The organism is Pseudonocardia sp. NPDC049635 (assembly GCF_040659795.1).
Classification (GTDB): domain Bacteria; phylum Actinomycetota; class Actinomycetes; order Mycobacteriales; family Pseudonocardiaceae; genus Pseudonocardia.
Map to the genome: position 1 here is coordinate 1 of NZ_JBFAON010000008.1, position 57671 is coordinate 57671.

56 protein-coding genes (1 of these 56 running past the window's edge) are annotated in these 57671 nt (G+C 72.5%); 24 read left to right on the forward strand and 32 right to left on the reverse strand.

What is annotated here, in order from left to right:
* Positions 1–91 precede the first annotated feature (91 nt).
* Positions 92–961, reverse strand: coding sequence for an ASCH domain-containing protein (locus AB0J24_RS12065; protein WP_358679430.1), 870 nt, complete (start codon positions 959–961; stop codon positions 92–94).
* A 24-nt stretch (positions 962–985) separates the two neighbouring features.
* On the opposite strand from AB0J24_RS12065, the gene AB0J24_RS12070 reads away from it, so the two are divergent.
* The 7 genes from AB0J24_RS12070 (at position 986) to AB0J24_RS12100 (ending at position 7360) form a co-directional block, all read left to right on the forward strand.
* Positions 986–1564, forward strand: coding sequence for a biotin transporter BioY (locus tag AB0J24_RS12070; RefSeq protein ID WP_358679433.1), 579 nt, complete (start codon positions 986–988; stop codon positions 1562–1564).
* A 179-nt stretch (positions 1565–1743) separates the two neighbouring features.
* Positions 1744–3153 (forward strand): AMP-binding protein, encoded by a 1410-nt coding sequence (locus AB0J24_RS12075; RefSeq protein WP_358679436.1) that lies wholly within the window; start codon positions 1744–1746, stop codon positions 3151–3153.
* The gene (locus AB0J24_RS12080) at positions 3150–4355 is read left to right on the forward strand and encodes a thiolase family protein (protein ID WP_358679438.1); all 1206 of its coding nucleotides are present in this window, start codon (positions 3150–3152) and stop codon (positions 4353–4355) included. The genes AB0J24_RS12075 and AB0J24_RS12080 overlap by 4 nt, the downstream gene beginning before the upstream one ends.
* Positions 4356–4365: 10 nt before the next feature.
* On the forward strand, positions 4366–5043 hold the full coding sequence (locus AB0J24_RS12085; RefSeq protein WP_358679441.1) for an ABC transporter ATP-binding protein: 678 nt from the start codon (positions 4366–4368) through the stop codon (positions 5041–5043).
* Positions 5040–5792, forward strand: coding sequence for an energy-coupling factor transporter transmembrane protein EcfT (locus AB0J24_RS12090; protein ID WP_358679444.1), 753 nt, complete (start codon positions 5040–5042; stop codon positions 5790–5792). The genes AB0J24_RS12085 and AB0J24_RS12090 overlap by 4 nt, the downstream gene beginning before the upstream one ends.
* A gap of 192 nt (positions 5793–5984) precedes the next feature.
* Positions 5985–6506: a MarR family transcriptional regulator gene (locus tag AB0J24_RS12095; RefSeq protein WP_358679447.1), complete on the forward strand. Its 522-nt coding sequence runs from the start codon at positions 5985–5987 to the stop codon at positions 6504–6506.
* Positions 6503–7360: an alpha/beta hydrolase gene (locus tag AB0J24_RS12100; RefSeq protein WP_358679451.1), complete on the forward strand. Its 858-nt coding sequence runs from the start codon at positions 6503–6505 to the stop codon at positions 7358–7360. The genes AB0J24_RS12095 and AB0J24_RS12100 overlap by 4 nt, the downstream gene beginning before the upstream one ends.
* Here AB0J24_RS12100 and pseI read toward each other — a convergent pair whose 3' ends face one another.
* A complete protein-coding gene (pseI, locus tag AB0J24_RS12105) occupies positions 7361–8419 on the reverse strand; it encodes a pseudaminic acid synthase (protein ID WP_358679454.1) in 1059 nt (352 codons plus the stop codon).
* 156 nt (positions 8420–8575) lie between these two features.
* Here pseI and AB0J24_RS12110 point away from each other — a divergent pair, with 156 nt between their 5' ends.
* The gene (locus tag AB0J24_RS12110) at positions 8576–9820 is read left to right on the forward strand and encodes an acyltransferase (RefSeq protein WP_358679457.1); all 1245 of its coding nucleotides are present in this window, start codon (positions 8576–8578) and stop codon (positions 9818–9820) included.
* Here the strand turns inward: AB0J24_RS12110 and AB0J24_RS12115 are convergent, their stop codons facing one another.
* From AB0J24_RS12115 to AB0J24_RS12125, 3 genes are read right to left on the reverse strand one after another with little or no spacing between them, the layout of a single operon-like run.
* Entirely contained in the window at positions 9821–10312 is a 492-nt protein-coding gene (locus tag AB0J24_RS12115) for a hypothetical protein (RefSeq protein ID WP_358679460.1), read from the reverse strand.
* Positions 10313–10317: 5 nt separating this feature from the next.
* Positions 10318–11697, reverse strand: a complete 1380-nt coding sequence (locus AB0J24_RS12120; RefSeq protein WP_358680009.1) for a HAMP domain-containing sensor histidine kinase — start codon at positions 11695–11697, stop codon at positions 10318–10320.
* 38 nt (positions 11698–11735) lie between these two features.
* On the reverse strand, positions 11736–12410 hold the full coding sequence (locus AB0J24_RS12125; protein ID WP_358679463.1) for a response regulator transcription factor: 675 nt from the start codon (positions 12408–12410) through the stop codon (positions 11736–11738).
* 111 nt (positions 12411–12521) lie between these two features.
* Between AB0J24_RS12125 and AB0J24_RS12130 the strand changes: the two genes are divergently transcribed.
* Positions 12522–13268, forward strand: a complete 747-nt coding sequence (locus AB0J24_RS12130; protein ID WP_358679465.1) for an SGNH/GDSL hydrolase family protein — start codon at positions 12522–12524, stop codon at positions 13266–13268.
* A 39-nt stretch (positions 13269–13307) separates the two neighbouring features.
* On the opposite strand, the gene AB0J24_RS12135 is transcribed toward AB0J24_RS12130, so the two are convergent.
* The 3 genes from AB0J24_RS12135 to AB0J24_RS12145 all read right to left on the reverse strand — a co-directional run bounded on the left by AB0J24_RS12135 (position 13308) and on the right by AB0J24_RS12145 (position 15362).
* A complete protein-coding gene (locus AB0J24_RS12135; RefSeq protein ID WP_358679468.1) occupies positions 13308–13664 on the reverse strand; it encodes a hypothetical protein in 357 nt (118 codons plus the stop codon).
* 70 nt (positions 13665–13734) lie between these two features.
* A complete protein-coding gene (locus AB0J24_RS12140) occupies positions 13735–14250 on the reverse strand; it encodes a DUF3558 family protein (protein ID WP_358679470.1) in 516 nt (171 codons plus the stop codon).
* Positions 14251–14363: 113 nt separating this feature from the next.
* Positions 14364–15362: a putative sugar O-methyltransferase gene (locus AB0J24_RS12145; protein ID WP_358679473.1), complete on the reverse strand. Its 999-nt coding sequence runs from the start codon at positions 15360–15362 to the stop codon at positions 14364–14366.
* A gap of 127 nt (positions 15363–15489) precedes the next feature.
* Here AB0J24_RS12145 and AB0J24_RS12150 point away from each other — a divergent pair, with 127 nt between their 5' ends.
* Both AB0J24_RS12150 and AB0J24_RS12155 read left to right on the forward strand, forming a co-directional pair.
* Positions 15490–16167, forward strand: a complete 678-nt coding sequence (locus tag AB0J24_RS12150) for a glycosyltransferase family 2 protein (RefSeq protein ID WP_358679476.1) — start codon at positions 15490–15492, stop codon at positions 16165–16167.
* 4 nt (positions 16168–16171) lie between these two features.
* Positions 16172–16618 carry a DUF2304 domain-containing protein gene (locus tag AB0J24_RS12155; protein ID WP_358679479.1) on the forward strand — a complete coding sequence of 149 codons (447 nt, stop codon included), beginning with the start codon at positions 16172–16174 and terminating at the stop codon, positions 16616–16618.
* 16 nt (positions 16619–16634) lie between these two features.
* Here the strand turns inward: AB0J24_RS12155 and AB0J24_RS12160 are convergent, their stop codons facing one another.
* The 5 genes from AB0J24_RS12160 to AB0J24_RS12180 all read right to left on the reverse strand — a co-directional run bounded on the left by AB0J24_RS12160 (position 16635) and on the right by AB0J24_RS12180 (position 22651).
* Positions 16635–17819, reverse strand: coding sequence for a glycosyltransferase (locus tag AB0J24_RS12160; protein ID WP_358679482.1), 1185 nt, complete (start codon positions 17817–17819; stop codon positions 16635–16637).
* The gene (locus AB0J24_RS12165; RefSeq protein WP_358679485.1) at positions 17816–18811 is read right to left on the reverse strand and encodes a Gfo/Idh/MocA family oxidoreductase; all 996 of its coding nucleotides are present in this window, start codon (positions 18809–18811) and stop codon (positions 17816–17818) included. The genes AB0J24_RS12160 and AB0J24_RS12165 overlap by 4 nt, the downstream gene beginning before the upstream one ends.
* Positions 18811–19902, reverse strand: coding sequence for a DegT/DnrJ/EryC1/StrS family aminotransferase (locus AB0J24_RS12170; protein ID WP_358679488.1), 1092 nt, complete (start codon positions 19900–19902; stop codon positions 18811–18813). The genes AB0J24_RS12165 and AB0J24_RS12170 overlap by 1 nt, the downstream gene beginning before the upstream one ends.
* Before the next feature lie 296 nt (positions 19903–20198).
* Positions 20199–21677 carry a lipid II flippase MurJ gene (locus AB0J24_RS12175; RefSeq protein WP_358679490.1) on the reverse strand — a complete coding sequence of 493 codons (1479 nt, stop codon included), beginning with the start codon at positions 21675–21677 and terminating at the stop codon, positions 20199–20201.
* Entirely contained in the window at positions 21674–22651 is a 978-nt protein-coding gene (locus AB0J24_RS12180; protein WP_358679493.1) for a hypothetical protein, read from the reverse strand. Before AB0J24_RS12180 ends, AB0J24_RS12175 begins: the two co-directional genes overlap by 4 nt.
* Positions 22652–22694: 43 nt before the next feature.
* On the opposite strand from AB0J24_RS12180, the gene AB0J24_RS12185 reads away from it, so the two are divergent.
* Positions 22695–23891, forward strand: coding sequence for a hypothetical protein (locus AB0J24_RS12185; RefSeq protein ID WP_358679496.1), 1197 nt, complete (start codon positions 22695–22697; stop codon positions 23889–23891).
* Here AB0J24_RS12185 and AB0J24_RS12190 read toward each other — a convergent pair.
* Positions 23852–24445, reverse strand: a complete 594-nt coding sequence (locus AB0J24_RS12190) for a DapH/DapD/GlmU-related protein (protein ID WP_358679499.1) — start codon at positions 24443–24445, stop codon at positions 23852–23854. The two genes, AB0J24_RS12185 and AB0J24_RS12190, sit on opposite strands and share 40 nt — an antisense overlap.
* Positions 24438–25727 (reverse strand): nucleotide sugar dehydrogenase, encoded by a 1290-nt coding sequence (locus AB0J24_RS12195; RefSeq protein WP_358679502.1) that lies wholly within the window; start codon positions 25725–25727, stop codon positions 24438–24440. Before AB0J24_RS12195 ends, AB0J24_RS12190 begins: the two co-directional genes overlap by 8 nt.
* A 189-nt stretch (positions 25728–25916) precedes the next feature.
* Between AB0J24_RS12195 and AB0J24_RS12200 the strand changes: the two genes are divergently transcribed.
* Entirely contained in the window at positions 25917–27923 is a 2007-nt protein-coding gene (locus AB0J24_RS12200) for a DUF6541 family protein (RefSeq protein WP_358679505.1), read from the forward strand.
* A 20-nt stretch (positions 27924–27943) separates the two neighbouring features.
* Complete coding sequence (locus tag AB0J24_RS12205) at positions 27944–28891, forward strand: NAD-dependent epimerase/dehydratase family protein (RefSeq protein WP_358679508.1); 948 nt, start codon at positions 27944–27946, stop codon at positions 28889–28891.
* Between the two features lie 13 nt (positions 28892–28904).
* Here the strand turns inward: AB0J24_RS12205 and AB0J24_RS12210 are convergent, their stop codons facing one another.
* The 3 genes from AB0J24_RS12210 to AB0J24_RS12220 all read right to left on the reverse strand — a co-directional run bounded on the left by AB0J24_RS12210 (position 28905) and on the right by AB0J24_RS12220 (position 31786).
* The gene (locus AB0J24_RS12210) at positions 28905–30062 is read right to left on the reverse strand and encodes a decaprenyl-phosphate phosphoribosyltransferase (protein ID WP_358679510.1); all 1158 of its coding nucleotides are present in this window, start codon (positions 30060–30062) and stop codon (positions 28905–28907) included.
* Between the two features lie 4 nt (positions 30063–30066).
* Complete coding sequence (locus tag AB0J24_RS12215) at positions 30067–30585, reverse strand: phosphatase PAP2 family protein (RefSeq protein ID WP_358680012.1); 519 nt, start codon at positions 30583–30585, stop codon at positions 30067–30069.
* A gap of 361 nt (positions 30586–30946) precedes the next feature.
* Positions 30947–31786 (reverse strand): HAD family hydrolase, encoded by an 840-nt coding sequence (locus tag AB0J24_RS12220; protein ID WP_358679512.1) that lies wholly within the window; start codon positions 31784–31786, stop codon positions 30947–30949.
* Between the two features lie 70 nt (positions 31787–31856).
* On the opposite strand from AB0J24_RS12220, the gene AB0J24_RS12225 reads away from it, so the two are divergent.
* Positions 31857–32969: a nucleotide disphospho-sugar-binding domain-containing protein gene (locus AB0J24_RS12225; RefSeq protein ID WP_358679514.1), complete on the forward strand. Its 1113-nt coding sequence runs from the start codon at positions 31857–31859 to the stop codon at positions 32967–32969.
* Positions 32970–33087: 118 nt separating this feature from the next.
* Here AB0J24_RS12225 and AB0J24_RS12230 read toward each other — a convergent pair whose 3' ends face one another.
* From AB0J24_RS12230 to AB0J24_RS12240, 3 genes are read right to left on the reverse strand one after another with little or no spacing between them, the layout of a single operon-like run.
* The gene (locus AB0J24_RS12230) at positions 33088–33471 is read right to left on the reverse strand and encodes a ferredoxin family protein (RefSeq protein WP_358679516.1); all 384 of its coding nucleotides are present in this window, start codon (positions 33469–33471) and stop codon (positions 33088–33090) included.
* Positions 33472–33490: 19 nt separating this feature from the next.
* A complete protein-coding gene (locus tag AB0J24_RS12235; RefSeq protein WP_358679519.1) occupies positions 33491–34480 on the reverse strand; it encodes an NAD(P)/FAD-dependent oxidoreductase in 990 nt (329 codons plus the stop codon).
* Positions 34481–34512: 32 nt separating this feature from the next.
* Positions 34513–35751 carry a cytochrome P450 gene (locus AB0J24_RS12240; protein WP_358679522.1) on the reverse strand — a complete coding sequence of 413 codons (1239 nt, stop codon included), beginning with the start codon at positions 35749–35751 and terminating at the stop codon, positions 34513–34515.
* 239 nt (positions 35752–35990) lie between these two features.
* Between AB0J24_RS12240 and AB0J24_RS12245 the strand changes: the two genes are divergently transcribed.
* Entirely contained in the window at positions 35991–38342 is a 2352-nt protein-coding gene (locus tag AB0J24_RS12245; RefSeq protein WP_358679525.1) for a LuxR C-terminal-related transcriptional regulator, read from the forward strand.
* Positions 38343–38420: 78 nt separating this feature from the next.
* Positions 38421–39062 carry an endonuclease gene (locus AB0J24_RS12250; protein WP_358679528.1) on the forward strand — a complete coding sequence of 214 codons (642 nt, stop codon included), beginning with the start codon at positions 38421–38423 and terminating at the stop codon, positions 39060–39062.
* 4 nt (positions 39063–39066) lie between these two features.
* Here AB0J24_RS12250 and AB0J24_RS12255 read toward each other — a convergent pair whose 3' ends face one another.
* The 9 genes from AB0J24_RS12255 to AB0J24_RS12295 form a co-directional block, all read right to left on the reverse strand.
* A complete protein-coding gene (locus AB0J24_RS12255) occupies positions 39067–39519 on the reverse strand; it encodes a DUF350 domain-containing protein (protein ID WP_358679530.1) in 453 nt (150 codons plus the stop codon).
* 30 nt (positions 39520–39549) lie between these two features.
* Positions 39550–40716 carry a glutathionylspermidine synthase family protein gene (locus AB0J24_RS12260; RefSeq protein ID WP_358679533.1) on the reverse strand — a complete coding sequence of 389 codons (1167 nt, stop codon included), beginning with the start codon at positions 40714–40716 and terminating at the stop codon, positions 39550–39552.
* A gap of 3 nt (positions 40717–40719) precedes the next feature.
* Entirely contained in the window at positions 40720–41394 is a 675-nt protein-coding gene (locus tag AB0J24_RS12265) for a hypothetical protein (protein ID WP_358679535.1), read from the reverse strand.
* A 377-nt stretch (positions 41395–41771) separates the two neighbouring features.
* Positions 41772–42569 carry an enoyl-CoA hydratase/isomerase family protein gene (locus tag AB0J24_RS12270; RefSeq protein WP_358679537.1) on the reverse strand — a complete coding sequence of 266 codons (798 nt, stop codon included), beginning with the start codon at positions 42567–42569 and terminating at the stop codon, positions 41772–41774.
* A 97-nt stretch (positions 42570–42666) separates the two neighbouring features.
* Positions 42667–43956: an MFS transporter gene (locus AB0J24_RS12275; RefSeq protein WP_358679539.1), complete on the reverse strand. Its 1290-nt coding sequence runs from the start codon at positions 43954–43956 to the stop codon at positions 42667–42669.
* Positions 43957–44133: 177 nt separating this feature from the next.
* Positions 44134–45009 (reverse strand): enoyl-CoA hydratase, encoded by an 876-nt coding sequence (locus AB0J24_RS12280; RefSeq protein WP_358679542.1) that lies wholly within the window; start codon positions 45007–45009, stop codon positions 44134–44136.
* Positions 44999–46216 (reverse strand): TetR/AcrR family transcriptional regulator, encoded by a 1218-nt coding sequence (locus AB0J24_RS12285; protein WP_358679544.1) that lies wholly within the window; start codon positions 46214–46216, stop codon positions 44999–45001. Before AB0J24_RS12285 ends, AB0J24_RS12280 begins: the two co-directional genes overlap by 11 nt.
* Before the next feature lie 188 nt (positions 46217–46404).
* Complete coding sequence (locus tag AB0J24_RS12290) at positions 46405–47235, reverse strand: SDR family NAD(P)-dependent oxidoreductase (RefSeq protein WP_358679547.1); 831 nt, start codon at positions 47233–47235, stop codon at positions 46405–46407.
* A 152-nt stretch (positions 47236–47387) separates the two neighbouring features.
* Positions 47388–48962 carry an AMP-binding protein gene (locus tag AB0J24_RS12295; protein ID WP_358679550.1) on the reverse strand — a complete coding sequence of 525 codons (1575 nt, stop codon included), beginning with the start codon at positions 48960–48962 and terminating at the stop codon, positions 47388–47390.
* Between the two features lie 485 nt (positions 48963–49447).
* Here AB0J24_RS12295 and AB0J24_RS12300 point away from each other — a divergent pair, with 485 nt between their 5' ends.
* The 7 genes from AB0J24_RS12300 to AB0J24_RS12330 all read left to right on the forward strand — a co-directional run bounded on the left by AB0J24_RS12300 (position 49448) and on the right by AB0J24_RS12330 (position 56164).
* Positions 49448–50869 (forward strand): septum formation family protein, encoded by a 1422-nt coding sequence (locus tag AB0J24_RS12300; RefSeq protein ID WP_358679553.1) that lies wholly within the window; start codon positions 49448–49450, stop codon positions 50867–50869.
* Between the two features lie 4 nt (positions 50870–50873).
* Positions 50874–51224: a metallopeptidase family protein gene (locus AB0J24_RS12305; protein ID WP_358679555.1), complete on the forward strand. Its 351-nt coding sequence runs from the start codon at positions 50874–50876 to the stop codon at positions 51222–51224.
* Between the two features lie 164 nt (positions 51225–51388).
* Positions 51389–52156 carry an ABC transporter permease gene (locus AB0J24_RS12310; RefSeq protein WP_358679558.1) on the forward strand — a complete coding sequence of 256 codons (768 nt, stop codon included), beginning with the start codon at positions 51389–51391 and terminating at the stop codon, positions 52154–52156.
* A 171-nt stretch (positions 52157–52327) separates the two neighbouring features.
* Positions 52328–53323 carry an ABC transporter substrate-binding protein gene (locus AB0J24_RS12315; protein ID WP_358679561.1) on the forward strand — a complete coding sequence of 332 codons (996 nt, stop codon included), beginning with the start codon at positions 52328–52330 and terminating at the stop codon, positions 53321–53323.
* 72 nt (positions 53324–53395) lie between these two features.
* Positions 53396–54382: an iron chelate uptake ABC transporter family permease subunit gene (locus tag AB0J24_RS12320; protein WP_358679564.1), complete on the forward strand. Its 987-nt coding sequence runs from the start codon at positions 53396–53398 to the stop codon at positions 54380–54382.
* Positions 54375–55412 (forward strand): iron chelate uptake ABC transporter family permease subunit, encoded by a 1038-nt coding sequence (locus AB0J24_RS12325; protein ID WP_358679567.1) that lies wholly within the window; start codon positions 54375–54377, stop codon positions 55410–55412. Before AB0J24_RS12320 ends, AB0J24_RS12325 begins: the two co-directional genes overlap by 8 nt.
* Positions 55409–56164 carry an ATP-binding cassette domain-containing protein gene (locus tag AB0J24_RS12330; protein ID WP_358679570.1) on the forward strand — a complete coding sequence of 252 codons (756 nt, stop codon included), beginning with the start codon at positions 55409–55411 and terminating at the stop codon, positions 56162–56164. The genes AB0J24_RS12325 and AB0J24_RS12330 overlap by 4 nt, the downstream gene beginning before the upstream one ends.
* Positions 56165–56234: 70 nt before the next feature.
* Here the strand turns inward: AB0J24_RS12330 and AB0J24_RS12335 are convergent, their stop codons facing one another.
* Positions 56235–56954 carry a histidine phosphatase family protein gene (locus AB0J24_RS12335; RefSeq protein WP_358679572.1) on the reverse strand — a complete coding sequence of 240 codons (720 nt, stop codon included), beginning with the start codon at positions 56952–56954 and terminating at the stop codon, positions 56235–56237.
* Positions 56951–57671, reverse strand: partial view of a prephenate dehydratase gene (pheA, locus tag AB0J24_RS12340; protein ID WP_358679574.1) — the 3' portion only. It continues 272 nt past the right edge of the window; 721 of the gene's 993 nt are visible here — the last part of the coding sequence; the start codon falls outside the window, past its right edge; the stop codon is at positions 56951–56953. The genes AB0J24_RS12335 and pheA overlap by 4 nt, the downstream gene beginning before the upstream one ends.

Consider the following 57671-nt stretch of genomic DNA (forward strand, 5'->3'; position numbering starts at 1 on the left):
TCAGGTTGCCGTGCCATCGCCCACCTCCGGCGACAGCTTCTCAGCCCACCAGGCCGACCCGGCTACGACGCCAACGTTCTGCGACGAGGCACTAGTTCGGTGCCGGGTTCGAGAGCGTGAAAGACACGATGTCGACGGGGTCCCCGGCTTCGAGTCCGGGGTAGTGCTGCTCGAGAGCGGCATCGAGCTGGTCGAGGTCGGTGAACCCGTCGCGACGGGCATCCTCGTCGCTGAGCGCGGCGCGCGTGGTCGTCTCGACGGACTCGATGACCGCGGTGAGGGTGACGACCTCGCCGGAGCCCTTCTCGAACACGATCGACGCAGCACCGGGGCGGAAGGGATCATCGACACGAATGGTCTGCCGCTTGGCGCCCGAGCGGATGAGCTGTTCGTAGCCCTCCCACATGTAGAGGCGCTGTGGAGCACCTGCGGCGCGCCAATCGAACGCGTGCGGCAGCAGCTCGGTCATCGGGCGCGCGGCCAGACCGTTGGACCCGCGCACGACCGCGCGGATGTTCGGGTCGAGGTCGAACAGGACCTGGCGGCACTTGCCGCACGGAGCGATGACCTCACCGGTCGGTCCGTAGACCGCGACGACGGATCTGATCGGGTCCCCGGGGTGTGACGCCGCGCGGTTGGACAGTGCGCTGACTTCCGCGCAGGGGCCGCCCAGGAAGTGGTAGGTGTTCACCCCGAGCACGATCACGCCGGTGTCGAGCCGCAAGGCGGCGGCGACCGTGTGGTCACCGCCGTCATTGACGGTCGTCGCATGTCTGCTGGCCGCGGCGACCAGTTCGCGGTCGTCTGGTGAGAGCACCGATGCACCGTAGCCCGCGGCTTCGCGCCGTTCATTCCCTTTGCCCACGCGAACCCGATGTTGCCGTTGACCTTCGACGACCTCAGATGTCTGACGGACACGACCGGCAGCGGTGATACCGCCCGCACGAGGTGCCGGGGACACACCCGCGTGACCTAACCTTCGCGCGTGTCCGGATCCCGCTCCACGCTGCCCGCCGCCGATCTCGCGCGGGTCGTGGTGTTCGCCGCCTTCATCGCCGTGCTCGGCCTGTTCCCCGGTTTCGGAGGCGTCGCCGGTGTCCCGATCGTCCTGCAGAACGTGGGTCCGATCATCGCCGGTGCGATCCTCGGCTGGAAGCTCGGCACGGCGTCGGTGGCGCTGCTCCTCGCGCTGACCGCGATCGGCCTGCCGCTGCTGTCCGGCGGCCGTGGTGGGTTGGCGCCGTTCGTCGGCCCCAGCGCCGGCTTCCTCGTGGGCTGGCTGCTGTCCGCGCTGGTCACCGGCCTGATCGTGCAGCGGGCACGAACGCGGACGCTGCCGGTCCTGCTGGTCGCCTGTCTCGCCGGGCTGCTCGCCGACTACCTGATCGGGATGCCGGTGGTCGGCCTGGTGGTCGGTGACCTGTGGGCCGGCATCGTCCAGTCGCTGGTCTTCGTGCCCGGCGACCTGATCAAGGTCGTCCTGGCGGCGATCATCGCCACGCTGGTGCACCGGGCGCTGCCCGATCTGCTCCCGCCGTCCACCCGCGAGCCGCAGGTCCGGTGAGGGCAGAGCAGCGCCGCCCGGAGGATCAGCCGACTGGTCCGACCGCCCGGCCCGGCGCGACACCGCCGACCGGAACGAGGCCGCCCGGTGCGATACAGCCGACGGGCGCGGCAGGCCCGACCGGACCGACACAGCCGACCGGCGCGGCAGGCCCGACCGGACCGACACAGCCGATCGGCGTGACGCAGCCGACCGGCGCGACGCGGCAGGTCGGTGCCGGCCCGATCATCTCCCCCGCCCGGCTCCCGCCGGAGCTGGCGGACGTGACGGACCTCGCCGCTGCACGCCTCCGCGTCCGAGGGATCGGGCCCGGCGACCGCGTCGTGATCGACGCACCGGGCCGGGCCCGATGGGATGCGCTGCCGTACCTGCTCGCCGTCGACCGGGTGGGCGCAGCGACCCTTATCGCCGACCCGGGTTGGTCGGACCGGGAGCGCGCGTCCGTACTCGCCGATGCGGCGCCCGACGCGGTGCTCCGCACCGACGCCGGTGATCGGCCCGGCAGCACCGCAGCGGCCGGCACGACCGGCCGCGGCGGACACCACGCCCCCGAACCGGGCAGCACCCCGGTCACCGACCCGACCGCACCGTTCCTGCTCCCCACGACGTCCGGCAGTACCGGGCCGCCGACCGTCCTCGCCCGCACCCGCGACTCGTGGTTGATCGGCTTCGACGCGCTCGGGCCGCTACCGGGCCCCGTCCTGGTCCCGGGGCCGCCGTCCTCGACGCTCTACCTGTTCGGTGCACTGCACGCCCTGCACCACGGCCGTCGTCTCGTCACCACCGACCGGTTCGATCCTGCGGATCTCCCCGACGGCGGCACGGTACACCTGGTCCCGGCGCTGCTGTCCTCGCTGCTCGACGACCGGGAGCGCCGTCCCGGACGGCCCGCGCCGGCAGTGGTCGTCTGCGGCGGGGCGCACCTCGCGCCGACACTGCGCGAGCGCTGCGCACGGCTGCTGCCCGGTACCGTCCTGATCGAGTACTACGGCTCGGCCGAGCACTCGCTGATCGCGCTCCGTCATGACGCGGGTCCGCTCCGCGCCGTCCCGGGAGTGGAGCTCGCGGTGCACGACGACGTGCTGTGGGTGGACAGCCCGCAGACCGTCCTCGGCCGGTTGCGCGACGGCGTCCTCCGGCCGATCGGCCCCGGCCCCAGCACCGTCGGTGACCGTGCCCGGCTCGACCCCGACGGTACGCTCACCGTGCACGGTCGGGCCGCCACGACGATCACCTCCGGGGCCACGCTGGTCGCGGCCGAGGAGGTCGAGCAGGTGCTGCGGGCCGTCCCCGGGGTCGCCGACGTCGTCGTCGCGGGCACCCCGCATCCCGCGCTGGGCATGCTGGTCACCGCGGTGGTCGAACTGCGGGACGGTGTCCCGCCGTCCCGCCGCGAGCTGCGCGCCGCGGCCCGCGAGGCACTGTCCCCGGCGAAACGCCCCCGCCGGTGGCTGCTCGTCCCGGCGCTCCCGCGCCTGGGCTCCGGCAAGCCGGCCAGGGCGCTCGTCCACGCGGGCCTGCGCGACGGCACCCTCGATGCGCAACCATTCCCCCTGTCGGACGACGTGCGGCCCGGTGTCGGTCGATGACCGGCGACGACACCCCGGTCGTGATCGCCGCCCGCCGCACCCCGATCGGTACCGCGGGCGGTGCGCTGCGGGCGCTCACCGTCGACGAGCTGGCCGCCCCCGTCCTCGCCGCGCTCGTGGCGGGTGTCGACACGCCCCCCGGCAGGTCCGCCGCCCCGGCGCCCGGCGAGCCGCTCGACGGCACCGGTGGCGACCGTTCCGGGCGCCCCGGCTCCGGCCGCACGACACCGGGCATCGGGATCGACGACGTCCTGCTCGGGAACGTGTTCGGGCCCGGTGGCAACCCCGCGCGGGTCGCGGCGCTGCGGGCGGGGCTCGGCGACCGCGTCCCGGGGACGACCCTCGACCGGCAGTGCGCGAGCGGACTCACCGCGATCATCGCCGCGGCCACCGCGATCCGGGCCGGCGAGGGCTCCGCGTACCTCGCCGGTGGTGTCGAGTCGCCCTCGACGGCACCGGTGCGGCTCCGGCCCGACGGCACCCCCTACACCCGCGCCCCCTTCACACCCGCCGGGTGGCCGGACCCGGACATGGGCCCGGCCGCCGACACCGTCGCCGCCCGCGCCGGCGTCTCCCGGGAGCGTCAGGACGCCTTCGCCGCCCGTAGCCATGCCCGCGCCGTCGCCGCGCAGCGGGCCGGACGGTTCGCTGCGGAGATCGTCGAGGTCGACGGCGTCACCACCGACGAACGCCCGCGCGACCGGTTCACCGTGCAGCGACTCGCCCGGTTCCGGCCCGCCTTCACCCCGGACGGCACCGCCACCGCCGCGAACTCCTGCGGCGTGAACGACGGCGCCGCCGCCGTGCTGGTCGTCCCCGAACGGCGGCGCCGCGAGCTCCGCCTCCCCGGGCTCGCGCTGGAGGCCGCCGCCACCCGCGGTTGTGATCCCGCGCTGCTGGGACTCGGCGCGGTTCCCGCCCTCCGGGCGCTGCCCGGCCCGGCCCCGGACGCGGTGGAGTTCACCGAGGCGTTCGCCGGTCAGGTGCTCGCCTGCCTCGACGCCGTCGGCATCGACGAGCGGACCGTGAGCCCGGACGGCGGCGCCCTCGCGCTGGGCCACCCGTGGGGTGCGTCCGGCGCGGTACTGGTGGTGCGGTTGTTCCACCGGCTCGTCGTGCAGGGCCACGGTGAGACCGGGTTGGCCGCGCTGTCGTCCGGCGGCGGACTCGGTGTCGCGACCCGGTGGCGGGTCGTCCGGTGAGGGGCAGGCGATGATCGAGTTCACCGGGGTCGGGCACCGCTACGGCGAGCGGACCGTGCTCGACGGCGTCGACCTCACGCTGCCCGAACGCCGGGTCGCGTTGATCGGTTCGAACGGTTCCGGCAAGTCGACGCTGGCCCGGACGGTCAACGGGCTCGTCACCCCCACCGCGGGCTCCGTCCGGGTCGACGGCCGCGACCCGGCCCGACAGGGATCAGCTGTCCGTCGCCGGGTCGGGTTCGTGTTCAGCGACCCGGACTCGCAGATCGTCATGCCGACGGCGGTGGAGGACGTCGCGTTCTCGCTGCGGCGGACCGTCCGCAACCACGCGGAACGCACCCGGCGGGCCACCGAGGTGCTCACCGAGTTCGGTCTCGGCGACCACGTCGAACATCCGGCGCACCAGCTCTCCGGCGGGCAGAAGCAGCTGCTCGCGCTGTGTTCGGTACTCGTTCTCGACCCGGACGTCCTGGTGTGCGACGAACCGACCACCCTGCTCGACCTGCGCAACAAGCGCGCGTTCGCGCAGCGCCTCGCCGGCCTGCGTCAGCAGGTGCTGCTCGCCACCCACGATCTCGATCTGCTCGACGGCTTCGACCGGGTGGTCGTCCTCGACGAGGGCCGGGTGGTCGCCGACGACGAACCGGGCCCCGCCGTCGCCTTCTACCGGAAGATCTGCGCGGCGTGACCCCGCTCGGTCTCTACGAGCCCGGCACCAGTCTGCTGCACCGGGCGCCCGCCGGACCGTCGCTGCTGGTGCTGCTGGTGTTCGCGGCGGGCACCGTCGCGGTCGCCGATCCGTGGTTGCTCGCCGCGGCGTGCGGGTTGGTGGCGCTCGGGTTCGTCGTCGCCCGGATCCCGTGGCGGCGGGTCCGGCCGTTGCTGCGGACGCTGCTGCTCGTCCTGGTACTCGTCGGCGGCATCCAGTGGTGGCTGCTCGGCCCGGACCGGGCACTGGTGATCGCGCTGCGACTGGTCGCGGCGATCGGCGCGGCCAGCCTGTTCACCCTCACGACCCGGGTGGACGACCTGGTCAGCGCCGTGCAGCGAGCGTTGGGGCCGCTGCGACGATTCGGCGTCGACCCGGAGGCCGTCGGGCTTCTCGTCGGCCTGACCATTCAATCGGTGGGCACGCTGTCGGGGATCGCCGGGCAGGTCAGAGCGGCGGCGAAGGCGCGCGGAGCGGGCGGATCGGTGACGGCGTTCGCGGTGCCGTTCATGGTCCGCACACTGCGGCACGCCGACGCGCTCGGTGAAGCCCTCGTCGCACGTGGGTGGGGTGAGGGCGGCACCGACGACGAGGGCGGTGCTGCCGACAAGAACGGTGCTGCCGACGAGAGCGGCGCGGTCGACGAGAGCGGCGCGGTCGACGAGGACGACAGCACCGACGGAGACGAGTCCGGCCGATCCCCCCGCCGCCCCACCGGGGCCGCCTGATCCGGCACCGGGACCTGCTGCGCGCCGCCGTGTGGTCCCGCACCGGGACCTGCTGGGTTCCACCGCTCCCGCCGAGCAACCCCGGTCGCGGCGAGTTCGGTGATGCCGATGCCCACCACGCGACCCCGCGGGGCACGCGACCAGCCGTGCAGCGTTTGCAGTCAGTACTGCAATGACTGTACGGTCGTCATCGTGTCGCCCACCGAGAGCGAGCTGGACTTCGTCGACGAGGTGGCCACGTCGTTCGAACGGGAGGGCATGCCGCTGATCACCGGCCGGGTGATCGGCTGGCTGTTGATCAGCGATCCGCCCGAGCAGTCCGCCGCTGATCTGGCCTCGGTGCTGGGGGTCAGCCGCAGCTCGATCAGCACCGCGACCCGGATGCTGACCCCGGGCGGGCTGGTCGAGCGGGTGCGCCGCCGGGGTGATCGGGTCGAGCTGTTCCGGATCGCGCCGGACGGCTGGAGCCGGATGCTCGCCGCCCGGTACGCGCGGGCCACCGAGTTCCGTGCCGTCCTCGAACGCGGCCTGGGCACGTTGGCCGGCACCCCGGCGGCCCGTCGCGATCGCCTCGCCAACGTGCACGAGCTCTACCTGTTCCTGGAGTCCGAGCTGCCGGCGCTCTGGGAACGCTGGGAGCGCCACCGCGCCGGAGGCGCGCAACAGCAACACCGCGCCGGCGCGCAGCAGCACCGCGCCGGAGAAAGCCGATGACCGCGGTGCGCGACCATGTGATCGACCGCCCGGAAGGGCGGTTGCACGTCCGGCTCGCCGGTGACGGGGGCCCGCCGGTTCTGCTGCTGTCCGGCGCCGGGATCGACAACGCGACCCTCAGCTGGGCGCGGATGATCCCGGACCTGGCCCGCGACCACCGGGTGATCGCACCGGACTGGCCGAAGCAGGGCCGTAGCCGGCCGTGGAACGGTCGCGCTACGCACGAGGTGCTGCTCCGCACGATCACCGACGTGCTCGACGACCTGGGGATCGAACGTGCCGCGCTCGTCGGGCTGTCCCAGGGCGGTGCGCTGACGCTGGCCTACGCGATCGAGCATCCCGAGCGGGTGGAGCGCCTGGTCGCCATCGCCCCGGCCGGGACGCTGTCGTTCCCCCCGGTCGTCCACCAGCTGTTGTGGTTGACCGCGAAGCTGCCGCTGCTGAGCCGCACGCTGCCGAACCTGGTCTTCCGGTACCGGCCGGTCGTCGCGTGGTTCGTCCGGAAAGCCCTGTTCGGTACGGAGCAGCCGGATGATGTCGATGCGATCGTCGACGAGTGCCTGGCGGAGGCCCGCCGGGGCGGCGCAGGCAGCTCGGACTGGCAGAACGGTTCGATCGGGTTCCGGCGGATGCGGGTCGACCTGCGGCCGCAACTGGGCGAGATCCGGTGCCCGGCGCTGTTCGTGCAGGGCGACCGGGACGCCGGGGTGCCGGTCGCGCGGACCCGGGAGGTCGCGGCCGCCGTTCCGGGTGCCCGTATCGAAGTACTTCCCGGACGCGGTCACTGGGCGAACCGGGAGTCCCCGGACGAGGTGAACGCGCTGGTCAGGTCCTTCCTCGCGGAGGGCCGCTGATCAGATCAGGTCCCAGGTGAGCGGAGTCCCGCGCGCGACGTCGCGGGTGAACGTGCGCCCCAGGACCGTCCCGATCGTGTCGGTCGGCAGCCCACCTGCGGGCCGGATCGAGCGGACGTTCTCCTCGGTGACCTTGTCTCCGGCGGCGACGTCGGCGACGACGTAGAGCGACCGGCGCAACGCCAGGGTGTCCCGCTCGGACTCGCGCGGACCGAACCGGGCAGGCCCCATCGCGCGCCGGGCCACGTCGGTCTCGGTGACCAGAGCGGCGAGCTCGGCCGGTTCCAGGGAGAAGTCGGAGTCGACACCACCGTCGGCACGCTGCAGCGTCACGTGCTTCTCGATCGCCACCGCACCGAGCGCGACGGCGGCGACCGGGACGCCGATCCCCGGTGTGTGGTCGGACAGTCCGATCGGCACCCCGAACGCCTCGCGCAGCGCCGGGATGGTCTGCAGGTTCGCGTCCACCGGATCCGCCGGGTACGACGCGGTGCACGCCAGCAGCACGATCTCGGTCGCCCCGCCCTGGCGGGCAGCGGTGAGCGCGGCGTCGATCTCGGCCAGCGTCGCCATGCCGGTCGAGATGACCAGCGGCTTACCGGTGGCGGCCATCGACCGGATCAGCGGCAGGTCGACGAGCTCGGCGGAGGCCACCTTGTACGCCGGTGCGTCGAGGGACTCCAGCAGCTCGATCGCCGTCGGGTCGAACGGGCTGGAGAACGGGACGAGACCCAGCTCGCGGGCCCGGGTGAACAGCGGTTCGTGCCACTCCCACGGCGTGTGCGCCTGCTCGTAGAGCTGGTAGAGGTTCCGCCCGCCCCAGAGGCCGTGGTCGTCGCGGATCCGGAACGCGGGACCGTCGGCGTCGATCGTGATCGTGTCGGCCCGGTAGGTCTGGAACTTCACCGCCTGCGCTCCCGAGCCCGCGATCGCCTCGACGATCGACAGGGCGCGGTCCAGCGATCCGTTGTGGTTGCCGGAGACCTCGGCGATGACGAAGGGCTTCTCACCGGGGCCCACGCGGTGGCCGCCGATCTCGATCGGATCCGGGGTGCGCATGGCTCCGAGGGTAGCCAGCGCGCCCCGGGGCGGAACGACGACGGCCCGCCGGTCGGACGCGTCGGCGACCTCGCCCCCGCTCCTCCCGGCACACTGCTACACGATCGGGACGGCACGGGGACGCCACCGCCACCGCGCACATCGATTCTCGGCACCGTGACCTCGGCCAGGCGAACCCTCCCCGACCACACCACGGCCCGCGACACCGGGCACGTCCCGGCCCTGGACGGGCTGCGCGGTGTCGCCGTCCTCGGCGTCCTGCTGTTCCACAGTGACCTGCTGGTCGGCGGCTTCCTCGGGGTGGACCTGTTCTTCGTGCTGTCCGGTTACCTGATCACCGGCGCGCTGCTGCGGGAGATCGCCGGGCGGGGCGGCGTATCGCTGGCCGCGTTCTGGAGCCGGCGGGCCCGCAGGCTCCTGCCGGCGCTGGCCGCGGTGCTGGTCGTCGTGCCGGTGGCGGTGCTCGCGGTCGGATCGCCGCAGGAGCAGGCGACCACGCGGGCGGACGGACCGTGGGTGCAGCTGAACCTGCTGAACTGGCACCTGCTGGCCCAGGAGGCGAGTTACTGGCAGCGGTTCGGTGCCGAGCGGCCCTTCGGTCATCTCTGGAGCATCGCGGTCGAGGAGCAGTTCTATCTGGTGTGGCCGGTGCTGCTGCTCGGTGTCGCCGCGGTGGCACGTCGGGGCGGCCCCCGGGCCGGCACCTCCATCGCGGTCCTCGCACCGGCGCTCGCCATCGGCTCACTGGCACTGATGATCATGTTGTTCGATCCGGCCGACCCGACGCGGGTGTACACAGGCACCGACACCAGGGCGTTCTCCCTGCTGCTCGGAGCGTTCTCGGCCACCCCTGTGGCGCGGGCCGCCGTCGCCCGCACGGCCGCCCACCGGGGTGGCACGTCCGCGGCGGCCGCAACGGCCGTCCTGGCCGTGGCGCTCGGCGTGTCGTGGGCACTCGTCGACGGCCAGCAGGCTCCCGGGCTGTTCACCGGCCTGCTGTTCGCCCACGCGCTGGCGTCCGCGGCTCTGATCTCACTGTGCGTCCACCAGCCGGACCGGCTCGTGGCCCGGGCGCTGGCCATGGCGCCGCTGCGCTATCTGGGCCGGATCTCCTACAGCCTCTACCTCTGGCACTGGCCGGTTCTCGTGCTGCTGTCGGCGCAGCGCACCGGGCTCGACGGCCCGGTGGTCACCGCCCTGGGCTGGCTGGTGTCGATGGCGCTGGCCGTCGCGACGACCCACCTGATCGAGGACCCGATCCGGTTCCGGGCCGACTGGGCGCGCGGCCGCTCCGGGGCGTTGGCCTGCGCCGCCGTCATGGCCTGCCTGGCGCTGTGGTGGCCGGTGCTGGAGTGGGTCGCGCCCGGACCGGCCCCCGTGGACGTCAGCCGGTTGGGTTGATCACCCCGGTATCGGGCACTCCCGTGGCCGATCGGAGCCCGGCTCGGGCACCGTGAAGCGGATCTGCACTGTCGCGGCCGGGTCCCCGCCGCTCTGCCGGTGCACGCCGAGTGCCGTGCAGACGATCTGGTCGACCCCGGTGGCGGGCACCTCGGCGGCCGTGAACGGTAGCCAGATCTCGATCGACGTCACCCTCGCGGCGACCACCGGCACGGGAGCGGGTGGGCCGGGAATCGCGGTGGTCAGGTCGGACGCCGGCCCGGGTCCGGTCAGCAGCAGCGCGAGAGCGTCGACGACCGTGCCCAGTCTCCCGGTCTCGCGCAGCTCCGGGCGCAGGGCGCCGTCCTGGCCGACGAAGTAGAGGGTCGTCCCCGGCGCCACCCCGCCCGGGGCCGGTCCGGCAGCCTCCACACCGGATGGCCCGACCCCGCATCCGGTCAGCAACGCCGCCGTGGTGACGAGCGCCGCGAGCACGGCCGGTACCGCTCGCACCGTTCTCACCTCGTTCCTCCCTCGCGGGGCATCCGCACCACGAACCGCGCGCCGCCCTCGACGCGGTTCTCCGCGCCGACGTCCCCACCGTGCAGGCGGGCGTTCTGCAGGGCGATCGCCAGACCGAGACCGCTGCCGGGGCTGCGGGTCCGGGCCGCGTCGGCCTTGTAGAAGCGGGCGAACACGTGCGGCAGCACGTCCTCCGGCAGACCCGGTCCGGCGTCGGTGACCTCGATCTCGACCCGGTCGCCGTCCGCGGTGACCTCGATCCGTACCGGCGGGCGGCCGTGACGCAACGCGTTGCCGACCAGGTTCGCCACGATCACGTCCACCCGGCGCGGGTCCAGCCGGGCCGGGACCGGGCCCGTGGCAGACAGCGTGACCAGGTCGGCCCAGCCCCTGACCCGGACGCAGTCGGCGACGGCCGCGGCGAGATCGATCTCCTCGAGGCGCAGCTCCGCGGTCCCCGCATCGAGCCGGGAGACCTCCATCAGGTCCTCGACGAGCCGGATCAGCCGATGGGTCTCGGCGATCGCCAGCGCGGCCGACTCGCGGGCGTCGTCGGGAACGTTCTCGCCCAGCGCGGCCGTCGTCGAGTCGAGCACCTCCAGCACGGCGCTCAGCGTGCTCAGCGGGGTGCGCAGCTCGTGCGACACGTCGGCGACGAACCGGCGGGCGTCCGCCTGCATACGTCGGATCTCCGCCATGGAGGCCTGCAACGACTCGGCCATCTCGTCGACGGTCGCGGTGAGGTCCGCCAGCTCGTCCCTGCCCTGCGCCCTGCCCCGGGCGGTGAGGTCGCCGGCGGCGAGCCTGCGCGCCGTGGCGCGCAGCTCCCGAACCGGGCGCAGGACGGTGTTCGCCGAGAGCACGGCGAGCAGCAGCGACATGGGCAGGGTCAGGGCGGCGGCCCCGGCCGCTGCCAGGCTCAGCGCGCCGAGCTCCCGGTCGATGCCGGTCAGATCGGCCGCGGTGTACACCTCGATCCCGGAACGACGGCGGGTCCCGTCCGGCTCGATGACCATGACGGGGGTGCCGATCACCAGCCACGGCATGCCCTCGGCGACGACCTGCTGGGTGAACACGCCGTCCCCGCCGCCGACCGCGGCCTGCAGCTCGTCGCTGACCAACGCCTCGATCCGACCGTCCCGCGCGACGAGTGCACCGGCGCGCGCCGCGGTGTCGGGGCCGATCGCACTGCGCAGGGTGCCCAGCGTGGACTCGTCCGCCGGGAAGGTCAGCTGGGGCGCGACCGACTCGACCGTGGCCACCACGGAGCCGGTCAGCCGCTCCCGGGTCTGCGCCGTCTGGGCCGATCCCGCCGAGACCGCACTCGCCCAGGCGGCCGCCGCCGCACCGGCGACGGTCACCGCGACGAGTACCACGATCAACCGGCTCCGGAGACCCAGTCGGCGCAGGCCGATCATCCCGGACCGAAGCGGTAGCCGAAGCCCCGCACCGTCTGCACGTGGACCGGGGCAGCCGGATCGGTCTCGATCTTCGCGCGGAGCCGCTGTACGCAGTTGTCGACCAGACGGGAGTCGCCCAGGTAGTCGTGCTCCCACACCTGTTCCAGCAGGACGCGGCGGGTGAAGACCCGGCCGGGAGCCTCGGACAAGGTGAGCAGCAGGCGCATCTCGGTCGCCGTCAACGCCACCGGCTCGCCGCGCCGCGTCACGGTCAACGCCTGGGTGTCGATCCGCAGGTCACGGTGGGTCCGCACGCCGTCGTGCTGGCTGCTGCTGCGCCGGAGGACGGCCCGGATGCGCGCATCGAGCACCCCGGGGCGCGCAGGCTTGACGACGTAGTCGTCGGCGCCCGCGGCCAGGCCCTCGACGACGTCGAGATCGTCGTCCCGGGCGGTGAGCATGATGACCGGCACATCCCCCGCCGCACGGATCCGCCGGCACACCTCGACGCCGTCCATACCCGGCAGCATCAGGTCGAGCAGGACCAGGTCCGGCGCGGACGCGGTGAGCTCGGACAGCCCCCGTTCCCCGTCGCCCGCCGTCCGGATGTCGTGACCGTGCCTGCCTAGAGCCATCTCCAGTCCACGCCGGAGCGTCGGATCGTCCTCGATCAGCAGGATCGTCGCCACGCGGTGAGCGTAGGAGCCGGACGGCGCCATGGACCGGCTCCCGCGGCACTGCGACACGATCGGGACACGACGGCGGACGGACCACGACACTCCGGCGACAGGCTCGTCCTCATGAGACGAACGCTGCTCACCATCACGATCGCCGGACTGATCCTCACCGCAGGCTGCTCGGTCCCCGGGGACGGCTCCCCGGGAGCGACCACGTCCCCGTCGACCACCACCGCCCCGGTGCTGTTCGTCGGGGACTCCATCGCGACCGGGCAGGCGCTGCCGCTCGCCGCCGCGTTCGCCGAGACCGACGTCGAGTTCCGCTCGCTCGCCTCGGAGGGCGGTGGCAACGTCGTCGGGCCGGGCTCGGAGCAGCGGTGGGCCGAGCTGCCCGTAGCGATCGCCGAAGCCGCCCCGGCGGCCGTGGTCTACCAGGTCACCACCTACGACTGGGGTGCGGAGGAGGAGCAGCGCGAGGCGTACACGCGACTGGTCGACACCGTCGACGCCGCCGGAGCCGACCTGGTGTTCGTCGACATGCCGCCGATCCGGCCCGACGAGTTCTACGCACCGCACATGGCGCAGCTGGAACGGGCGTCGCAGGTCGCGGCCGAGGTGGCCGGGTCGTCCGGCGGCCGGGCCGTCCGTCTCGACTCCTCGGAGGTCTGGGGGGCGGAGTACCGCGAACAGCGCGACGGGATCGCGGACCGCAGCAGCGACGGGATCCACACCTGCCCCCAGAGTGCCGCCCGGTTCGCGGCCTGGCTGACGCGGGAGCTCGAAGCGGTGCTGCCCGGCTTCAGCGCCCCCGACCCCGCCTCGTGGGCCGGCGGCGAGTGGGCGCGGGACCGGCACTTCATGGGCTGCTGAGCGGCCGGACGGCGCGAACCCCGGCCGGTGACCGGACCATCAGGGATGCGGCTCGCCCGGGCGGAACGACGCGACAGTCTCGTCCTCGATCAACCCGTACTGCTCGGCTGCGTCTTTCAACCGCTCGCAAGCCTCGTTCAGTTCGAGGATGTATGCCCGGTGTGTCGCGAAGATGGTGTCGATCTTCGCCTGAAACATCCGCTGCGCGTCCCGCGAGACCGGGTCGTCGCCACAGCGGTCGATACGTGTCAGATCGTCGGCTTCACGGAGCGCCTTCTGAATGGATCGGGCCTGTTCAGCCAAAACGGCTCGCATCTGCAGAACGTTGTCGATGTCGATCTGCGTCATCAGGCTGTCCGAAGCGGTCCCGCGGGGCAGGCGTGCGTCGATGTCCACGGCGGCGACGGTAGGAAACCTGGCGACCGACCGGGCTCGTCCCGGCGGAACCGTTCGCAGGCGGGAACGGTCAGGATCCCGCGCCGCCGAGATTGCGCAGCGCACTCGACGTGAGAGCCTCGGCCCGCTCACACACCGACGCGATCGACGGGGTCCGCCCGGCCTCGTCGTTCTTGATCGCACGCACTTGCACCCGGAGCGCCTGGGTCTCCGACACGTCCACGTAGAGCGCACACCGTGGCGCCACGGTCTCCTGGGCCGTCTCCACCACCACCCCGTAACCGTCGACGACGTCCACCGTCGAGTCCGGAATCCCCATCGCGACCTCTGCGCCGTCGGCGATCGTCTGCACCCCGTAGTTGTAACCGTCCTCGTAGTTGCTCCACCCGCAGATCCGAGTCGGGCCGTTGTCCAGCTCTGCCGTTCTCGCCTCCCCGGCCCCGACCCCCAGCTGTGCCTGCTCCTCCGCCGTGAGTGCGGTGCACATGTCCACGACGGAGACATCGATCTCGGCCGGACGCTCGGGGAACGGACCCGGCGGCGTCACCGAACACCCCGCGAGCGCGGCCCCCGCCACGATCACCACACCCACCCACGCAACAGGTCGACCCACCCCGGCCCCCAAGATCATCGCGAGAAGGCCAGGCTAGCCCCCGGAAGAACCCTCCGGGGTGGTTCGGAGGAAACGGGGCCGGCCCCTCACTTACGCGCGAGCACCATCACCTCGGACACCGTGCCCTCGGAGTCCTGGCCGTAGAGTCCCGCGTCGGAGTCGACGAGCTCGTAGCGGTCGAAGAACTCCAGGTACCGGTGCCGCAGCACGGGCTCCCGCACGTTCGGCTTGCCGGTGGGCGAGTTGCGCAGCAGCAGCCAGCGGGCACCGAGATCGGTGACCAGGTTCGCGTAGTTCGCCACGACCTCGGGCTCCATCTCCTGGAACGAGATGAAGTTGGCGAACAGATCGACCGACCCGGTGAGCCGCGGGAGCTGCCACGGGCACAGCACCGCCGCGGGCTCGGCGATCTCGTCGATCGCGATCTTCTCCTGCTCGCGGGTCGCCGCGTAGTCGAGCACCCGGGACCCGCCGAGCACCTCGCGCAGGTAGTGCGTGGCGACCGCGGCCACCGGCGGGATGTCGACGTCGATGTAGCGGATGCCGTCGTTGCGGGGGACCAGGATCTCGCCGAGCGTGCCGAACCCGCCACCGATCTCCAGCACCGTCGAGACGTCCAGGTCGGGCACCGCGCGCTTGAGCATCACCAGGCCCCGCAGGTAGTTCAACGACGAGCGGCTGAACCGGCGTCCGTCGAACACCAGCTGTTCGGTCGGGGCGCCGACCGTCGACTCCGAGAACCCGTCCAGGCGTGGGGCCCGTTCGGTCGGGTCGAGTGCGCGCACGGTGGCGTGGTGGGCCCGCGCCACCGGGATCTGGTCGATCCGCTCGGAGATCAGCTTCCCGGGCGTACCGGCCACGGCGAACACTCGCGACAGGGCCGCGGCCGGACGCGAGACGGGTGCGTACCGCGGTGCGTAGAAGTAGGTCGCGCTCGGGTGCCTGCGGAACTCGGCGAAACCGCGCTCCCGCAGGTCGGCCACCACCTTCTGCAGCCCCGTCTGCCAGAAGTTCGTCGGCCGGTAGAGTTCCGGGGCGCCTTCCAGATCAGACAGCATCAGCTCGAGCAGCGTCCTGGGGTCCACCGGCTCACCGTACGAAATGTCATGTTCGTCCGGTTCGGGGCCCCACCGTCCCCGGACCTCCCGAGCGGGGGCGATAGCCTTCCCGGGCGGCGCAGGAGCGCCGTCCCGAAGCGACGAAGGAGTGGACGTGGTCGCCGACACCGGCACCTGGGTGGTGGTCCCCGTGTACAACGAGGAGACCGTCATCGCCGACGTCGTGACCGAGATCCGTACCCGGTTCCCGAACGTCGTGTGCGTCGACGACGGCTGCCGGGACTCCTCCGCCGAACAGATCGCGAGCACGCCCGCGCACCTCGTCCGGCACCCGATCAACCTCGGCCAGGGCGCCTCCCTGCAGACCGGCATCGACTACGCGCTGCGCCAGGGCGCACAGCGGATCGTCACGTTCGACGCCGACGGCCAGCACGACGTCGACGACGCCGAGCGGATGGCCGCGATCGTCCGCGACGGGGAGGCCGACGTCGTCCTCGGTTCCCGGTTCCTGGCGTCCACCGAGCCGATCCCGCTGCTCAAGCGGCTGGTGTTGCGCACCGTCGCCGCGCTGTCGCCGGCCAGCCGGAAACTGAAGCTGACCGACGCGCACAACGGACTGCGGGTGCTCTCCCGGCCGGTGGTCGAGGAACTGCGGATCTCGATGAACGGGATGGCGCACGCGTCCGAGATCGTGGCAGCGCTGGCCTCCTCGTCGTGGCGCGTCCGCGAGGAACCGGTCACGATCCGCTACACCGAGTACTCCCGATCCAAGGGCCAGTCGTTGTTCAACGGGGTGAACATCCTGTTCGACCTCTCCGTCCGACAGAGGTGACGCCGTGATCGTCCAGATCGTCCTCGTGGCCGCGGCGCTGGCGGCGCTCGTCTACTTCGTCCGCAGCGGGCAGAACGTCGGGATCCGGGCCAGCAAACGGCTCGCGTTCGGCCTGTTCGTGCTCGTGAACATCTACGCGGTCCTCCGCCCCGAGGACGTCACCGCGTTCGCCCGGATGGTCGGCGTCGGCCGCGGGACCGACCTGATCGTCTACCTGCTGGTCGTCGCCTTCGTGTTCGGCATGCTGAACACCTACCTGCGGGACCGGGAGATCAGCCAGCACCTGACCAACCTCGCACGGCAGATCGCGATCCGGGACGCCGAGCTGGCCCGGCGCGAGGAGGAGCTCACCGAGCTGCTGCGCCGGCACGAGGCTGCGGACGCACCGAGGACGGCCGAGTCCGGGAGCAACGGGACGCATCCCGCGCGGGAGCACGAGCGATCGTCCTGACTCCCGGACGCGACCGCTAGCGGTCGCTGCGTGCCGCGGAGCTCGACCGACCGTCCCGTGCGGCGGGCCCCACCACGACGTCGGCGGCCGCCGCAGCGACCGATCGCAGGCTGTGGTGGTCGAGCACCCAGCGCGACAGGTCCGCCCTCCGTTGGTCGTCGGGGTCCGACGACAGCGCCTCGTCCATCGCCTTCGCGACCGCGGCCGGCTCCCAGTCGACGGCCCAGCCGAGGCCGTGCTCGCGGACCACCGGTCCCAGCGGCCCGACACCCGAGTAGATGACCGGCGCCCCCGCCGACAGGCCGGCCAGGGCCTTCGTGGCGAAGGCGAAGTCGTAGCCGACACCCGGCTTCACCGACGCGAGCGCTGCGTGGGCGACCGAGAACTCCTCGCTGAGCCGGTCAGGTGACTCCGGCGGCCGGATCTCGACGCGCCCGGGGACCAGTTCGTCGGCGAGCCGCTGCAGCGCCGGGACCTCGACCCCCCGGCCGAACATGAGAACCCGCGCGCCCGGGTGGAGGTCGGCGATCTCGGCGAAGGCCCGGACGAACACCTCGGCGCCGTGGATCTCGGACATGGTCCCGGCGTACACCAGTGTCCTGCCGGCCGACGCGGGCAGGCCCGGCCGGTAGGTGAACCGAACGGTGTCGATGCCCATCCCGACGACGTCGATCAGGGACTCCCGCACGCCGATCCCGATCAGGCTCTGCCGGACGCCCTCCGACACCGCGAGCACGCTGCGGGAACCGTTGAGGGCCCACCGTTCGACCGCGGCCAGCAGCCGGACGACGGTCCGGTTGACGCCCACCCCGGCGGCCGCGGCGGACACGACGTCGGCGGCGAAGTAGTGGTAGGGCGTGCGGGTGAGGGCGCACACCACCCGGGTGACCACGCCCGTCGTCGGCGGCGGCTCGACCACCACGACGTCGCTGCGGGTGGCGAGCAGCCGGAAGAACAACGGGACGTCGAACGACAGGTACTGCAGGTAGCCCCGCACGCTGCCGCTGCGGTCGCGCAGGACCCGCCGGCGCCGCACCGTCATCGGACCGTCGTCGCACACGCCCTCCGGCGGTGTGCTCGTCAGAACCGTGACCCGGTGCCCACGTCCGACCAGCTCGTCGGCGAGCGCACCGAGCCGGAACGCCGCGGCTCCGGCTTCCGGCCGGAAGATCCGGGAGGCGATCGTCACCCGGAGGCTCATCGTGCGACCATCGCGCGCTCCTGTGCCGCGCGGGCCTCGTCCAGCGCCCACTCGGCGGTGCGGAGGGTCTCCAACCCTTCCGCCAGGCTCACCGTCCGGTCGCCGACGCCGAGCACCGCGTCCCGGAAGCATTCGTGCTCGGTCCGCAACGGCTCGGGCTTCGGGATGGCGAACCGCACGACGTCGCCCTCGCTGACCCCGCGGAAGTTGGCGACCGAGGCCCACTGGGTGTCGATCACGCCGTTGCCGTGGAAGGTGAGGTCCGCGGCCAGCGTGTCGGCGACGAACGCGCCCTTCTCACCCGTCACCACGGTCACCCGTTCCTTCATCGGGGACAGCCAGTTGACAAGGTGGTTGGTGATCGTGCCGTCGGCCAGCCGGCCGGTCACGGCGATCATGTCCTCGTGCTCGCGCCCGGACCGGGTCGTGGTCTGCGCGCTGATCTGGACGTAGCGGGACTGGGCCAGCCACGCGGTCAGGTCGATGTCGTGGGTGGCCAGGTCCTTGACGACGCCGACGTCGGCGATCCGTGCCGGAAAGGGACCCTGCCGTCGCGTGGCGATCTGGTAGATCTCCCCGAGGTCCCCGTTCGCCATCCGGGAGCGCAGCGACTGCAGCGCCGGGTTGTACCGCTCCACGTGCCCGACGGCGCCGACCAGCCCGCGCGAGGTGAACGCCTCGACGAGCCGCTCCCCCGCCTCGACGGTGTGCGCGATCGGCTTCTCGATGAGCGTGTGCACGCCGGCCTCGGCGAGCGCCAGGCCGACGTCCTCGTGCTGCGCGGTCGGCACGGCACAGACGGCCATCTCGATGCCGGTCGCGATGAGCTGCTCGACGTTCTCCAGCACCGTCAGCGAGCCTGCGACACCGTGCGCGTCACCGAACGGGTCGGCGACGGCGACGAGCTCGACCCCGCTGGTCTCGCGGACCACCCGGACGTGGTGCCGGCCCATCATGCCGAGTCCGATGATCCCCACCCGCAGATCGCTCATCAGGCTCCCGCCCCCGCCAGCGCGTTGACCGCGGTGACGATGCGTTCCCGGTCCTCGTCGTCGAGTGCGGGGTGCACCGGGAGGGAGAGCACCCGGTCCTTCGCCCACTCGGTGTTCGGCAGCTCCTCGTCCCTGGCGAACGCGGGCAGCCGGTGCACCGGTGTCGGGTAGTAGACCCCGGCACCGATCGCGTACTCCTCGCGGAGCGCGGCCGCGAAGCCGTCGCGGTCCTCGGGAATGGTGATCGTGTACTGGTGGTAGACGTGCACGACGCCGTCGCCGACGGTGGGGAGCCCGACCCCCCGCAGGTTCGCGTCGAAGAACTGGGCCGTCGCCCGGCGGGCCTTGGTCCGTTCCGGCAGGGCGGCGAGCTGGACCCGGCCGATCGCCGCGTGGACGTCGGTCATCCGCGCGTTGAAGCCGACGATCTCGTTCGCGTACTGCTTGGCCATGCCCTGGTTGCGTAACAGCCGCACGGTCCTGGCCAGCTCCGCGTCACCGGTGGCGACCATGCCGCCCTCGCCGGAGGTCATGTTCTTGGTCGGGTAGAGGCTGAACGCCCCGAACCGGCCGAAGGTCCCGGCGAGCCTGCCGTGCAGGCTCGCCCCGTGCGCCTGGGCGGCGTCCTCGTAGATGTCCAGGCCGTGCTCGGCCGCGATCCGCTCCAGCTCGCCCATGTCGGCCGGGTGGCCGTAGAGGTGGACCGGCATGATCCCGCGGGTCCGCTCACCGACCAGTGACTCCACGTGCACGGGATCGATGGTGTAGTCCGCGCGCCGGATGTCGGCGAAGACCGGGGTGGCGCCGGTGAGTGCCACCGCGTTCGCGGTCGCGGCGAACGTGAAGGACGGGACGATGACCTCGTCGCCCGGCCCGACGCCCGCGGCCAGTAGGCCCAGGTGCAGCGCGGACGTACCGGAGTTGACCGCCACGGCGGCGCGGCCGTCGAGCAGGTCGCGCCCGAACTCCTGTTCGAACGCGGCGACCTCGGCGCCCTGTGCCAGCATCCCCGAGCGGAGCACGGCGTCGACCGCGCTGCGTTCGGCACTCCCTACCACCGGCTTCGCCGCCGGAATGAATTCAGTGCTCACCCGGTGTCCTTGTTACGAGTACATGTCGGAGCGACAGTAGCTCCACGGCCCCGACCTGCAGCGCGAGACCCGGGCCGACACACATCTCGAACGTCATCGATATCTGCACGTGACAACGTCCTCCAGGTGCGTCTGCGATACGGCCACGAAAAGATGTCCGGTTCGCCGTTCGGAGTCCGGTCCCGCCGTCCCACCGTCCGCGCGGCCGCAGTTGCGTGGTGTCCGCGCGGAGCACGAGCCGGAGCCGGGCCCGCGGGATGCCGGACGGCCCGCGCACCGGGCCGCGCGACGGTCGCTCAGGACCGTCCGGGCAGCCGGGGCAGGGGCAGCCGCGCGACGTCGGCGCGGTTGAGCGCCAGCCAGACGGCCACGAACACCACCGCGACGACCGGATCCAGCCACGGCGCCAGGTCCAGCCGGTCCTGCGCGGCGTACAGCGCCGCCAGCAGGCCGAGCGCGAGCGCCACCCTGGCGTAGAGCCCGCCCCAGCGCTGGCGGCCGGTCCGCCACACCACCGCGACCGGGACCGCCGCGATGACGAGCGTCCCGGCCAGGTAGCCGGCGGCCACCCCGATCCCGCCGAACGACGGCGCCACGACGGACCAGACGGCCGTACCGACCGCCAGCCCGCTCAGGCTCGCCGCCACGTTGATCGCCATGCCGCGCTGTGACCGGGCCGTCATCGCGTTCACCGGGACGACGCCGAGGGTGGTGAACAGCACGGCCACCGAGAGGACCGCGAGGATCGGTGCGGCCGCTGCGAAGGCGTCGCCCCAGACGATCCGGATCAGCAACCGGCTGCAGAGCGCGATCACCCCGAAGAGGGCCACGACGACGACGGCCAGCGACCGATTGGCCTGGTCGGTACGGGCCCGGAACGCCTCCTCGTCGGCCCGGCCCAGCGTCTCGGACAGCGCCGGGAGCAGCACCAGGGACAGCGACACCGCGAGCATCGACGCCGGTGTGGCGAGCGCGACCGCCGCGGCGTACACACCGGCGCCCTCGTCCCCCGAGACGAGGCGGGTCACGATCTGGGAGAGCTGGAGGAACCCGGCGCTCGCGAGCGAGCCCACCGCGCCGAGCGCGACGAAGCCGTCCATCTCCCGGCGCCGCGCGGGCTCCGGTCGTCCCCCGCCGCCGAACGGCCAGCCGGCGACCGCGTAGACGCCGTAGGCCACCGCGAGCGGAAGTACCAGCGCGACACCGCGGACGCCGCTGAGCAGCATGAGCGTGAGCGTGACCAGCCCGAGGCCGACGCAGAGGACGTCCCAGCCGGTGGCCCGCAGGGTCTGTCCGGTGCCGAACTGGACGCCCCGGGTGAAGCTGTAACCGGAGTAGCCGATCGTGAGCAGCGCGACCGCGAGCGCCCCGGTCGGGCTCCCGCCGTCCAGGTACACCCACACCGGGATCGCCGCGGCCGCGAGCACCAGCACCGCGATCAGCGTCCGGCGTCGCAGGTGGGCCGCGACCGCACGGGCCTGGTCGACCGAGCCGGCCCCACGTGCCCTGGCGAGGAACTTCGACGCCGCACTGCCCGTCGAGGTCGGCCAGAGCAGGGCGAGGATCGTCGCCGCCGCGATCGCCGACGCCACGACACCCAGCTCGGCCTGCCCGGCCAGCCGGCCGACCAGCCAGGAGGTGGCGAACCGGAGGACGCCCTGGGCGACCAGCCCGGTCACCGCGAGCGAGCCACCGCGGGTCAGCGAGGTCGGGGTCGGGTCGTCCAGCCGGACCGGGGTGAACATCCGGCCGAGCACCGGACGCAACCCGCTCATCCGCGCTCCACCAGGACCTTCCGGTACAGGTCGGTCACCACGTCCACCGCGTTCGCCACACCGTGCACCGCCCGGGTCCAGCCGCGGACCGCCGCCGGATCGTGCGGATGGGTGCCGTCGAGCACGGAGGCCACCGCGTCGGCGGCCGTCTCCGCCTCCACGGCCAGCACCGGTGGACCGTCGTAGAGCGGCAACGGCACCGGGACGACGACCGGTGCCCCCGCGGCCAGCGCCTCCAGCTCACTCGCGGCGAGGATGCCGGCCGACTGACCGACGACCACCGACGCGCCGGCCAGCAGGGCGAGGTAGCCCGCGTGCCCGGTCCTGGGCACCAGCCGGACGCCGGCCGCGGCCGCCTCAGCGGCACACGGCCCCCAGTCCAGCCCGACCAGCTCGACCCGGCCGCCGAACCGGGCGGTCAGGTCACGGGCGACGGCGAGCTGGGTGGCGACGCCCTTCTCGGGGCTCCAGCGGGAGGCGAACACCACCTGCGGGCGGCCGGCCGGTGCCCACTCCGGCACCGCGTCGACGTCGATCGGGACCGGCAGGTACACCGCGTCCGGCCGGTGCACCAGCACGTGCTCGGCGAGATCGGGCGTCGAGTAGAGCACCGCCTCGGCGCGGAGGAGACCGTCCACGATCGTCGCCCGCCGGGCCGGGTCGTACTGGGCGGTGCGGACGTCGGTGCCGTGGCAGTGCACGACGTAACGGGGTGCCCCGAGCCGCGAGTGCGCCAGGGTCGAGGCCGAGTGCACGTGCACGATGTCGTGCCTGCGTGCGGCCACCGCGAGCCGCGCCACCCATGCCCCGCCGATCACCGCCCGGCGCGTGCGCCCGGTGATCCCCCGCCATTCCCGGGCGGGTGCCGCCTTGTCCATGAAGGTCCAGTCGAGCCCGCGCCGGTGCGCCTCGGTGATCATCCGCTCGGCCGTGAACGCGGCGTCGTTCACGTGCAGCACCGTCGGCGACGACATGCGCGCGATCGTAGAGACCGGCAGGTCCCTAGACTCCGGCGCCATGGTCGACGGTGCGCCCCGGCGGCGGATCCTCTGCATCTCGTTCTCCGACATCACCGCCGACGCGCGCGTGCTGCGCCAGCTCGACGTCCTCGCCGAGCTCGGCGACGTGACCACGATCGGGTACGGCGAACGGCCCGCCGCAGCGGCCGAGCACCTCGCGATCGATCCCTCGCTGCCGTCGCTGCCGCAGACACCGGCCGGGGTGCTGCTGCTCGCCGCCCGCCGGTTCGACCGGGTCGAGTTCGAGGGCCCCGCCGTGCAGGCGGCACTGGGCCTGCTCGCCGGCCGTCGGTTCGACGTCGTCGTCGCGAACGAGGCCCGCGCGATGGCGCTCGCCCACCGGGTCGCGGACGGCGCCCCCGTACTCGCCGACCTGCACGAGTGGGCCCCGGAGGAACGCGCGCACGTGGCCTCGTGGCGGCTGCTCGTCCGGCCGTTCATGTTCCACCAGTGCGCCAAGTACCTGCCGCTGATGTCGGCGGTGACGGTCGTGAACGGTTCGATCGGCGAGCTGTACCGGGAGAGGTTCGGCGTCCGGTGCCGTGTGGTGCGCAACGCCGGACCGCGACGCGATCTCGAACCGCAGCCGCTGGTGGAGGGGCGCATCCGGTTGGTGCACAGCGGCGGCGCGATCCCCGGCCGCAACCTGGAGGCGCTCGTCGAGGCGGTCCGCGGTCTCGGATCGGGGTACAGCCTCGACCTGTACCTCGTGCCGAGCCGCGACGGCGGCCGCTACCTCGGGAAGCTGCGCGAACTGATCGGCGGCGACCCGCGGATCACCCTGCACGACCCGGTCCGTCCGCACGAGCTGGCCTCGACGCTCAACGCCTACGACGTCGGGGTGTTCAGCCTGCCGCCGCTCACCCCGAACCACCGCCTGATGCTGCCGAACAAGATCTTCGACTTCGTCCAGGCACGGCTGGCGGTGGTGTTCAACTCGGCCCCCGAGACCGACCGGCTCATCACCGGTCACGGCTTCGGCGCGATCGCCCCCGACCACACCGCGGCCGCGATGCGCGACACCCTCGCCGCGCTCACCCCCGAGCAGGTCGCCGGGTACAAGCAGGCCGCGCACCGCGCCGCCGAGGTGCTCAACTCCACCGAGGACGCCGCCGCCACCCGGGCCGCCGTCGCCGAGCTGCTCGGGGACGGCGCTCAGCCGGTCTCGCGCAGCGAGCCGCCGTCCTCGGTGTAGACCGCGCCGGACGACGGGCAGTGCCAGGCCCCGTCCTTCTCCACCAGCGGGACGCCCGCCCGGCCGACCCAGCCGACCCGGCGGGCCGGGACGCCGACCATCAGGGCGTGGGCCGGCACGTCCCGGGTCACCACGGCCCCGGCCGCCACCGTCGCCCAGGCCCCGATCGTCACCGGCGCGACGCACACGGCGCGGGCACCGATCGAGGCGCCCTCCCCGACCGTGACCCCGACGGGGTCCCAGTCGGAGGCGCTCTTCCGGCTCCCGTCCGGGTTGACCGCCCGGGGGAACGTGTCGTTGGTGAGCACCACGGCGGGACCGATGAACACCCCGGCGGCGAGCTCGGCAGGCTCGTAGACGAGCGCGTGGTTCTGGATCTTCGAGTTCTCCCCGACCCGCACCCCGATCCCGACGTACGCCCCACGACCGACGATCGAGTTCGCGCCGATCTCGGCGTCCTCGCGGACCTGGGCGAGATGCCACACCGTGACGCCGTCGCCGAGCCGGGCGGAACCGGCGACGTCGGCACCGGGGGCCACGTACGGCTCAGGCACGGCCGATCACCCGGTAGGTCACGCCCGGCCAGCGGTCCGCCGAGCTGATCCGTCTGCCGTCGACGAGCACCCGCACACCCGGCAACCGGTCCGGCCCCAGCTCGGCGTACCCGGCGTGATCGGCCTGGATCACCGCCGCGTCGACCGGTTCGCCCAGGTGGTACGGGTCGAGCCCGAGCGCGGCCAGCTCGTCGTCGGAGTACAGCGGATCGTGGACCAGCGGCACCGCCCCACGGTCGCGGAGCGCGGCGACGGTCGGGAAGACGCCGGAGAACGCCGTCTCCTTCACCCCGCCCCGGTAGGCCGCACCCAGCACGACCACCCGGGCACCGGTCAGGTCCCCGAAGGCGCCCTCCAGCAGCCCGACGGTGTAGGCGGGCATCGACGCGTTCGCCTCGCGCGCGGCACGCACGACCGTCGCGTCCGGGTCGTTCCAGAGGTACAGCCGCGGGTACACCGGGATGCAGTGCCCGCCGACCGCGATGCCCGGCTGGTGGATGTGGCTGTAGGGCTGCGAGTTCGCCGCCTCGATGACGCGCTGCACGTCGATGCCGGCCGACCCGGCGAACCGGGCGAACTGGTTGGCGAGTCCGATGTTCACGTCCCGGTAGGTCGTCTCGGCGAGTTTCGCCAGCTCGGCGGCCTCCGTCGACCCCAGGTCCCAGACCCCGTTGGGCCGGGGCAGATCGGTGCGCTCGTCGAAGTCCAGGACGGCGGCGTAGAACTCCGCGGCACGGCGGGCGCCGGCCTCGGACAGGCCGCCGACCAGCTTCGGATACTTCCGCAGGTCCGCGAACACCCGCCCGGTGAGCACCCGCTCCGGCGAGAAGACGACATGGAAGTCGACGCCCTCGGCCAGGCCCGAGCCCTTCTCCAGCATCGGCTTCCACCGGTCACGGGTGGTCCCCACCGGGAGCGTCGTCTCGTAGGACACGAGCGTGCCGGGGCTCAGGTGCGCCGCCAGCTCCTCGGTCGCCGCGTCCAGCGCACCGAAGTCCGGCCGGGCCTGTTCGTCGACGAACAGCGGCACGACGAGCACGACCGCGTCGGCGTCCGGGACGGCCTCGGCGTGGTCGGTCGTGGCGCGCAACGCCCCGGCGGGGACCAGCTCGGCGAGCGCATCGCCGAGGCCCGCCTCCCCCGGGAACGGCTCGACGCCGTCGTTGACCGACCGCACGACGTCGGGCGCGATGTCGACGCCGACGACGGTGTGGCCCTTCGAGGCGAACTGGGCGGCCAGCGGGAGGCCGATCTTTCCCAGTCCGATGACTGCGATCTGCACGGGACAGGTCCTCCGGAAGCGGTGCGGACGTCGGCGGGAAGCCTACGGTCGGGGTCGGTCCGGGCCGCCGACGGTGTGGCATCGCCGCGCCGGCCACGGGCGGGGCTACGGTGTCGCGTTCGAGCGAGAGGCGCCCCGACGCCGGAGTAGGAGGAACCGATCGACCGCCTGATCCTGCTCGCTGCCGTCGTGACGGCCCTGCTCCCCGGTGCTGCGCTGGTGTTCGCCCTCCGGCTGCGCTCGCCGCTGCTGTCGGTCTCCGTGGTCCCGACCGCGTCGATCGGTCTGCTGCTTCTCGTCGCCATGGTCCTCGCCCCGCTCGGTCTGCCGTTCTCCCCCGGCACCGTGGCGCCGGTCGTCGTGCTGCTGTTGGCGGTGGGCCTGGTACGGCGGCTGCGCGACCGGCCCACCCGGTTCCCGGCCCTCCGGCGCCCGATCGCCCCGATCGCCGTGGGTCTGCTCGGCGTGCTGGCCGGTGGCGTGCTCGCCGTCCGCACCTGGCTGCGCGGGTTCGGCGGGCTCGACCGGATCCCGCAGGAACACGACATGATCACCCACCTGTTCCTGGTCAGCTACATCGACCGCACCGGGGAGGCAGCGCCCTGGCTGATCCGGCCGATCGATGTGCTCACCCGCGAACCGGTGCGCTTCTACCCCGGGGGCGGGCACCTCACGCCGGCGCTGCTGTCCGGGCTCGGCACGGGGCCGGTCGTCGCGATCAACGCCATGACCGTGGTCTACCTCGCGGTGTGCTGGATCGTGTCGGCAGCCGTGCTGACCGTGGTGGCCGCCCGCCGGGCCGGCGTCGGTGCCGGCACCGCCTGGCTCGCCGCGGGGACGGCAGCGGTGATCGCCGCCGCGCTCTACCGGCCCGGTGTCCAGCTCATGCACGACGGCGGCATCTACTCCGGCGCGGTGGCACTCGCGCTCGCTCCGGGGCTGATCGCGGCGATGCTCCTCGTCGCCGACCGCCCCGGTGTGCCGGTCGCGGTCGCGTGCGGGGCCGGCGCCGGGGGGATCCTGGCGGTCCACCCGAGCGCGGCGGCCACCGTCGCCGTCAGTGTGGCCGTGTGGCTGCTGGGTGACCTGGCCGGGCGCGACGGAGGGCAGCGGATCCGCCGGGCGCTGCCCGTGCTGCTCGGGAGCGGCGTCGTCGCAGGCCTTCTCGCGTTCCCCCTGGTGCTGCAGGGCGGGGAGTCGGCGGGATCGGTCGGGACCTTCCCCCGATCACAGGTCGGCGCCCCGTTGGGCGACGCGATCGGCAGCGCGGTCGGCCTGGTGTACGGCGGCTATTTCGATCCCGCTCGGGCCATCGGCCTGGCCGGTCTGACCGTGCTGTACCTGTACGGCGTGCTCGTGGTGGTGCGGACAGGCGGTGGACTCGGCGTCGTCGCAGCCTGGGCGACCTGGGTCGTCGTCACCGTGTCGGCGATGTTCGCGCCGGCCCAGGGCCCGCTGCGCCTGCTGACCGGGCTGTTCTACAACGACCCGCCGAGGATCTGGTCACACGTCGCGATCTTCGTTCCGGCCCTGGCGGCACTCGGCGTGGTCCTGACCGTGACCGGCGCCGTGCGATGGGCCCGGCGCCGGGTGCACCGGCCCCTCCCGGCACCACTGCGGCCCGGACCGGTCGCCTCGGGGCTGGTCCTGGCGGTGCTGGCCGTCCTGCTCGCCGTACCCGTCGGGCGGGCCGCCGCGACGAACACCGAGGCGGTCAGCGCTCGGTACGCGACCCCGGAGTTCGTCCGTGTCGGTCCGGACGATCTCGCCGCAGTCCGGTTCCTCGACGGCAGGGTCGCACCCGGCGAACGGGTACTGAACTCCGCGAACGACGGCTCGATCTTCCTCTACGTCGACGCCGGGATCCCGATCGTCAACACGACGACGCTCGGCACCGGGGCCGCGCCGCACACCTACGAGCTGATGCGGGCCTTCAAGGACTACCCCGACGACCCGCAGATCCGGCGGATGCTGCGCGACCTGAACGTGGGTTGGGTCTACGTCGACACCGACGCCCCCGGTATCGGGGCGGGGGGCGCCCCCGAGTCCTGGACGGAGTCCTCGACTAGGTTCACCACCGCACCCGGCCTCACCGACCTCGACCAGGAAGAACTGCCCGGCCTCACCCCGGCCTTCCGCAGCGGCACGGTCACCGTGTACCGGCTGGACCTCGAAGCCATCGACCCGCCCGCCTGACGGGGCGGCCCGGAGGAAACATGCGCGCGCTCGTGACCGGCGGAGCCGGCTTCATCGGTTCCACCCTGGTCGACGCACTGGTCGCCCGCGGTGACGAGGTGCTCGTCGTCGACGACCTGTCGTCCGGCAATCGGGAGAACGTCCCGGCCGGCGTCGAGCTCGCCGAGCTCGACATCCGCGAGGCCGACGCCCTGGCCGCGCTGGCCGGCCGGTTCCGCCCGGAGGCGGTGTACCACCTGGCCGCCCAGATCGACGTCCGCACCTCGATGGCCGATCCGCTGCACGACGCCTCGGTGAACGTGCTCGGGACCCTCTCGGTGCTGCAGGCCGCACTGGGCTCCGGTGCGCGCGCGGTCGTGGTGTGCTCCACCGGCGGCGCGATCTACGGCGACGGTGCCCCCCTCCCGACCACCGAGAACGAGCCGGCCGACCCGGAGTCGCCGTACGGGCTCAGCAAGCTGGCCGCGGAGCGCTACACCCGGTTCTTCGTGCGGGCGCACGGTCTGCCGGCGCTGGTGCTGCGCTTCGCCAACGTCTACGGGCCGCGTCAGCACCCGGCGGGCGGTGCGGGGGTCGTGTCACTGTTCTGCGACCGGGCGCGGAACGGCGGCCGGCCGACGGTGTTCGGTGACGGCGGGCAGACCCGTGACTTCCTGTTCGTCGGCGACGTCGCCCGTGCGGCGCTCGCCGCCGCCGACCGGCTCTCGGCCGGGGAGCTCGCCGGCGAGGTGTTCAACGTCGGCACCGGCACCGAGTCGACGATCACCGAGCTGGCCGCGACGATCGGCCGGGTGGCCGGCCTCGACCCGGACGCGTTCGCGCCCGAGTTCGAGCCGGCCCGGCCCGGCGAGCTGCGGCGCAGCTGTCTGGACCCGACCCGCGGCCTCACCGCGCTGGGGCTGCCGGATCCGACCCCCCTGGCCGACGGCCTGGCCGCGACCTGGGCCTGGCACCTCTCGCGCGGCTGAGCCGCCGGGCGGATCAGCCGTAGACGGCCAGCGTCAGCATCCCGAGCCAGGCCACCGCGAGCACCTGGAGCACCCGGTCGGCGAGCGCGATCTCCTCCGGCTCGCCGCCGCTGCCCCGGTCGACGTCCACCGAGTACCGCAGCACCGCGATCACGAACGGCACGATCGACAGCACCGACCACACCGTGTCGTGCAGCTCGCGGATCTCGAACGCCCACAGGCTGTACGTGGTGATCATGACCGTGGCCGACAGCGTCCAGATGTAGCGCAGGTAGGACGCCGAGTAGTTCTCCAGCGACTTGCGGATCTTCGCGCCGGTGCGCTCCGCGAGCGCCATCTCGGCATAGCGCTTCCCGGCCACCATGAACAGCGACCCGAACCCGGCGACCAGCAGGAACCACTGGGAGAGCGGGATCGCGGTCGCGACACCACCGGCGATCGCGCGCAGCAGGAACCCGGACGCGACGATGCAGATGTCGATCACCGGCTGGTGCTTGAGCCACAGGCAGTACGACAGCTGGACGGCGACGTACACCGCGAGCACCACGATCAGCTGCCAGGTGACCAGCACCGCCAGCCCGATCGACACCACGAACAACACGCCCGCCGCCACGTAGGCCAGCGGCAACGGCACGATGCCGGCCGCGATCGGACGGCGACGCTTGGTCGGGTGTGCCCGGTCGGCCTCGACGTCCAGCGCGTCGTTCACCAGGTAGACGCCCGACGAGGCCAGGGAGAACGCGACGAACGCGACCAGGCAGTCGATCAGCACCGACGTGTCGAACAGGCCCCCGCCGACGAACGGCGCCGCGAGCACCAGGACGTTCTTCACCCACTGCCGCGGGCGCATCGTCCTGACCAGCCCGCGGGCGACCATCGCCGGGGTCCGCTCGGACGGGTCCAGCGGGACGTGCGGCCGGGTGCCGCCGGCCGCGTCGGCCGCGTGACCCTCGGGCGCTCCCGCGTCGTCCGGGGCGTCCGGCTCGACCGGGGTGGTCGGGTCGGCCGCTTCGGCGACGGCCGCCACCGAGTCGCCCGGGACGTCCGCCGGCGTGTCCGACACCGTGCCATCAGGGGTGTCCGACACGGTGCCTGCCGGGGCCTTCGGGTCGATCGGGTTCTCCCGGTCGTCGTTGCTGCTCTCGACGCGTGCTCGGTCGGTACTGGTCATGCGCTCACCCTCCGGAGGTGGGGTTGCGACGTGCGGCGCTGCGCCGGATGACGGATCGCGCGCCCGTGGCCACGGCCGCGCCGAGCACGGTGCCGGTGGCGACGTCGGTCGGGTAGTGCACGCCGAGGACCAGGCGGGAGAGGGCCATGAGTCCGACGGTCGCCGTCGCACCGAGGCGCGAGCGGCGACCGAGCAGGCCGCCGTACAGCACGGCGGCCGCGGTGGTGGACGTGGCGTGCGAGGACGGGAAGCTCAGCCGGCTCGGGGTGCCGACCAGCACCCGGACCGACGGGTGGTCCGGGCGGCGGCGACGGACGACGCGCTTGACACCGATCGAGGCGCCGTGGGCGAACGCGACGGCGACCGCCGAGCCGAGCCACTCGCGCCGGCGCGGGCGGTCGAGCACGGCTCCGGCGACACCGACGGCGAGCCAGCCCGCGGCGTGCTCACCGAACAGTGACATCCCCCGCGCGACGCGGACGGACGCCCCGTTCGCGAGGGCGTTCTGCACGCCCGCGAGCACGGCGACCTCCCCGCGCGCGGGTTCGGCCGGGCGACCGGCCGCATCGGTCGTCGGGTGTGGACCGGAGCGGTCCAGGGTGTCTGCCACGGGGTGGGGCCCTCCTGGCGTGCCGCTGGCACCCGGCTCGACCCGGGCTATGACAGCGGGTGATGGTACGCCCGGGCGGCCCGGCGACCGGCCCCGGGGCGGGCCCTCGCAGGCGGTGATGATGGCCCGGTGAACACGTGGCCACCAACGCGTGACCCGTCGGGGTGCGCGCTGCAACCACGGCCCCGCCCATGCGCGGTGCACCCGGCGACAGTGCTCGATCGTGGGTCGCCCGGGCCGGCGCCCGCTGGTCGCGGACCGGCCGGGAGACCGCTCAGAACCAGCGTTCCAGCACCTCGGCGATGCCGTCCCGCGAGTTCGGGGCGGTCACCTCGTCGGCCAGCCCCACCAGGTCCGGATGCGCGTTGCCCATCGCGACGCCGACACCGGCCCAGCGCAGCATCTCCCGGTCGTTGGGCATGTCCCCGAACGCGATCGTCTCCGCCGCGGTGACCCCGAGTCGGGCCGCCACGTCGGCCAGCCCGGTCGCCTTCGTGACACCCGGCGCGGACGCCTCCAGCAGACCCGAGGAGTGCGAGAACGTCAGGTCGGCGCGCTCGCCGACCTCCGGTGCCAGGGTCTCCAGCATCTGCTCGCTGCTCAGCTCGGGGGCCCGGATCAGCAGCTTCGTCACCGGCTGCGCGACGAGCTCGTCCCGGCTGACCGGGCCGCCGTCGTGCTCGCCCCAGGCGTGCACGTAACCGGGGCCGGTGAGGAACTCGTCGACGGTGCCGAGTGCGAGCCGTCCGGTGGTCGCGTCACCGACGCGCTCGACGCCCAGCCCGCACCCGGGGAACAGCTTCCCGGCCAGCGCGGCGAGCTCGCGCAGCGCCTCCGGCGCCAGGGTCCGGGAGCCGAGCACGACGTCGTCGACGGCGTCGTAGAGCACGGCACCGTTCGCGCAGACGCACAGCCGGACCAATCCGGCCGGCAGCTTCGCGACCACCGGCGGGATCCAGCGCGGCGGGCGCCCGGTGACGAGCACGAAACCGGTCCCCGCCCCGACCAGCCGGGAGATGACGGCGGCGGTACGCGGGGAAACTGTGTCGCGGTCGTCGAGCAGGGTGCCGTCGACGTCGGTCGCGACCAGCCGGGGCGGGTTGTCGGCGATCACGGGTCGAGCGTACGGAACTCCCGAGCTCCGCCGAGCCGCTGTACGCGCCGGGAGTCGTTACCCTCGGCTGGTGCGCGTACTGGTTGTCGCGGCCCCGCTGGCGGGGCACCTGGCGCCGCTGCTGCCGTTCGCACACGCACTCTGGGACTCCGGGCACGAGGTGCTCGTCGCCTCCGGCGGTGAGGCGACCCCGGCGGGTGGCGCGGGTGCGCTGCCGTTCATCGACGTGGCCCGGAACCTGCGGATCGGCAGGCTCGCCGCGCGTTCGCTCCTCGCGCACCCGCTCGCCGCCCGTGCCGAGCTGACCGGGCGCGGCGGAGACGCGGGCGTCCGATCCCTGTTCGGGCCGCTCAACGAGGAGCTCACCGACGCCGTCGTGACGGTCGCCGAGCAGTGGCGCCCCGACGTCGTGCTGCACGAACCACTGGCCGCGGCCGGCGCCCTCGCCGCGGCCCGGCACGACGTGCCCGCGGTGCTGCACGAGAGCGGCCTGTTCGACGGTGTCGCGGCGGCCCGGGTCCTGCTCGAGTCCCACCCGCTGCAGCGGGCCCGTGCCCGGCACGGGGTGCGCGGCGTGCCGGGCCCCGCGATGGTCCTGACGATCACCCCGCAGAGCCTGGCCGGGGCCCGCGACGCACTCGCCGTGCGGCCCGGCCGGGCCGGTGCGGGCGACCCGTTGCCGGGCTGGTTGAAGACGCCGTCGGTGCGGCCCCGGGTGCTGGTGCTGCGCGGCGGGGGGCCGATGCGGGGGGACCTGCAGGCGTCCGCGCTGCGGGTCGTGGCCGGTGCCGATGACCTGGACTGCGAGCTCGTGCTGGCCCGCCCGCCGGGCCGGCTGGTCCGGCGGGCCGGGCCGGGGGTGCGCTCGGTCGGCCGGGTCGCGCACTCGGAGCTGCTGCCGGCGTGTGCGGCGGTGCTGCACGGCGGGAGCTCCGGGCACGTCCTCGCCGCGCTGGCGGCCGGTGTCCCGCAGCTCGCACTGCCGGGTCCGGGCGACCGCAGGTACAACGCGGAGCTGGTCGACGCCCGCGGGGCCGGGATCGGCGGTGCGGTCACCGAGGAGGCGCTGCGCCGTCTGGTGCACGACGGCGAGATCGCCGCGGCCGCCCGGGAGGTGCGCAGCGAGATCGCGGCGATGCCGTCCCCGCAGGCCCGGGTCGACATCGTCGCCGCGCTCGCCTGAACGCCCCACCGGCGCCGGGCGGCAATGCCCGTCACACGCACCGCGGCGCGGAACGGTCGTCGGCCCCCTCGACGAGCCCGGTGTCGTCCTCGCCGGGCGGTGCTCAGCCCTGGACGTCCTAGGCGGGGTCCCGGTCGCGGGCGGCCTCCGGTCCGGGCGCGCCGGACGCCGGGAACTGTGCCACCACCGCGGTGTCGACACCGATGTCCCCGATCCCCATGGAGCCGCCCGGGTTCCCGAGGGGCCGGTCCCGACCGGGGAGCGGTTCCCGGAAGAAGTCGGCCGAGTCCGAGACGAACACCCGCCGCTCCTCGGTGTCGGCCTTCGACTCCGGGTAGACGGCGTCGACCGGGCACACCGACAGGCACGCCGAGCAGTCGATGCACTCGTCGGGGTTGATGTAGTTCTTCCGCAGGCCGGTGTAGATGCAGTCGACCGGGCACACGTCCATGCAGGACCGGTCCAGTACGTCGATGCACTCCACGCCGATGACGAACGCCATGCTGTTCTCCTCGTTCCCGTCACGCCTGCTCGTCGGTGGAGTGGCCGGGGAACAGCGTCCGGGCCGGGTCGAGCTCGACCGCCGCGTTCCCGACCGCCGTCGCGACCTCGCCGAACCCCACCGACATCAGGCGGACCTTCCCCTCGTGGTCGGCCAGGTCCCCCGCGGCGTAGACGCGCGGGACCGTGGTGCGCATGCGCTGGTCCACCAGCACCGCCCGGCCGCGCAGCTCCAGACCCCACTCGGCCAGCGGGCCCAGGTCGCTGACGAACCCCAGCGCGGCGATCACCGTGTCCACCTCGGTGACCCGGTCGGGCTCGCCCCGCGTCCGCAAGGTGACCGTGCGGAGCCGGTCGTCGCCCTCCAGCGCCACGATCTCGGTGCCGGTGAGCACCTCGACACCGGTGCCGGCGAGCGCGGTCACGTTCGCCGCGTGTGCCCGGAACCGGTCGCGGCGATGCACCAGCACGACGCTGTGCGCGACCGGGGCCAGCGCGTGCGCCCAGTCGACCGCGGAGTCACCACCGCCTGCGATCACGATCCGCTCGCCGCGGTGGCCCGCCGGATCGGGCACGAAGTACCGCAGGCCCCTGCCCTCCCACTCCTGCCCGCCGGGGAGCGGTCGCGGCGTGAAGGTGCCGATCCCCGCCGTGAGCACGACCGCCCCGGCCTCGATCTCGGTCCCGTCGCAGAGCCCGACGACCGGTGTGCCGTCGGCGGCCCGGTCCAACCGCAGCACGCGGCACCCGAGCAGCAGCTCCGGGCCGTAGGTCGACGCCTGCTCCAACAGGGCGGAGACCAGGCCGCGGCCGCGCTCCCGGGGGATGCCGGCCACGTCCCGGACCTCCTTCTCCGGGTAGAGGGCGGAGATCTGCCCGCCCGGCTCGGCCAGTGCGTCGACGACCACGGTCCGCAGGCCCCGGAACCCGGCGCAGTACGCGCCGTACAGTCCGACGGGGCCGGCACCGACGATCACCACGTCGGTCCGGATTCGAGGCTCCCGTTGCACGCTGTTCACCCCCTTGCCGGTCGCGGTCGCCGTCACAGACGGACCGGTCGCTTCTCCCAGCCCCGGGCCACGATGTTGGTGACCCGCCGGACCGGCGCCTCGCTCCCGGGCGCGATACCGGGGAACCGTTGAAGGAGCTTCTCCAGGACGACCCGGCCCTCGAGGCGTGCGAGCGGTGCGCCGACGCAGAAGTGGATCCCGTGGCTGAACGCCAGATGCCGGTTGTCGGCCCGGTCGATGTCGACCGTGGACGGATCGTCGAACGCCCGCGGGTCACGGTTGGCCGCGGCGATCAGGTGGTAGACGGGCGAGCCCCCGGCGATCTCGGTGCCGGCCAGCTCGGTGTCCCGGCTCGCCTTGCGGAAGTCCAGGTGGAAGGGCGGGTCGAAGCGCAGGAACTCCTCGACGGCGGCCGGGATCGCGCCCGGGTCCTCGATCAGCCGCCGCAGCAGCTCGGGCCGGTCCAGCAGGATGGTGATCCCGTTGCCGAGCAGGTTCGTCGTCGTCTCGTTGCCGGCACCGAGCAGCACGGCGGTCTGGGCGAGCGCCATCGTGCGGTCCAGCGGTTCACCGTCGCGGGTGGGGGTGTTGACCACCGTCGACGCCAGGTCGTCGCGCGGGTTCGCCCGGCGGTCCTCGGCGACCTCGGCGAGGTAGTCGAACAGTTCCATGCTGGACTCGATGGCCCGGTTGCGTGCCTCGCCCTGCACCGCGGGGTCGGTGGCCAGGGTGAGCGCGTCCGACCAGCTCCGGAACAGCGGGTGGTCCTCCTTGGGGACACCGAGGATCGTGGCGATGACCGACACCGGGACGGTCGCGGCGAGACGCTCCATGAAGTCGACCTCGTCACCGGGGGTGAAGTCCGCGAGCAGCTCGTCGGTGATCGCCTCCACCGCGGGGCGCCACGCGGCGACCGCCTGCGGGGTGAACGCGCTGCGGAACACCGACCGGACCGCGGTGTGCTCGGGCGGGTCCAGGAAGAACAGGAACTTCGACTGGATCTCGGCGAACCGTCGCTGCCGCGGATCGTCGGGATCGTGCGCCCCCGCCCCGGTGGCCGCCGCCATGTCGTTCGAGTACGTCTCGTGGTCCGAGGCGCTCGCCCGGACGTCCGCCGCCCGGGTCGCGATCCAACCGCCGAGCGTGCTCGATCGGTGCAGGCCGTTACCGAGCTCGCGCAGCTGTTCGTAGAGCGGGAACGGGTCCTGCACCCCGCCCATGACGATGGCGTCGATGATCTCGTCCGGGTCGGTGGACACGATGGGAACCATGTGATTCACCCCTGGTGGTGGTAGGGACGGCCGGGGGGGACGGGGCCGCTGGTGGCGGCCGGCTCGCCCCCCGGGCCGAGGTCGCCGGCGCCACGCTGACAGGCCGGTCCGGGGCCGGGCACCGTGAGATCCGAGGGGTCGGTACGTAGATCGGGGCGGTCGGGGGCGGCGCGCGTCGTTTACATCGCCGACACGACTTGTCGGGGTGGATCTGTGATGGCGTTCACTAGGATCGCCACATGCCCCCACCGGCCTCGTCCCCCAGCACGGGCAGGTTGCCGGTCGGCGTGACCCGGTTCGTGGGCCGGCGCCGCGAGCTCGCCGACGCCCGCCGGCTCCTGACCTCGACCAGCCTCGTGACGCTGACCGGGGTCGGCGGGGTCGGGAAGACCCGCATGGCGGTGAAGCTCGCCGCCGATTCCGAGCGGACGTTCCAGCACGGTGTCTGCTTCGTGCCGCTCGCCGAGCTCCGCGACCCCGGGCTCCTCGGCCATGCGGTCGCCGAGGCCCTGGGTTTGCGGGAGGGATCGGGTGAGTGGCACGTCGAGACGTTGACCTCGTACCTGGCCGAGAAGCGCCTGCTGCTGGTCCTCGACAACTGCGAGCACCAGCTGGACGCCTGTGCCGAGCTGGTCGACCAGTTGCTCTCGGCGTGCCCGCGGCTGCAGGTGCTGGCCACCAGCCGGGAGCCACTGATGCTGGCGGGCGAGAGCATCCTGGTCATACCGCCGATGTCGACGCCCGGGCCGGAGTGTCGGCAGCTCTCCGCACTCCCCCAGTACGACGCCGTCAACCTCTTCCTCGACCGGGCCGCGTCGGCGCTCCCCAGCTTCACGCTCACCCAGGAGAACCACCTCGCCGTCGCGGGCCTGTGCCACGCGCTCGACGGTCTTCCGCTCGCCCTGGAACTCGCCGCCGTCCGGCTCCGCGCCCTGTCCCCCGAGCAGATACTCGACCGCCTGACGTCCCGGTACAGCCTGCTCACCACGGGCAGCCGGAACGCACCGGCGCGCCAGCAGACCTTGCGTGCCCTCATCGCGTGGAGCTACGACCTCTGCTCACCGGACGAGCAGCTGCTGTGGGCGCGGCTGTCGGTCTTCTCCGGCGGTATCGAGCTGGACGCCGCCGAGGGAGTGTGCTCGGACGAGCGGCTCCCCCGGGAGTCCATCCTCGACCTGCTCGCCTCCCTGGTCGACAAGTCGATCCTGATCCGCGAGGATCACGGGGCACAGGTCCGATACCGGCTGCTCGAGACGATCCGGCAGTTCGGCGCGGAGAAGCTCAGCGAGGCGGGCGAGTGGCGAACGCAGCGGCTCCGGCACCGGGACTTCTACGCCGGCCTGATCGAAGGGATCTTCACCGACTGGATCGGCCCCGGCCAGGTGGAACGCTTCGCGCGGCTGCGCCGTGACCACGCGAACATCCGGGCGGCGCTGGAGCTGTGCGTGTCGGTGCCGTCCGAGTCCGGTACCGGGCTGCACATGGCCGCCACGCTCTACTACTACTGGATCACCCGTGGACTGCTCGGTGAGGGCAGGCACTGGCTGGGGCAGCTCCTGCGGGCGGGGGACCCGCTCCGCCCCGGCCGGGTCCGCCCGTTGTGCGTGGCAGCGAGCCTGGCCGTGCTGCAGGAGGGCGCCACCGGTGGATCGGAGCTGCTCGACGAGGCGGAGCGCATCGCGCAGCACTCCGGGGACACCGCCGATCTCGCGCTCGTCACCCAGGGCCGCGCCCTGGCCGCGATCTTCGCCGACGACCTGCCCCGCGCGATCACCCTGTTCGACGAGTCGTTACGGCAGCTGGAGCACAGCACCGACCGGGGCAGCGAGTGCTCCACCCTAATCCTGCTCGGCTTGGCGAGAGTGCTCGCCGGGGAGTTCGCGGGCTCGGCCGAGGCACATCGCCGCTGCCGGGAACTGACCCGCCCGCACGGTGAGTCGTGGGCGTGGTCGTACGCGTTGTGGGTCGCCGGGTTGCAGGCGTGGCGGCAGGGCGACCACGATCTCGCCGAACGGAGTGTCGAGGCGAGCCTGGAGATGAAGGAGACCTTCGACGACCGGCTCGGGATCGCCGAGTGCCTCGAGGCGCTCGCCTGCGTGGCCGCCTCGGGGCGAGCCCACGAACGGGCTGCCACACTGCTCGGGGCCGCGGACTCGATCTGGCAGGCCATCGGGTTCTCGCTGGCGAACTTCCCCGGCCTGCGGCGGTACCACGACCAGTGCGTCCGGTCGGCCCGCCGGATCGGGGAACGTCCGTTCACCGCCGCGTTCCGGCGGGGCACGCAGATGACCCTCGCCGAGGCCGTGCGGTTCGCACTCGGCCGCCGCGAACCCGCCGGCGGGGCGGACGCGGCCGGGCCGCAGCCGGCGGAGCCGATCGCCGCCCTGACCCCGCGGGAGGCCCAGATCGCCGAGCTCGTCAGTGAGGGCATGACCAACCGGGAGATCGCCGAGCGGCTCGGCGTGTCCCGCCGGACGGTGGAGGCGCACGTCGAGCACGCCCTGGCCAAACTGGGTTTCACCTCGCGCACCCAGATCGTCGCCTGGGTGGTCGGCCGCCGGCAGAGCCCGCAGGCGGTCGGTGGCACCTGAGGCCGGACGGGCGTGGCGCCGTGCGATCCGAACCCGCGTCGGCGGTGTCCCGGTCCGGTGGGCGGGTAGCCCCGTCGCATGACCGATCACCGTGCGACCGTGACCGCGCTGCTCGACCGCGCCGGGACCACGTACGCGAGCGAGGCGGGCATCCGGCTCCGGGACACCCCGGCCCCGCTGTACCGGGTGTTCGTCCTGGGCACGCTGCTGGCGACGCCGGTGCAGTCGGCACTGGCGGTGGCCGCCACCCGCGAACTCGTCGCCGCCGGTCTCGGTACCCCGCGGCGGATGCGCGACACCACCTGGCAGCACCGGGTGGACGTCCTGAACCGCGCGCACTACCGGCGGGTCGACGAGCAGATGGCGACCGCGCTCGGCGAGGCCGCCGGGCAGCTGGTCGACGACCACGCGGGGGACCTGCGCAGGCTGCGCGAGCGCGCCGGGCGGGACCCGCAACGGATCCGGACCCTGCTCACCGGGTTCCCGCGGATCGGCCCGACCGGTGCCTCGATCATCGCCCGCGAGCTCCAGGCGGTGTGGCCGGAGCTGCGGCCCGCGCTCGACGGCAAGGCCCTCGACGGCGCCCGCCGACTCGGGCTCCCCACCGACCCGGACGAGCTCGCCGCCCTCACCCCGCAGGGACGACACGCCGAGTTCGCCGCCGCCCTCACCCGGGCCGGCCTGGACCGCGGGCTCGCCGAGGACGTCGGCGCGCGGTGACCGGTCAGAAGACGGCGACCGCCACGATCAGACCGAGCGCCACGTGGGCCGCGGCGACCACCTTGGCCGCCGCCCGCGGCTCCTCGGACTGGATGATCTCGCCGATGTCGATGCCGGTCACCCACTCCAGCAGCCGGACGGCACCGACCTGGGCGATGATCCCGATCAGGCCGAACACCAGCGACGAGATCACGCCCTGCAGCAGCGAGCCGTAGGACGAGTAGATCGCCAGCACGATGATGAACGCCATCGAGATCATCCCGGCGGCGGTGATCGTGACCGCGTTCGGCAGCCCGGCCCGCACCATCTGCGGGAGCTTGCCCGGGGTCGTGAGGTCGATCGCCCAGAAACCGATGAGCATCATCAGGGTGCCGATGACGGCGTAGAGCAGGATCGCGCCGATGCCACGGCCGAGGAAACCCCAGTAGGTGGCGTCGAGCGCCTGGGCGAGGATCACGGTGGTACCTCCGGAGGGAGCGGGGAGCGGTCAGGACTGGGGGATGCGGTGCGGCACGAACGCCGCGCCGTCGTCGGTGATCAGGCCGGCGGTCTCCCGGATGCCCAGCCCGGCCGCGGTGTCGCCGACCAGCCAGGCCCCCAGCACCGGGCGGTAGCCGTCGAAGTCGGGGAGCGGATCGAACATCTGGTAGACGTAGCCCTCGTCGCCGTAGACGCCACCGGTGGCCGTCTCGTAGCCGGGCGCGACGATCGCGATGTTCGCGCCCTCGCGGCCGAGCAACGGTTTGCGCACGTACTCGGTGAGGATGCCGGGGTTGCCCAGTGAGGCGGGGAGCAGGTTCGGGTGCCCGGGGTACATCTCCCAGAGCACCGCGAGCAGCGCCTTGTTCGACAGCAGCGACTTCCACAACGGTTCCAGCCAGAGGGTCTCCGGCAGGCTGCGGGTGACGTGCTTGCCGAACTCGTCGGACAGCACCCACTCCCAGGGGTAGAGCTTGAACACGCCGGACATCGGGGCCTCCTCGAGGTCCACGAACCGGTCCAGCGCGGAGTCCCAGCCGATGTCCTCGATCGACAGACCCACGGTGTCGAGGCCGGCCTCGGCGGCGGTCTCCTGCAGGTAGCCGACGGTGATGTGGTCCTCGCCGGTCGACTCCGCCCCGGACCAGGTGAAGTGCACCTCCGCCGAGGGCAGCCCGGACTTGATCTCCGCCCAGCGCTCGACCAGCTTCTCGTGCAGCGAGTTCCACTGGTCGTCGCCCGCGTGCACGTCCTGCAGCCAGTACCACTGCAGGATCGACGCCTCGAGCAGCGAGGTCGGGGTGTCGGCGTTGTACTCGAGCAGCTTCGCCGGGCCCGAACCGTCGTAACGCAGGTCGAACCGGCCGTACACGTGCGGATCGGACCGCCGCCACGAGTCGGCGACCGCCTGCCAGCTCCACTCGGGCAGCGCGAAGTCGGCGAACCGCTCGGTGGTCACCACGTGGTCGACCGCGGACAGGCACATCGAGTGCAACACCTCGACGTCGGCCTCCAGCGAGAGGATCTCGTCCATCTCGAAGCTGTAGTGCACCGACTCGTCCCAGTACGGGCGCTCACCACCGGAACCGTCCCGGCCCGGGGTGCCGAACGCCAGACCCTGCTCGGCGACGATCTTCTCCCAGCCGGGGCGCGGGGTGCCGCGTTCGCGTCGCACGCCTCAGCTCCCGCTGGAGGTGGAGGAGCCGCCCGAGGACGTCGAGGAGCCACCGACGCCCAGCCCGCCCCGGGAGATCGTCCCGCTGCGGGTGGTGGACCCGATGGTGGAGCCGTTGGTCCCGCTGCGCACGGTGGTGCCGCTCGGCGGCGGGGTCACGTTCCCGCCGGTCGCGACCTGCCCCACGTTGCCGGTGCCACCGTAGGTGTAGTGGTACTGCCGGCCGCCGCCACCGAGGAAGATCGGCACGAAGGCGAACCCGCCGCCGCCGGTGGCGACCTGACCCTGGCTCGCCGTGGCCTGCTCGCAGACCTCGTCCGGCACGATGACGCCCTGCTCGTCGGTGCAGTGCGCCTCGACCGTCTCGGAGCCCCCACCGGAGGCGGCGTACACGGCGGCGATCAGCGCGACCACGCCGATCGTCGCACCGGCGCCGATCAGCACTCGCTTCGTGGTCTTCGACCGGGCCTCGCGGCGGCGCACCTCCTCGCGGTCGGCGCGCAGCTTCTGCTCGCGGGCCCGCTTCTCCGCGAGGGTGGGCTCCCGCGGCGTGGTGCTGCCGTCCTGGTGCCGGATCCGGCCCCGAGGGCCGTCACCGGTCGCGCCCGGGTCCGTGGGTGGCGGGGACGCGCCGGATCCCGGCCGTTCCTGCCCGTCCGAGTGCCGTCCGTCGGTCATCGCTGTTCACCCATCGCCGCATCCCCCCGCACGCACCCTAACGTCCGCCTCGCCCGGCGGTGCGGAGACCAAGCGATCCGGTGGACCCCGGGGCGGACGCCGAGCTACACCTCGCCGCGGCGACCGGCGGTCTCCGGATGGACCCGGGTGAGCTGGAGCCCGGCGGACCCGACCGACACCGCAACCGTCGACCGCGTCCGGCCGCACCTGTTCGTCCAGGCCGGCCGGGTCGAGTCGTGGCAGACGCCGGCCGTCGGGCACTGCACGCCGGTGGACACCCAGCACTCGACAGGGAGGCTCGACCCGGACGGCAGGTGCTGCGGGGGTGCGCTCACCCGAAGAACCGCTGCACACGCTCAGCCGAACCCTGTTCCGGCTCATGCGGACAGGGTGTCGAGAAAGCGGCGGAACTCGCCGGAGTCGAGCCGCTCGAGCCAGATCTGTCGGGCGAACTCCAGATCGGCGTCTGCGTGCGTGACGATCCGGTCGACGATCGGCCTCAGCAACTGTCGCTTGCTGCGGCCGAACGCGCGACGATCGGCCCCGGCGAGAGCCTCTGCGGTCTCGATCGCGGTACGGAGCAGATCGGCCGGAGACCGGCGATCGTGCAGCACCCCCGCCCACGGAGCGTCGTCAAGGGTGCCGACGCGGCCGCCGTAGACGGCGGCGGTGGTCGCACTCCTCATGGTGTGGCGCACCGCCTCGAATGCTGCGACCGGGAAGGGGACCCCGAGGGCGAGCTCCGGCAGTCCGAACGGGGCCGCGGTGTCCACCGCGACGAGGCGGTCGGCGCAACAGGCCAGGACACAACCCCCGCCGACCGCCGCGCCGTTGAGCGCCGCGACCACCGGGACCTCGAGCGTGAGGACGTCGGAGAAGACCCGGTCGAGTGAGGGGAGGAAGCGGGCGACGTAGTCCGCACCGCCGCGCACGATGGCCGCGAGATCGACCCCTGCGCTGAACACCGAGCCACTTCCGGTCAGCACGACGGCCCGGACCGGTTCCGCCGCCCCGGGTTCGGCACGCTCGCGGACCGTCCGGCAGGCGGTGCTGATCGCCTGGCACATCTCCAGATCCATGGCGTGCACAGGAGGGCGATCGAGCCGGAGCACGACGATCCCCTCGCCGATCTCGTCCCACTGCACCGAGGCGCCCACCGGTTTTCGTGCGGTCACGTTCGTCCGCCTTCCGTGGTCTCGTGTCGTTGGAGCCTGGTCGGTGGTCCTTCCAGGCCGATGGCGAATAGGCCGGTAGGCCCGCGCTCTCCCGGGATCAGGCCTGCCGGTCAGGTGGCGGCACGGACGACCCCGTCTCGATCTCGACCAGGCGGCGCCGGACCAGGGCGGCGCACACGACGCCGATCAGCGCCCAGAGGACGCAGAGCATGACCGGCGCGAGTGAGCTCCCGGCCACCTCCACCAACCAGAACGACACCAGCGGGGTGGTCGCTCCGGCGACGACGGCGCCGACGTTCCAGACCAGTGCGGTCGCGGTGTAGCGGTGTTTCGGCCGGAACAGCATCGGGACTCCGGTGACGATCGGCGTCGACGCGACGACGTACACGATCATGAGTGTGGTGAAGGCGATCGTCACGAGCAGGATGCTGCCCAGCGTCATCATGTAGAAGGCCGGGAGACTCACGACGGCGAAGGTCAACATTGCGCCCCGCGCCACCGTCATCAGGCCGATCCGGTCGGAAACCCGACCCGCGATGATCGCACCCCCACAGGAAGTGAAGATGGCGACGACGGCCACCCAGTAGGCCTGGGTGGGCGGGTACCCCAGGACCTGGATCAGATGGACGCTCAGATAGGTCAGTCCGATGTAGCCGACACCGAACAGAGCGATGGCCAGACCGGAGGCGAGCAGAACGGTGCCGGCGTCCTCCCGGAAGACCTGGGCCACCGGCACACCGTCCTTGCTCTTCGACGGAGTGGTCACGGTCTCGTCGGCACGCCGACGCAGCCACAGACAGAACAGGCACAGCGGAAGACTCAGGAGGAACGGGATCCGCCACCCCCACGCGGCCAGGTCCTCCGGCGACAGCAGTGCAGAAACCATGCCGGCGACCGCTCCGGCGAGTGAGAACCCGAGCGAGATCCCGATCATCGTCGCGGCACCGTAGGCTGCTTTCCTGCCCTTCCCGGTCGACTCGGCGATGAACACCGTCGATCCACCGAGCTCACCACCGGCAGACAGACCCTGCGCGCAGCGGAGCAATGCGAGAAGGACCGCGGCCCACACCCCGATGCTGTCGTAGGTCGGGACCAGGCCGATACCGCCGCTCGCGATCCCGATCATGAGAAGGGTCGCGATGAGGGCGGTCTTCCGGCCGTATCGGTCACCGATGTGCCCGAAGATCACCCCGCCGACGGGCCGCAGCACGAACCCGGTGGCGAAGAGCAGCAGCGCCGCCATCACCGACGCCGTGGGGCTGTCCGAGGGGAAGAACTGCGGGGCGATCACGACGGCGAGGAAGCCGTAGACCGAGTAGTCGTAGTACTCGACGGTCGTGCCGACCCCGCCGGCCCACGCGGCACGCCGCGACGTCGCGACGTCCACATGGGTTCGCAGTGCAGGGTCTGCGGTCCCTCTCGGGGATCGATCGGCCACGGATTCAGGATCGGGCATCGGTACGTCTCCATCTCGGTAGGAGGTCACTCACGGGCGAGGTGCGAGCTCCTGGCTCGTCGGGGTCGTGAAGCTTCGGTCACCGGAAGCGGAGGGCCGGCGGGTGGATCAGCCGAGGTCGTCGGTGGACGACGGGGACCTCCGTCGTGACGTCCGCGCCCGGACGAGATCGACTCCGGAGGGGTCGATGAGGGCGCCGAAGCGGGCCAGGTTGTTGGCATGGCCGAGATTGTGCAGAGCGAACGCGGTGTCGAGGGCCTGCTGCAGACCCTGGGCGTCCTGGGAGCGGTTGACACTCGCCTTGGCGAGCCTGAGACCGAAGGCCGGGCGCTCGGCGATGCGGATCGCGAGCTCGAGGGTGGCCCGTTCGAGCCGGTCCGGCTCGACGACCTGGTTCACCATGCCGATCGCGCGGGCTTCCTCGGCACCGATGGCGTCACCGGTGAAGAGGATCTCCTTGGCACGTCGGGCACCGATCTCGTAGGCGTGCGCGAAGTACTCCGCACCGTTCGTGCCGAAAGCGGCCACCGGGTCGGCGAACGTGGCGTCGGTAGCTGCCACGACGAGGTCCATCGGCCAGACGAGCATCAGCCCGCCCGCGATGACCCTGCCCTGGACCTGGGCGATGGTGGGCTTCGGAAGTTCTCGCCACCGCCGGCACAACCCGAGGAAGGCCTCGCACTCGAAGGCGAAGTGCCCCTCGGCCGCGGGAGCGTCGAAGGCGCCCTCGAGTGTCGCGACCGGTGCGCAGGGCATGGCGAACGGAGCGGAGAGATCGTGGCCCGAGGAGAAGTCGGGTCCGTCGGCAGCCAGCACGACGACCTTGACCTCCTGGTCGGTGGCGGCGAAGGTGAGCGCTGCGTCGAGCTGGTAGAGCAACGTGGGGTTCTGCGCGTTCCGCTTCTCGGCGCGAGCCAGCACGATCCGGTGGATCCCGGGTGCGGGGCGCTCGCTGCGGATGTAGGACTCGCTCTCAGTGCGCATCGTCTCGGCCCTTCCCAGGGGTGAGCATCGCGATGTTGAGACCGGTGAGTTCCGCTTTCAGTCGAGGACGACCGAGGAAGCGGCGGGTCCTGGTGATCTCGTTGACGACCGCGAGCGCGCCGTGCGTCCGGACCGCCGCGTCGAGCTGCCTCATGCCTGGCGAGCACGCGGTCACCACGCGAACCAGTTCGGCGACGTAGTCGCGCTGCGAGCGTCGTACGACCTCGTACTGCTCGGCGGGGAGGTTGTGCAGTTCCCGGGTGACGATGGCGATCTGGTCGCCGAACTCCACACCGAACGTGGCATACGACGCGAACACCGCGGTCAACGCCTCGTACGGATCGGCAGCGCCGCCGAGCGCGCGACCGATCTCCATCTGCAACCAGGCCGTACCGCGCTCCTGGGTGACGACCATCAGCTCGGCCTTGTTGGTGAAGTGACTGTAGACGGTCGGGGCGGTGACCTGGGCGACCTCGGCGATCTCCTCGATGCTGACGCCCTGGTAGCCGCGTTCACGGAACAACCGGCTGGCGACCGCCATGATCGCTTCACGGCGGGAGGCCCGGTCGAGCAGCACGGAAACGGGCGTGTGCGGTCGCGGTCGCGGCTCGTCCTCGGAGGGAACCAGCGCGGTGCTGCCACACACGCTGCGTTGCAGGGCGACGAGGAGCTGCCGGTGTCGTGCCGGGGCTATCGACAGCCGGTAGTGGGACGGACTGCCGACGACGGCCAGCCATGCTCGGGTGAGCAGCTCTGCGTCCCAGACGGACAGGTCGGACCGGACGGCTCGCACGATGGCGGACAGGCGAGCTGCGATCCCGCGCCAGCGTTCGGTGTGGCGCGCTCGCTGCGACTCGTCGAGGTAACGGGTGTCGCGCTGCAGCACGGCCGCGAAGACCCGATGCTCGACGGCGATCCCGGCCAGCTCGTGGTGGGCGCCGTCGAGGACGGCCCGGGGGGTGTCGCCGCGAGCGATCGCACTGTCCAGGGCCGTGCTGAAGAGCTCGGTACCCTTCTCGGCGACCGCGGCGAGCAGGGCCCGCTTGCCCTTGTAGTGCCGGTACAGGGCCGGGGCGGTGACGCCGACCTTCTCGGCGATCGTGCCCACGTTGGCCTGGTGGTAGCCGGACCGGTGGAACGCCGCAGCCGCAGCCGCGACGATGGCGCCCGACCGGGCGGGTCCGGCGCTCCGACTGGTCACAGCCATCGTCGATCCGTCGGTCCGAAGAGCATCGGTCCGGATCGTATCCCGGTCCGGCGTCGTGCCGGCTCGTGTCATCACCGGTCGGTCCCGGCTCGGATGGAGGTCTGTGCGATCGGGGCTTTCGGCTTGGCTGCGCTCATCAGGAGACTCCGGGGACGACGGTGTGGGCCGGGAACGAACGAGGGGCGGTCCTACGACATGGAGGAGAGACCTCCGCTGCACACCAGGACATGCCCGGTGACGTAGTCGGGCTCCGGTGCGCACAGCATGAACACCGCACCTGCCGCCTCCTCGGTGGTGCCCGCGCGCTGCAGCGGGACCGCGCTGAGCAGTCGCTCACGGACCCGGTCGTCCAGACCGAGCCGGGCCGCCGCGCCGGTGCGTGTCGTGGCGATCCGGTCGGGACGGCGAGAACCGGTCATCCGGGTCTCGATGACACCGAAGGCGACAGCGTTGACCCGGATCCGGTGTCGGCCCCACTCCTTGGCCAGAGTCTTGGTCAGGCCGACCATTCCGGCCTTGGCGGCGGAGTAGTGCGCCGCCCCCGGTGCACCCTCGAGCCCGGCGATCGACGTCACGTTGACGACCCTGCTGTACGGGTGGGGCAGGTCCTCGTCGCCTGCACCGGCCCGGGCGAGCAGTGGGTGTGCAGCGCGCAGGATCCGGAAGGGCGCAGTGAGGTGGACGTCCAACATGGCCGACCAGTGCGCGTCGGTGATCTTCTGCGCGGGGCCGATGTCCATCCAGCCGGCGTTGTTGACCACGATCTCGATGCCACCGAACGTAGCGACGGCATGGTTCACGAACGCCTCGGCGAAGGTCGGATCGGTGATGTCACCGGGGAACCCGGAGGCGTGACCGCCTGCCGCAACGATCTCGGCGGTGGTCTCGTCGAGCAGACCCCGGTCGAGGTCGTTCAGGACGACCTGAGCGCCGGCCTCGGCGAGCCTGATCGCCGTGGCCCGACCGATCCCTCGTCCGGCTCCGGTGATCAACGCGACCTGGTTGCTCAGTGCACGCATGTTCCGGTCTCCTCGGTCTGTCGGCCCGGGGGGGCCGTGGTGGTCGGTGGCACAGGGTGACGGGTCGGACGTGGGGAGGTGTACGAGAAGCAGTCGCCGAGGCGGGGCGGCCGATAGGAGCGGGCACACGGGCGGTCGTGCCAGGGGGACCATCAGCTCGGGGTGGGTGTGGTGAGCTTGAACTTCTGCAACTTGCCCGAGGCGGTCCGCGGCAACGGTTCGTCGTGCGTCACCCACCGCCGCGGCACCTTGTAGTCGGCGAGGTCGCGGCGGACGTGCTCGGCGAGTTCCTCCTCGGTGACCTGGATGCCGTCGCGCAGAACTATGTGAGCCCGTCCGACCTCACCGAACCGTTCGTCCGGAGCCCCGACGACGGCCGCCTCCGCGATCGCGGGATGGGCTTCGATGATCCGCTCCACCTCTGCCGGGTAGACGTTCAACCCGCCGGAGATGATCATGTCCTTGATCCGGCCCTGGACATGGAGGAATCCCTCGTCGTCGAGGTAGCCGCGGTCGCCGGTGTGGTAGTAGCCGCCCCGGAACGCGTGTGCCGTCTCCTCGGGCCGGTTGTGGTACCCGACGACGAGCGCCGGCGAACGATGCACGATCTCACCGGGTTCGCCGCGGGGGAGCTCACCGCCGTCGGCGTCGACGATCTTGAGGTCCACGATGCGGCTGGGCCGACCGGACGACCCGATCTTGGATTCCGCGAACCGTGGTTCCAGGTACGTCAGGCACACCGGGTGCTCCGTCAGTCCGTAGACCTGGATCAGCTCGATATCGGGCAACCGCCGCAACAGTTCCTGAAGCAGGTGCACCCGCACCGGCTCCGCACCGGAGTGGACGCGACGCAACGCGGAGAGATCGGCATGTTCGATCGGTTGTTCCAGGAACAGTCTGAGCACGGACGGCACCAGGACCACCATCGTCGCCCGCGTCCGCTCCAGTGCGCACACCAGCGCCGAGGCGTCGAGCTTCCCGCTGGGATGGAGCACCACCGTCCCGCCGGCCCACAACGTCGCTAGGGTGAGCATGTGGAAACCGGCCGCCCAGCACAGCGCGGGGACGGACAGGTACTTGTCCGCCGATGTGATGCCGAAATCACCGAGTTGCTGCTGACTGTTGGCCAGCACGGTGGCGTGAGTGTGCATCGCTCCCTTCGGACGCCCTGTGGTGCCCGAGGTGTACTGCAGCACGAACAGATCGCTCTCGTCGACGGTGACGTCCACCCCCTCGGGCTCGCCCGAGGCGATGAGGTCCGCGTAGCGGAGCGAGTCGGGGATCTCGTCGTCCAGTGAGACCACGGCGAGCGGAGTGTTGCCGAGGTGCAACCGGAACGGCTCGACCGATCCGGCATAGAGCGAACGTTGCACGAAGAGCCAGCGCGCCCCGCAGTCCTGCAGCTGTCGATGCACCTCCTCCGACTTGAAGAGGAAGTTCACCGGGACGATCACCCCGCCCAACCGAGCCAACGCGAAGAAGATCTCCAGGTACTCGATCCGGTTGTGCAGGAGCACCGCCGCCCGTTCACCGCGGGTGAAACCTCGTGCGGCCAGAGCCGATGCCAACCGCGACGCGCGCTCCTCGAGCTCGGCGAAGGTGAGACGGGCCTCCTCACAGATCACGGCGGGCTTGGCGGCGGCACCTTCGTCCGAGGCGATGCGGCGGCCGGTACGCAGCAGATCCCAGACCGTGAAGTGCGCCGGCCGGACAGCGGTCTCCGTCATGCGACACCCATCTCCTTCGATGGCTAGCAACTTGTATTGATCTTCACCCCTGCCTCGAGCAGGGGTTCGCTGCGAGGCCATGGCCAGTGACAATGGGACCTAAACAGACTCCACGGAGCAAAGGAGACGATGGAAAAAGTATAACGACCCTTCACTCCAGTCAACTCTGGCACGAGATTTCACTGGTCGTCGGAGGTCGAGTGCCGCGCCGGACGACCTTCCCGGCCTCAGTGCTCGTTCACATCGGCCTCCGTGCCGCTCGGATCGACGCACCGCAGACCTGCTCGACGGCGGCCGGTGTCCACCATCGGGTCGAGCTCGATCGGCCGGCGCCGACGGGTGGGCCGTGCCGCCGACGAGCGGCCGCAGCGGCCGCCCGGCCGGGCCGTCACCTGCACGTTCACAGCACCCGCCCGACCGACCGCCGCCCCGCGACCCTGGCCGGATGAAGCCGCCGAACGGCCCGCTGCATCATGGGGGGTGCCATGGATCCCAGCTCCCGCACCGGCTCCGCTCCCCGCCGGCCCGCCGACCCCGGGCCCGCCGGCCCCGGGGAACAGGTCTACGACGGCTACGACGGGCGTTACGGCCGCGCGGGGTTCGGAGCAGCGTCGGCCGGTGCCACGGGCGGGGATCCAGGCGGCGGCGCGGGTGGCACCACGTCCCTGCTGACCCGCCCGGCCGGCACCACGGCGACCCCGGTGGCGCCGACCCGGCGCCGTCGCAGGGCCGCCGGTGACGGGCCGGGCGCCGCGGTCTCCCACGACCACGGCGCGCAGCGCGGCCCGCTCGGCGCCCGCCGGGTCGGCATCGGGATCCTGATCGGCGCGTTCCTCATGCTGACCGTGGCGTCGCTGGACTCGCTGCTCGGCGCGGAGGTCCCGGTACTGGGCTCGTTCGCCTCGTCCGGGGTGCCGCCGCGGGTCGAGGCGCCGCCGCCGCTCCCCCCGCCGCCCGACACCGCGGGCACCTGCCTGAACTGGACCCGGGCCGACGCGACCGACACCGCTGCCGTCGACTGCGCGCAGCCGCACCTGTTCGAGCAGGCCGGGCGGGTCGCGCTCGCCGACCAGGTGGTGTTCCCGACCGACCAGGCCTGGCAGACCCTGGTCGCCGAGCGCTGCACACCGGTCGTCACGCAGTACCTGGGCGGGAAGTTCGATCCGGACGGCAAGTTCCGGGTCGGCGCGCTCAAGCCGTCCCAGCAGCGCTGGGACGAGGGGGACAAGGGGATGCGCTGCGGCCTGCAGATGGCGTCCCGCAGCGGGGCGATGCTCCCGATCACCGGGCGGGTCGCCGATCAGGACCAGTCCGCCGTCCACCCGGCCGGCACCTGCCTGGCGATCGACGGCCGCACCGTCGGCGACCCGACCGACTGTGCGGGCCCGCACGCGGTCGAGACCGTCGGCGTGATCGACCTGTCGACCGAGTTCCCGGAGGAGTTCCCCTCGGTCGAGGACCAGGACGGCTTCCTGCAGCCCGCCTGCACCGAGGCCGCCAACACCTTCGCCGGCAACGACCGGGTCATCGGCGAGAAGGGCCTCACCGTCTACTGGGGCAACCTCTCCGAGGCGTCCTGGGAGGCGGGCAGCCGCAAGGTCAACTGCAACATCGGGACCCTGCTGCCGGACGGCAGCGGGTTCGCCTCGATCACCGGCTCGGTCCGCGGGAACCTGGTGGTCGGTGACCAGCCCGCCCCGCCCGCGGCGACCGCGCCGGGTGCCCCCGCCGACCCGGCTGCGCCCGGCGACCCGGCCGACCCGTCCGCCCCGGCCGACCCGTCGGCCCCCGGTTCGCCGGCACCGGCCGAGCAGTCCGGCGCCGGGCAGCCACCCACGCCGGACGGCGGCGCCCCGCCGTCGCCGGATCTCGACGTCCCGCCGGGCCTGCCCGGCCTCGACGACTGACACCGTGCCCGTCACGATGACGCCGGACCGGTTCGAGGAGCTGGTCGGCGACGCACTCGATCTCGTTCCCGAGCAGCTCGCCGCGGCGATGGACAACGTCGTCGTGCTGGTCGAGGCCCGCAACCCCGACGAACCGGACCTGCTCGGGCTCTACGAGGGTGTCGCGCTGACCGAGCGGACCGCCGACTACACCGGTGAGCTCCCCGACCGGATCACCATCTACCGGGACGCGGTGCTCGAGTTCTGCGAGGACGACGAACAGGTCGTCGACGAGGTCGCGATCACCGTGGTGCACGAGATCGCGCACCACTTCGGGGTCTCCGAGGAGCGGCTGCACGAGCTCGGCTGGGGCTGAACGGGCTCAGGGCCCGCCGCGACCCCTGCCGGGCCGGGTGGCGGCGCTGCGGCCACGCACTCCCTCGCACCCGACGGGGCACCCTCCGGCCGGTCCTCATGAGGGCACCGCGGACGGTCGTGGGGCCGCAGCCGGTCACCGGACCGGGCGAGTTCAATGAGCCGGTGACCGGAACCCAGACGCTGGCCGCGTGGCCGACGGCGGTGGCCGTCGTGGCACTGACGGCCGTCGCGGTGATCGCGGCCCTCGTGGGCTCCACCGGGACGGCCCGGATGTCGGCGTGGGCGACCTGTCGTGCCGTCGTACAGCTCGGCGCGGTCGCCGTCGTCATCGTCGTCGTGCTCCGCAACGGGTGGACGACCGCCGGATTCGTCCTCCTCATGCTCGGCGCCGCCACGTTCACCTCCGGCCGGCGGTTGACCCCGGAGCGCTCCGGACTCCTCGCCGGGGTGTCGATCGGAGCAGGGACGGCACCTGTTCTCGGCATCGTGCTCGCGACCGGCGCGGTGCCCCTCACCGGCGTCGCGATCGTGCCCGTCGCCGGGATCATCATCGGTGGCGCGATGACGGCGACGTCGCTCGCAGGTCGGCGGGCACTGGCTCAGCTGGCCGACCGGTTCGGCGAGTACGAGGCCGCGCTCGCGCTCGGACTTCCGCCCCGGGACGCAGCCCTGCTGGTGATTCGCGACGCCGCACACGACTCGCTGGTGCCCGCGCTCGACCAGACCCGGACCGTCGGGCTGGTGACCCTGCCCGGCGCCTTCGTCGGCGTCCTGCTCGGAAGCGGTGACCCGGTCCAGGCGGCCGCCGCGCAGATCCTCGTGCTGGCGGGGCTCCTCGCGGCGGAGACCATCGCGGCGCTGGTGACCGTCGAGATGGTGGCCCGCAGACTGATCGGCCGGACCACGCCCGGCCACTCCGGACGCAGGTGAACGGCCGACCCACGTCGTGGGATCGCATGCCGCCGGGACGGTGTCGGTGGTGTGATCCGAACCTCGATAGCCGACGAAATACTTGTGGTTGCACAGAATTTGCTTAGGTTTGCCTGCGTTCATCTTGGGCGTGCCTCATCGCAGCCCGTCCGCCGGCAAGGAGAAAGTTCGTTGAGAAGCACGCACCGTTCCCGCGCGGGGCTCGTCGCCTCGGTCCTCACCGCGACACTCGCCCTCGCCGCCTGCGGAGCCGGTCCGACCGAGGAGCCCGCTGCCGCGGGGGGCACGGTCGAGGTCACCGACAACACCGGGGTGGTCACCGTCCCGTTCCCGGCCCAGCGGGTCGCGGCCACCGACAACAAGGCGTTCCGCACGCTCGAGGAGTGGGACATCCCGCTGGTCGCCGCACCGGTCGACCTCATGCCGGAGGAGATGAGCTACCGCCAGGACAGCTCGATCGCCAACATGGGCACCCACCGGGAACCCAATCTCGAGGCCCTGGTCGGCGCGAACCCCGATCTGGTGGTGAACGGCGGACGGTTCTCCGACCAGGCCGACGAGATCCGCGCCGCGGCCCCGGACGCCGCCGTCCTCACCTTCGACCCGCAGGACGGGAAGCCCCTCGACGAGGAGCTGAAGCGGCAGGTGCTCGGCCTGGGGACGGCCTTCGGCCGGGAGGACGACGCGCAGCAGCTCGCCGACGCGCTCGACGCGGCCGCCGCCCGGGCGACCGAGGCCTACGACCCGGAGCAGACCGTGATGGGCCTGCTCACCTCGGGCCGCACGATCTCCTACGTCGCACCGGTCACCGGCCGCTCGATCGGCCCGGTCTTCGAGATCCTGGGGCTGACCCCGGCCCTGGACACGGCCGCCGACGACGTCTCGCACGGTGACGACATCAGCGTCGAGGCGATCGCCGCCGCGAACCCGGACTGGCTGCTCGTGCTCGACCGGGACGCCCCGCTGTCCTCGACCGGCGAGGACTACGTCCCGGCGGCGGACCTGATCCAGAACTCACCCGCTCTGCAGAACGTCCCCGCCGTCCGCGACAACAAGATCGTGTACCTGGCCTCGAACTTCTACCTGACCGAGGACATCCAGGCCTACACCGAGCTCTTCGAGTCGATCGCCGACGCGTTCGAGTCGAACGCCGCGCCCGCGTCCTGATCCTCGCCACCTCCCGGCCCGCCGCCCGTCCCCGCGGGCCGGGAGGTGGACGTGATGCCGAAGGGCCCGCGAATGTCCACCGCCACACCCGCTCCCCCGTCGACGGCGCGCCGCCTCCGGGGCGCCGCACCGCTCGTCCTGGCGACGCTCGGGACCGGCGGGTTGCTGCTGCTCTCGCTCACCGTCGGTGTCTACGACGTCTTCGGCGGCGAGGACGGTGCCGAGATGTTCGGGATCACCCGCATCCCGCGCACCGTCGCCCTGGTGCTCGCCGGCGCCGCGATGGCCCTGTGCGGGCTGGTCATGCAGCTGCTCACCCAGAACCGGTTCGTCGAACCCTCCACCACCGGCACCACCGAGTGGGCCGGCCTCGGCCTGCTCGTCACGATGATCCTCTTCCCGACCGCGCCGACGACCGCGCGGATGGCCGGGGCGATCCTGTCCGCCTTCGTCGGCACCCTGGTCTTCTTCGCCGTCCTGCGCCGGGTCTCGCTGCGCTCGTCGTTGATCGTGCCGATCATCGGCATCATGCTCGGCGCCGTCGTCAGCTCGGTGTCTACGTTCCTCGCGCTGACCACCGACATGCTGCAGAACCTGGGGATCTGGTTCGCCGGCAGCTTCACCTCGGTGCTGCGGGGCCAGTACGAGCTGCTCTGGATCGTCGCCGGTGTCACGCTCGCGGTCTTCCTCGTCGCGGACCGGCTGACCGTGGCCGGGCTGGGCAAGGAGATCGCCACCAACATCGGCGTCAACTACAACGCGGTGTTGCTGATGGGCACCGGGATGGTCGCCGTCGCGACCGGGGTGACGACCGTCGTCATCGGTGCGCTGCCCTTCCTGGGGCTCGTCGTGCCGAACATCGTCTCGATGTTCCGGGGTGACGACCTGCGCAGCAACCTGCCGTGGGTCTGTCTGCTCGGCATCGCCGTCGTCACCGCGTGCGACCTGGTGGGAAGGACGGTCGTCATGCCCTTCGAGGTGCCCGTCTCGCTCGTACTGGGGCTGGTCGGCTCGGTGGTGTTCGTGTTCCTCCTGCTGAGGCAGCGTCGCCGTGGCTGACACCGTGCCCCGCGCCGCGGCCGGCCCGACGCGGCGCACCCGGCCGCTGCACGACCGGCGGCACGCGATCCGCTACTGGGCGTCGATGGCCGTGCTCACCGTGCTGTCGCTGAGTTTCGTCACCATCCTGCTGACCTACGGCAACCCGATGCCGTTCGGCACGGACGGCTTCTGGCGGATCGTCACCATGCGGACGACCGACGTGGTCGTGATCCTCGTCGTCGCGCTCTGCCAGTCGTTCGCCACCGTGAGCTTCCAGACGGCGACGAACAACCGGATCATCACCCCGTCGATCATGGGCTTCGAGGCCCTGTACGTCGCCGTCCAGACCGCCGCGGTGTTCCTGTTCGGTGTCGCCGGGTTCGTCCTGGTCACCGGCCCGGCGCAGTTCCTGCTCCAGGCCGGTCTGATGGTTGCTTTCGCCACCCTGCTCTACAGCTGGCTGCTGTCCGGCCGGTTCGCGAACCTGCACATCATGTTGCTGGTCGGCGTCGTCATCGGCGGTGGCCTGGGGTCGCTCTCGGCCTTCCTGCAGCGCCTGCTGACCCCGAGCGAATTCGACGTCCTGACGGCCCGGCTGTTCGGCAACGTGTCCAACGCGCGGTCGGAGTACCTGGTCTACGCCATCCCGATCGCGCTGGTCGCGGCCGCCGTCCTGTACTGGCGGGCCCGGCGGCTCGACGTCGTCGCGCTCGGCGGTGACGTGTCCCGGGCGCTGGGGGTGAACCACCTCGCCGAACAGCGCCGGATCCTGTTGCTGGTCTCGATCCTGATGGCGATGACGACCGCGCTCGTCGGGCCGATGACGTTCTTCGGGTTCCTGGTCGCGACGCTGGCCTACCAGCTCGCCGACACCTACGGCCACCGACTGCTGCTGCCGATGTCGTTCCTGATCGGCGTGACCGTGCTGTCGGGCGCCTACGTGGTGCTCCGGCACGTCTTCTACGCCCAGGGGGCGGTGACGATCATCATCGAGCTGGTCGGTGGCACCGTGTTCCTCGTGTTCCTGCTCCGGAAGGGCCGACTGTGATCTCGCTGACCGACGTCACGAAGACCTACAGCTCCGAGGTCTCGATCGGCCCGATCGACCTGAAGATCCCCCAGGGCGGCGTCACCGCGCTGGTCGGCCCGAACGGTGCCGGCAAGTCCACCGTGCTCACGATGATCGGCCGGCTGCTGCGGCCGGACCGCGGGGCGATCGAGGTGGGCGGGTACGACGTGGCGACCACCGCCTCCCGCACGATCGCCCAGGTCCTGTCGATCCTGCGGCAGGAGAACAACTTCGTCACCCGGCTCACGGTCCGCCAGCTCGTCGGGTTCGGCCGGTTCCCGTACTCGCAGGGCCGGTTGACCGTCGACGACGAGCGTCACATCGACGCCGCGATCGAGTTCCTCGATCTGGTGCCGCTGCAGGACCGCTACCTCGACCAACTCTCCGGCGGGCAGCGTCAGCGCGCCTACGTGGCGATGGTGCTCGCGCAGGACACCGAGTACCTGCTGCTCGACGAGCCGCTGAACAACCTCGACATGCAGCACTCGGTGCAGATGATGCGCCAGCTCCGCCGGGCCGCCGACGAGCTGGGGCGGACGGTGGTGGTCGTCCTGCACGACATCAACTTCGCCGGGCACTACGCCGACACGATCTGCGCGATCGAGGACGGCGCGATCTCGGTCGTCGGGCCCCCCTCGGAGATCATCACCTCCGAGGTGCTGACCCGGGTGTTCCGGACCGAGGTGACCGTCGTCGACGGCCCCCGCGGACCGCTCGCGATCTACTTCTGAACCCGCCCCCGGCGCCGGGCTCGCCCTGCCGGCCGCGTGTTCGCGACGGTGTCACCGGGTCGGCGAGGGCTCAGTGCGCGGAGGTCCGGTCCCGGGGCATCGGGTCCCACAGTTCGAGGGCCCAGCCGTCCGGGTCCCGCCGCAGGACCACCCGCCCGGTGTTCGGGACGGGCCGGTCCCGGCCGAAGGTCGCGGGGGCGGTCCCCGGCGCACCCCGGGAGTCCAGCAGCGCGAACGTGACGAGCCGGATCGCCGCACCGTGGCTGACCACCACGACGGCGCCGCTGTCGACACCGTCGAGGGCCGTGTCCAGGTCCGGCAGGAACCGGTCCCAGACGTCGCGCGCGGATTCGCCACCGGGCATCGGCCGGTCGACGTCACCGCCCCACCAGGAGGCGAAGACCTCGTCGAACCGGGCCCGGGCCTCGTCGTCGGCCCGGTTGTCCAGCTCCCCGACGAAGATCTCGTGCGCCCCCGGGAGCAGCTGCACGTCGAGGCCGAGCGCGGCACCGATCGGGGCCGCCGTCTCGCGGGCGCGGGTGGCCAGGGAGGAGTAGAGGGCGCGGACCGGCCAGCCGGTGAGCAACCGGCCGACCTCGGCAGCCTGCTCGTGACCGAGCGCGTCGAGCGAGGGGCCCGGGAGCTTGGTGTCGAGCGCGTGCCGCACGTTCGACGGGGTGCGACCGTGCCGCACGAGCACCAGCCGGACGGCACCGTCGTCCGGCGGGACGTGGGCGTCCCGGGTCCCGCCGTCGGTCGCGGCGAACGCGGTGGCGGTCTCGTCGCTCACCGGCCCGTCCCTTCGCGGACGGTGCTGAGCCAGCGCTGCGACGCCGCGTAGTCGTCGGCGGTCGCGGCAGCGGGCGGCGCCACCGGGCTGCCCGTGCCGCCCGGCTGCTCCGGTCGCGCGTCGGACCGCGGGAACGAGCCGAGGTAGATCAGCCGGTCACAGCGGCGGTGCAGAGCGGCGAGCGCCTCCCCCATCGCCGGCTCGGCGACGTGCCCGGAGCAGTCGAGGTGGAACCAGTACTCGGCGTGCCGGTCCTTGACCGGGCGGGACTCGATCCGGGTCAGGTCGATCCCGCGCATGGTCAGTTCGGTGAGCAGGCCGAGCAGGGTGCCGGGCCGGTTGGTGGTGGTCGCCGCGAGCATGGTGCGGTCCCAGCCGGTCGGTTCCGGCGGGAGCGCGGGCCGGGTGAGCAGCACGAACCGGGTGACCGCGCCGGAATTGTCGGCGATGTCGTCGGCCAGCACGTCGAGCCCGTTCCGGCTCGCCGCGAGCGGCGCCGCGACGGCGGCGTCCACCTCGCCGCGGGCGACCTGCGCGGCGGCCTCCGCGGTGGAGGAACTGACCCGGATCTCGGCGTCGGGCAGGTGCTCGGCCAGCCAGCCCCTGGTCTGCGCGATGCCGTGACCGTGCGAGGCGACCGTGCGGATCGCGCCGAGATCACCGGTCCGCCCGGTCCCGGGGCGGCCGAGCAGGCAGAACCGGACGGCGATCCGGGCC

Bases quoted from the DNA above. Each gene is read 5' to 3' on its own strand.
- AB0J24_RS12080 (WP_358679438.1), top strand. From the start codon at position 3,150: ATGACCGGCGACGACACCCCGGTCGTGATCGCCGCCCGCCGCACCCCG.
- AB0J24_RS12085 (WP_358679441.1), top strand. From the start codon at position 4,366: ATGATCGAGTTCACCGGGGTCGGGCACCGCTACGGCGAGCGGACCGTG.
- AB0J24_RS12100 (WP_358679451.1), top strand. From the start codon at position 6,503: ATGACCGCGGTGCGCGACCATGTGATCGACCGCCCGGAAGGGCGGTTG.
- pseI (WP_358679454.1), bottom strand. From the start codon at position 8,419: ATGCGCACCCCGGATCCGATCGAGATCGGCGGCCACCGCGTGGGCCCC.
- AB0J24_RS12130 (WP_358679465.1), top strand. From the start codon at position 12,522: ATGAGACGAACGCTGCTCACCATCACGATCGCCGGACTGATCCTCACC.
- AB0J24_RS12160 (WP_358679482.1), bottom strand. From the start codon at position 17,819: ATGAGCCTCCGGGTGACGATCGCCTCCCGGATCTTCCGGCCGGAAGCC.
- AB0J24_RS12165 (WP_358679485.1), bottom strand. From the start codon at position 18,811: ATGAGCGATCTGCGGGTGGGGATCATCGGACTCGGCATGATGGGCCGG.
- AB0J24_RS12175 (WP_358679490.1), bottom strand. From the start codon at position 21,677: ATGAGCGGGTTGCGTCCGGTGCTCGGCCGGATGTTCACCCCGGTCCGG.
- AB0J24_RS12180 (WP_358679493.1), bottom strand. From the start codon at position 22,651: ATGTCGTCGCCGACGGTGCTGCACGTGAACGACGCCGCGTTCACGGCC.
- AB0J24_RS12185 (WP_358679496.1), top strand. From the start codon at position 22,695: ATGGTCGACGGTGCGCCCCGGCGGCGGATCCTCTGCATCTCGTTCTCC.
- AB0J24_RS12205 (WP_358679508.1), top strand. From the start codon at position 27,944: ATGCGCGCGCTCGTGACCGGCGGAGCCGGCTTCATCGGTTCCACCCTG.
- AB0J24_RS12210 (WP_358679510.1), bottom strand. From the start codon at position 30,062: ATGACCAGTACCGACCGAGCACGCGTCGAGAGCAGCAACGACGACCGG.
- AB0J24_RS12230 (WP_358679516.1), bottom strand. From the start codon at position 33,471: ATGGCGTTCGTCATCGGCGTGGAGTGCATCGACGTACTGGACCGGTCC.
- AB0J24_RS12240 (WP_358679522.1), bottom strand. From the start codon at position 35,751: ATGGTTCCCATCGTGTCCACCGACCCGGACGAGATCATCGACGCCATC.
- AB0J24_RS12245 (WP_358679525.1), top strand. From the start codon at position 35,991: ATGCCCCCACCGGCCTCGTCCCCCAGCACGGGCAGGTTGCCGGTCGGC.
- AB0J24_RS12250 (WP_358679528.1), top strand. From the start codon at position 38,421: ATGACCGATCACCGTGCGACCGTGACCGCGCTGCTCGACCGCGCCGGG.
- AB0J24_RS12265 (WP_358679535.1), bottom strand. From the start codon at position 41,394: ATGACCGACGGACGGCACTCGGACGGGCAGGAACGGCCGGGATCCGGC.
- AB0J24_RS12280 (WP_358679542.1), bottom strand. From the start codon at position 45,009: ATGCGCACTGAGAGCGAGTCCTACATCCGCAGCGAGCGCCCCGCACCC.
- AB0J24_RS12285 (WP_358679544.1), bottom strand. From the start codon at position 46,216: ATGGCTGTGACCAGTCGGAGCGCCGGACCCGCCCGGTCGGGCGCCATC.
- AB0J24_RS12290 (WP_358679547.1), bottom strand. From the start codon at position 47,235: ATGCGTGCACTGAGCAACCAGGTCGCGTTGATCACCGGAGCCGGACGA.
- AB0J24_RS12295 (WP_358679550.1), bottom strand. From the start codon at position 48,962: ATGACGGAGACCGCTGTCCGGCCGGCGCACTTCACGGTCTGGGATCTG.
- AB0J24_RS12300 (WP_358679553.1), top strand. From the start codon at position 49,448: ATGGATCCCAGCTCCCGCACCGGCTCCGCTCCCCGCCGGCCCGCCGAC.
- AB0J24_RS12320 (WP_358679564.1), top strand. From the start codon at position 53,396: ATGTCCACCGCCACACCCGCTCCCCCGTCGACGGCGCGCCGCCTCCGG.